This is a genomic window from Dokdonia sp. R86516, from assembly GCF_044596715.1.
GTDB lineage: Bacteria > Bacteroidota > Bacteroidia > Flavobacteriales > Flavobacteriaceae > Dokdonia.
In genome coordinates this window covers 2798492-2856162 of sequence record NZ_CP138998.1, presented here as the reverse complement: position 1 = coordinate 2856162, position 57671 = coordinate 2798492, and the positions used below count along the sequence as shown (strand labels likewise).

The 57671-nt window shown below is 36.8% G+C and carries 52 protein-coding genes and 1 riboswitch (2 of these 53 running past the window's edge); of the genes, 22 read left to right on the top strand and 30 right to left on the bottom strand.

Annotated features, from left to right (window positions below):
- The 10 genes from SJY23_RS12770 to uvrA form a co-directional block, all read right to left on the bottom strand.
- Nucleotides 1–984: the beginning of a M56 family metallopeptidase gene (locus SJY23_RS12770; RefSeq protein WP_396596643.1), read on the bottom strand. 1422 nt of this gene lie to the left of the window's left edge; only the first 984 of its 2406 coding nucleotides appear in the window; its start codon is at nucleotides 982–984; its stop codon lies beyond the left edge, outside the window.
- Between the two features lie 4 nt (nucleotides 985–988).
- Nucleotides 989–1342, bottom strand: a complete 354-nt coding sequence (locus tag SJY23_RS12765) for a BlaI/MecI/CopY family transcriptional regulator (RefSeq protein WP_396596642.1) — start codon at nucleotides 1340–1342, stop codon at nucleotides 989–991.
- 215 nt (nucleotides 1343–1557) lie between these two features.
- Nucleotides 1558–2835, bottom strand: coding sequence for an amidohydrolase (locus SJY23_RS12760; RefSeq protein WP_396596641.1), 1278 nt, complete (start codon nucleotides 2833–2835; stop codon nucleotides 1558–1560).
- 16 nt (nucleotides 2836–2851) lie between these two features.
- Complete coding sequence (locus tag SJY23_RS12755; protein ID WP_396596640.1) at nucleotides 2852–4681, bottom strand: Xaa-Pro dipeptidyl-peptidase; 1830 nt, start codon at nucleotides 4679–4681, stop codon at nucleotides 2852–2854.
- A gap of 13 nt (nucleotides 4682–4694) precedes the next feature.
- On the bottom strand, nucleotides 4695–5972 hold the full coding sequence (locus SJY23_RS12750) for an amidohydrolase (protein WP_035336855.1): 1278 nt from the start codon (nucleotides 5970–5972) through the stop codon (nucleotides 4695–4697).
- A 39-nt stretch (nucleotides 5973–6011) separates the two neighbouring features.
- Nucleotides 6012–7397, bottom strand: a complete 1386-nt coding sequence (locus SJY23_RS12745) for a M28 family peptidase (RefSeq protein ID WP_396596639.1) — start codon at nucleotides 7395–7397, stop codon at nucleotides 6012–6014.
- Nucleotides 7398–7523: 126 nt separating this feature from the next.
- The gene (locus tag SJY23_RS12740) at nucleotides 7524–8318 is read right to left on the bottom strand and encodes a sugar-binding protein (protein WP_396596638.1); all 795 of its coding nucleotides are present in this window, start codon (nucleotides 8316–8318) and stop codon (nucleotides 7524–7526) included.
- 34 nt (nucleotides 8319–8352) lie between these two features.
- Nucleotides 8353–9213, bottom strand: coding sequence for a hypothetical protein (locus tag SJY23_RS12735; protein ID WP_396596637.1), 861 nt, complete (start codon nucleotides 9211–9213; stop codon nucleotides 8353–8355).
- Between the two features lie 50 nt (nucleotides 9214–9263).
- Nucleotides 9264–10103, bottom strand: coding sequence for a hypothetical protein (locus SJY23_RS12730; protein ID WP_396596636.1), 840 nt, complete (start codon nucleotides 10101–10103; stop codon nucleotides 9264–9266).
- A gap of 45 nt (nucleotides 10104–10148) precedes the next feature.
- Nucleotides 10149–12944, bottom strand: a complete 2796-nt coding sequence (uvrA, locus tag SJY23_RS12725; protein WP_396596635.1) for an excinuclease ABC subunit UvrA — start codon at nucleotides 12942–12944, stop codon at nucleotides 10149–10151.
- 249 nt (nucleotides 12945–13193) lie between these two features.
- Between uvrA and SJY23_RS12720 the strand changes: the two genes are divergently transcribed.
- Entirely contained in the window at nucleotides 13194–13778 is a 585-nt protein-coding gene (locus SJY23_RS12720; protein ID WP_035336862.1) for a sigma-70 family RNA polymerase sigma factor, read from the top strand.
- A gap of 238 nt (nucleotides 13779–14016) precedes the next feature.
- Here SJY23_RS12720 and nth read toward each other — a convergent pair whose 3' ends face one another.
- Nucleotides 14017–14688, bottom strand: coding sequence for an endonuclease III domain-containing protein (gene nth / locus SJY23_RS12715; protein ID WP_396598125.1), 672 nt, complete (start codon nucleotides 14686–14688; stop codon nucleotides 14017–14019).
- Nucleotides 14689–14898: 210 nt separating this feature from the next.
- On the opposite strand from nth, the gene bcp reads away from it, so the two are divergent.
- A complete protein-coding gene (gene bcp, locus SJY23_RS12710) occupies nucleotides 14899–15354 on the top strand; it encodes a thioredoxin-dependent thiol peroxidase (protein ID WP_396596634.1) in 456 nt (151 codons plus the stop codon).
- 75 nt (nucleotides 15355–15429) lie between these two features.
- Here bcp and SJY23_RS12705 read toward each other — a convergent pair whose 3' ends face one another.
- Nucleotides 15430–15855 (bottom strand): hypothetical protein, encoded by a 426-nt coding sequence (locus SJY23_RS12705; RefSeq protein ID WP_396596633.1) that lies wholly within the window; start codon nucleotides 15853–15855, stop codon nucleotides 15430–15432.
- Nucleotides 15855–17312 carry a hypothetical protein gene (locus SJY23_RS12700; protein ID WP_035336865.1) on the bottom strand — a complete coding sequence of 486 codons (1458 nt, stop codon included), beginning with the start codon at nucleotides 17310–17312 and terminating at the stop codon, nucleotides 15855–15857. Before SJY23_RS12700 ends, SJY23_RS12705 begins: the two co-directional genes overlap by 1 nt.
- A gap of 126 nt (nucleotides 17313–17438) precedes the next feature.
- Here SJY23_RS12700 and SJY23_RS12695 point away from each other — a divergent pair, with 126 nt between their 5' ends.
- Together SJY23_RS12695 and SJY23_RS12690 are read left to right on the top strand one after the other, a co-directional pair.
- Nucleotides 17439–18230 carry an MBL fold metallo-hydrolase gene (locus SJY23_RS12695; RefSeq protein WP_396596632.1) on the top strand — a complete coding sequence of 264 codons (792 nt, stop codon included), beginning with the start codon at nucleotides 17439–17441 and terminating at the stop codon, nucleotides 18228–18230.
- A gap of 3 nt (nucleotides 18231–18233) precedes the next feature.
- Nucleotides 18234–18725 carry a hydrolase gene (locus SJY23_RS12690; protein ID WP_396596631.1) on the top strand — a complete coding sequence of 164 codons (492 nt, stop codon included), beginning with the start codon at nucleotides 18234–18236 and terminating at the stop codon, nucleotides 18723–18725.
- Nucleotides 18726–18800: 75 nt separating this feature from the next.
- Here SJY23_RS12690 and SJY23_RS12685 read toward each other — a convergent pair whose 3' ends face one another.
- The 8 genes from SJY23_RS12685 to SJY23_RS12650 all read right to left on the bottom strand — a co-directional run bounded on the left by SJY23_RS12685 (nucleotide 18801) and on the right by SJY23_RS12650 (nucleotide 28349).
- Nucleotides 18801–19442 (bottom strand): alpha/beta hydrolase, encoded by a 642-nt coding sequence (locus SJY23_RS12685; protein ID WP_396596630.1) that lies wholly within the window; start codon nucleotides 19440–19442, stop codon nucleotides 18801–18803.
- 71 nt (nucleotides 19443–19513) lie between these two features.
- Nucleotides 19514–19843, bottom strand: a complete 330-nt coding sequence (locus tag SJY23_RS12680; RefSeq protein WP_396596629.1) for a DUF4870 domain-containing protein — start codon at nucleotides 19841–19843, stop codon at nucleotides 19514–19516.
- Entirely contained in the window at nucleotides 19843–21096 is a 1254-nt protein-coding gene (locus SJY23_RS12675; RefSeq protein WP_396596628.1) for a dihydroorotase family protein, read from the bottom strand. Before SJY23_RS12675 ends, SJY23_RS12680 begins: the two co-directional genes overlap by 1 nt.
- Nucleotides 21093–23024, bottom strand: a complete 1932-nt coding sequence (locus SJY23_RS12670) for a BatA domain-containing protein (RefSeq protein ID WP_396596627.1) — start codon at nucleotides 23022–23024, stop codon at nucleotides 21093–21095. Before SJY23_RS12670 ends, SJY23_RS12675 begins: the two co-directional genes overlap by 4 nt.
- 40 nt (nucleotides 23025–23064) lie before the next feature.
- The gene (locus SJY23_RS12665) at nucleotides 23065–24258 is read right to left on the bottom strand and encodes an ATP-binding protein (RefSeq protein WP_396596626.1); all 1194 of its coding nucleotides are present in this window, start codon (nucleotides 24256–24258) and stop codon (nucleotides 23065–23067) included.
- A gap of 85 nt (nucleotides 24259–24343) precedes the next feature.
- On the bottom strand, nucleotides 24344–25108 hold the full coding sequence (locus tag SJY23_RS12660) for a TIGR02757 family protein (protein WP_396596625.1): 765 nt from the start codon (nucleotides 25106–25108) through the stop codon (nucleotides 24344–24346).
- 58 nt (nucleotides 25109–25166) lie between these two features.
- The gene (locus SJY23_RS12655; protein WP_035336876.1) at nucleotides 25167–25832 is read right to left on the bottom strand and encodes an ABC transporter ATP-binding protein; all 666 of its coding nucleotides are present in this window, start codon (nucleotides 25830–25832) and stop codon (nucleotides 25167–25169) included.
- A gap of 51 nt (nucleotides 25833–25883) precedes the next feature.
- Nucleotides 25884–28349, bottom strand: coding sequence for a DUF5916 domain-containing protein (locus SJY23_RS12650; protein WP_396596624.1), 2466 nt, complete (start codon nucleotides 28347–28349; stop codon nucleotides 25884–25886).
- Nucleotides 28350–28477: 128 nt separating this feature from the next.
- On the opposite strand from SJY23_RS12650, the gene folE reads away from it, so the two are divergent.
- Nucleotides 28478–29074 carry a GTP cyclohydrolase I FolE gene (folE, locus tag SJY23_RS12645; protein ID WP_035336878.1) on the top strand — a complete coding sequence of 199 codons (597 nt, stop codon included), beginning with the start codon at nucleotides 28478–28480 and terminating at the stop codon, nucleotides 29072–29074.
- A gap of 51 nt (nucleotides 29075–29125) precedes the next feature.
- The gene (locus tag SJY23_RS12640) at nucleotides 29126–29437 is read left to right on the top strand and encodes a hypothetical protein (RefSeq protein ID WP_396596623.1); all 312 of its coding nucleotides are present in this window, start codon (nucleotides 29126–29128) and stop codon (nucleotides 29435–29437) included.
- A 94-nt stretch (nucleotides 29438–29531) separates the two neighbouring features.
- Here SJY23_RS12640 and SJY23_RS12635 read toward each other — a convergent pair whose 3' ends face one another.
- Nucleotides 29532–29915: a hypothetical protein gene (locus tag SJY23_RS12635; RefSeq protein ID WP_013752154.1), complete on the bottom strand. Its 384-nt coding sequence runs from the start codon at nucleotides 29913–29915 to the stop codon at nucleotides 29532–29534.
- A gap of 110 nt (nucleotides 29916–30025) precedes the next feature.
- Here SJY23_RS12635 and SJY23_RS12630 point away from each other — a divergent pair, with 110 nt between their 5' ends.
- Both SJY23_RS12630 and SJY23_RS12625 read left to right on the top strand, forming a co-directional pair.
- Nucleotides 30026–30535 (top strand): DUF6155 family protein, encoded by a 510-nt coding sequence (locus SJY23_RS12630; protein WP_396596622.1) that lies wholly within the window; start codon nucleotides 30026–30028, stop codon nucleotides 30533–30535.
- 140 nt (nucleotides 30536–30675) lie between these two features.
- Entirely contained in the window at nucleotides 30676–32199 is a 1524-nt protein-coding gene (locus SJY23_RS12625; protein WP_035336883.1) for a DEAD/DEAH box helicase, read from the top strand.
- Between the two features lie 102 nt (nucleotides 32200–32301).
- Here the strand turns inward: SJY23_RS12625 and SJY23_RS12620 are convergent, their stop codons facing one another.
- The 3 genes from SJY23_RS12620 to SJY23_RS12610 all read right to left on the bottom strand — a co-directional run bounded on the left by SJY23_RS12620 (nucleotide 32302) and on the right by SJY23_RS12610 (nucleotide 35565).
- On the bottom strand, nucleotides 32302–33618 hold the full coding sequence (locus SJY23_RS12620; protein WP_396596621.1) for a dipeptidase: 1317 nt from the start codon (nucleotides 33616–33618) through the stop codon (nucleotides 32302–32304).
- Nucleotides 33619–33691: 73 nt separating this feature from the next.
- The gene (locus SJY23_RS12615) at nucleotides 33692–34180 is read right to left on the bottom strand and encodes a CAP domain-containing protein (protein WP_396596620.1); all 489 of its coding nucleotides are present in this window, start codon (nucleotides 34178–34180) and stop codon (nucleotides 33692–33694) included.
- A gap of 104 nt (nucleotides 34181–34284) precedes the next feature.
- Complete coding sequence (locus tag SJY23_RS12610; RefSeq protein ID WP_396596619.1) at nucleotides 34285–35565, bottom strand: hypothetical protein; 1281 nt, start codon at nucleotides 35563–35565, stop codon at nucleotides 34285–34287.
- 275 nt (nucleotides 35566–35840) lie between these two features.
- Here SJY23_RS12610 and SJY23_RS12605 point away from each other — a divergent pair, with 275 nt between their 5' ends.
- The 4 genes from SJY23_RS12605 to SJY23_RS12590 all read left to right on the top strand — a co-directional run bounded on the left by SJY23_RS12605 (nucleotide 35841) and on the right by SJY23_RS12590 (nucleotide 38818).
- The gene (locus SJY23_RS12605; RefSeq protein WP_396596618.1) at nucleotides 35841–36560 is read left to right on the top strand and encodes a DUF1223 domain-containing protein; all 720 of its coding nucleotides are present in this window, start codon (nucleotides 35841–35843) and stop codon (nucleotides 36558–36560) included.
- 73 nt (nucleotides 36561–36633) lie between these two features.
- Nucleotides 36634–36768: a hypothetical protein gene (locus SJY23_RS12600; RefSeq protein ID WP_262485445.1), complete on the top strand. Its 135-nt coding sequence runs from the start codon at nucleotides 36634–36636 to the stop codon at nucleotides 36766–36768.
- Nucleotides 36769–36975: 207 nt separating this feature from the next.
- Nucleotides 36976–38373, top strand: a complete 1398-nt coding sequence (locus tag SJY23_RS12595) for an NAD-dependent succinate-semialdehyde dehydrogenase (protein WP_396596617.1) — start codon at nucleotides 36976–36978, stop codon at nucleotides 38371–38373.
- A gap of 1 nt (nucleotide 38374) precedes the next feature.
- A complete protein-coding gene (locus tag SJY23_RS12590; protein WP_396596616.1) occupies nucleotides 38375–38818 on the top strand; it encodes a nucleoside deaminase in 444 nt (147 codons plus the stop codon).
- A gap of 50 nt (nucleotides 38819–38868) precedes the next feature.
- Here the strand turns inward: SJY23_RS12590 and SJY23_RS12585 are convergent, their stop codons facing one another.
- A complete protein-coding gene (locus SJY23_RS12585) occupies nucleotides 38869–40098 on the bottom strand; it encodes a multidrug effflux MFS transporter (protein ID WP_396596615.1) in 1230 nt (409 codons plus the stop codon).
- Between the two features lie 101 nt (nucleotides 40099–40199).
- On the opposite strand from SJY23_RS12585, the gene SJY23_RS12580 reads away from it, so the two are divergent.
- Entirely contained in the window at nucleotides 40200–40748 is a 549-nt protein-coding gene (locus tag SJY23_RS12580) for a DUF4251 domain-containing protein (RefSeq protein ID WP_396596614.1), read from the top strand.
- Nucleotides 40749–41730: 982 nt separating this feature from the next.
- Here the strand turns inward: SJY23_RS12580 and SJY23_RS12575 are convergent.
- The 4 genes from SJY23_RS12575 to SJY23_RS12560 form a co-directional block, all read right to left on the bottom strand.
- Nucleotides 41731–42837 carry a hypothetical protein gene (locus SJY23_RS12575; RefSeq protein ID WP_396596613.1) on the bottom strand — a complete coding sequence of 369 codons (1107 nt, stop codon included), beginning with the start codon at nucleotides 42835–42837 and terminating at the stop codon, nucleotides 41731–41733.
- 1 nt (nucleotide 42838) lies between these two features.
- The gene (locus tag SJY23_RS12570) at nucleotides 42839–45004 is read right to left on the bottom strand and encodes an ATP-binding protein (RefSeq protein WP_396596612.1); all 2166 of its coding nucleotides are present in this window, start codon (nucleotides 45002–45004) and stop codon (nucleotides 42839–42841) included.
- On the bottom strand, nucleotides 45004–46221 hold the full coding sequence (locus SJY23_RS12565; RefSeq protein ID WP_396596611.1) for a DNA cytosine methyltransferase: 1218 nt from the start codon (nucleotides 46219–46221) through the stop codon (nucleotides 45004–45006). Before SJY23_RS12565 ends, SJY23_RS12570 begins: the two co-directional genes overlap by 1 nt.
- Nucleotides 46222–46737: 516 nt before the next feature.
- On the bottom strand, nucleotides 46738–48840 hold the full coding sequence (locus tag SJY23_RS12560) for a response regulator (protein ID WP_396596610.1): 2103 nt from the start codon (nucleotides 48838–48840) through the stop codon (nucleotides 46738–46740).
- Nucleotides 48841–49344: 504 nt separating this feature from the next.
- On the opposite strand from SJY23_RS12560, the gene SJY23_RS12555 reads away from it, so the two are divergent.
- From SJY23_RS12555 to moeB, 9 genes are all read left to right on the top strand, one after another.
- Nucleotides 49345–50817 carry an ATP-binding protein gene (locus SJY23_RS12555; protein ID WP_396596609.1) on the top strand — a complete coding sequence of 491 codons (1473 nt, stop codon included), beginning with the start codon at nucleotides 49345–49347 and terminating at the stop codon, nucleotides 50815–50817.
- Nucleotides 50818–50967: 150 nt separating this feature from the next.
- Nucleotides 50968–51062: riboswitch (TPP riboswitch) on the top strand.
- Between the two features lie 93 nt (nucleotides 51063–51155).
- The gene (gene thiS / locus SJY23_RS12550; protein WP_144784070.1) at nucleotides 51156–51359 is read left to right on the top strand and encodes a sulfur carrier protein ThiS; all 204 of its coding nucleotides are present in this window, start codon (nucleotides 51156–51158) and stop codon (nucleotides 51357–51359) included.
- Nucleotides 51360–51414: 55 nt separating this feature from the next.
- Nucleotides 51415–53274, top strand: coding sequence for a phosphomethylpyrimidine synthase ThiC (gene thiC / locus SJY23_RS12545; RefSeq protein WP_396596608.1), 1860 nt, complete (start codon nucleotides 51415–51417; stop codon nucleotides 53272–53274).
- Nucleotides 53275–53382: 108 nt separating this feature from the next.
- Nucleotides 53383–53967, top strand: coding sequence for a thiamine phosphate synthase (locus SJY23_RS12540; protein WP_396596607.1), 585 nt, complete (start codon nucleotides 53383–53385; stop codon nucleotides 53965–53967).
- Nucleotides 53968–54131: 164 nt separating this feature from the next.
- Entirely contained in the window at nucleotides 54132–54905 is a 774-nt protein-coding gene (locus SJY23_RS12535; RefSeq protein ID WP_396596606.1) for a hydroxymethylpyrimidine/phosphomethylpyrimidine kinase, read from the top strand.
- A complete protein-coding gene (gene thiE, locus SJY23_RS12530; RefSeq protein ID WP_396596605.1) occupies nucleotides 54905–55546 on the top strand; it encodes a thiamine phosphate synthase in 642 nt (213 codons plus the stop codon). Before SJY23_RS12535 ends, thiE begins: the two co-directional genes overlap by 1 nt.
- Nucleotides 55547–55549: 3 nt before the next feature.
- On the top strand, nucleotides 55550–56320 hold the full coding sequence (locus SJY23_RS12525; protein ID WP_396596604.1) for a thiazole synthase: 771 nt from the start codon (nucleotides 55550–55552) through the stop codon (nucleotides 56318–56320).
- 11 nt (nucleotides 56321–56331) lie between these two features.
- Nucleotides 56332–57450 (top strand): 2-iminoacetate synthase ThiH, encoded by a 1119-nt coding sequence (gene thiH / locus SJY23_RS12520; RefSeq protein ID WP_396596603.1) that lies wholly within the window; start codon nucleotides 56332–56334, stop codon nucleotides 57448–57450.
- Nucleotide 57451: 1 nt separating this feature from the next.
- On the top strand, nucleotides 57452–57671 hold the 5' end (the start) of the coding sequence (gene moeB / locus SJY23_RS12515; RefSeq protein WP_396596602.1) for a molybdopterin-synthase adenylyltransferase MoeB. The gene runs 836 nt beyond the window's last position; the window shows 220 of its 1056 coding nt (coding positions 1–220); it begins with the start codon at nucleotides 57452–57454; the stop codon falls past the right edge of the window.

Genomic DNA, 57671 nt, shown 5'->3' with positions numbered 1-57671 from the left:
GGCTGTGCTATTTCTTGTAATTGTAAATTCATTGTTGCGTACTGGCTTAATAGAAGGTGTTTCCGCTTTCGCGAAAGCGGTACTATCCTCCTCCACATAATTAGTCACTTCTTTTATATTAAAAGAGTACATAAAGAGCGCAAGCACGGGAATGATAAGGGATAACCTCCAAAGATTGTTTTTGTGGGATTGTGGTGTATTGATCATAACGATTCGTTTTTTGATAAATGATTGATAAAATTGATTAGTAAGTGCTGGGGCAAATGAGGGGGATGAGACCTGTACCAGCGTGCGTTGATATTGTTTTGGATTCTCAATTTCTTGTATTGCTTGGTGATCTGCTAGGTATTCTAGATTTTGCTCAAGACTGTTTTTATACATCCAGGCAAAAGGATTACACCATTGTATCACAAGCGTTATTTGAGATAAGAGCATATCTAGAGAGTGCCTTTGCTGTGCGTGCACTTTTTCGTGAGCGATAATCATCTCTAGTTCTTCTGGCGTGTGAAGCGCAGGATTGTAAACAATTTTTGAAAAGAAAGAAAACGGACTTATCGCTCTTGTAACTGCTACAAATGTATAGTGCCCTTTTGTACTGCGACTGCCAGATGCAATAAGCTGTCGTAAGGATATGTATTGAGCACAAAGCCTAAAGAGCATTATACAGATACCTATTATATATATTATGACAAGTACTTGCCACCAGTTTATAGCTTGTTCTACAGGCTGCGGTGCTATAGTAATGGGTGCACTACTTACTGAGCTTAAATCTAGAGTGGGCATAACAAGCGGTTGCGAGGGTATAATCACCTCAATCTCACGTGTAAATTCTATAAAAGGAAGGGTAATAGCAGCAATGATACCGGCTATAAAGTAATGCCTTTTTGCGGTAAACAAGGTGTTTTTATAAAGTACGGTTAGGTAGATTACATAGAAGAGCCCGAGTATGGAGGCGCTTTTTGCAAGGAGTATGAGCGTTTCCATAAGCTTATTTTTTTTCTATGATTGCTAGTATTTCTCTAAGCTCATCTGCAGAGATCTTTTCTTCTTTGGCAAAAAAGGAAACCATATTCTTATACGAGTTACCAAAATACTTTTGAGTAGTCGTCTCCATAAACTCCTTACGATAGGATTCTAAAGATACGGTAGGGAAGTACTGGTGTGTTTTTCCAAAGGCTTGATGCCCTACATATCCTTTATCTGCCAGATTTCTTATAATGGTAGAAACTGTATTGTAATGATTGCCTTCTGGTAATGCGGCTACGACCTCTTTTACAAAGGCGCGCTCAAGCTTCCATAGAGCGTGCATAACCTGTTCTTCTTTATTTGTGAGTTTATCCATAAGAAACAATTTTATAGTATCGCTTTGCAAGCGATTGTATACGAGTGATTTGATTGACGATTCAAACATACAACGAAAAATATAGTTAAACAACTATTTTTGTAGTTATATAACGAATTTTATAGTTTACGAGGGATTTGGGTTTAAAAAAACCGTAAATAACTTATAGCTATTTACGGTCTAATGTATAACGATCTATTATGCTAGAGTAGGGGTTATTGCCCTAGATAGTCTTGTGTCATTTGTACAAACGTTTTTACACCTAGTAGCATCCCGCTTTCATCTATATAAAAATCTGGTGTGTGGTGCGGGAACGCGTCTGTGGTGCCTGGAGTTTTACCTCCTAAGAAGAAATAAAGCCCAGGAACTTCTTTCTGAAAGAATGAAAAGTCTTCTGCACCAGTAATTGCTTTTATCACGTGTACGTTTTCTTTACCAGCGGCCTTCTCTAGTGAAGGTACCATCTGGCTCGTAAGATTTTCATCATTATATGTAATAGGATACCCTTCAGGTATTGTAATGGTCGCTTCTGTGCGGTAAGCCGCAGCAATAGCCGGTACCATTTCCTTCATACGGTTATTAATATAGGTTTGCATATCATAATCTAGTGTACGCAATGTACCTACTATATGTGTTTCTTCTGGTATAATATTACTACGAACGCCCGCATTAATTTTACCTATAGATAATACTGCAGCCTCGTCTGTGAGGGGAATCTCACGAGATATGATGGTTTGTAAACCATCTATAATTTTTACGGCTGCCATAATAGGGTCACGACTAGTCCACGGGGTTGAGCCGTGGCTTTGTTTTCCTTTTATATGTATCTCAAAGCTCTGTGAAGCGGCCATAATTCCGCCAGGTTTATAGGCTATGGTATTTACATCTTGCCCAGAACCTATGTGAAGGCCAAAAATGGCATCTACATCTGGGTTTTTGAGCACATTTTCTTTTACCATAAGCTCTGCACCACCTTCTTCGCCAGGAGGCGCACCTTCCTCGGCTGGTTGAAAGATGAATTTTACGGTTCCGGCAAAGTCATTATTTTTTGCAAGTATCTCTGCCACGCCCATAAGGATTGCGATGTGTGTATCGTGACCACAGGCGTGCATTACAGGCACGGCCTCACCACGATATTCTCCCATTGCTTCAGATTTAAACGGTAAATCTGCACGTTCTTTTACGGGCAATCCATCTATATCTGCTCGTAGGGCGAGTACTTTTCCTTTACGCTTTCCTTCTAGTATGCCTACAACTCCAGTTTTGGCAACACCGGTTTGTACCTTCATACCTAAGGATTTGAGGTGTGTAGCGATTTTTTCGGCAGTTTTAAACTCTCTGTTTCCTAGTTCTGGATTTTGATGAAAGTCTCGACGCCACTCTATGACCTTAGATTCTATATCATTAATTTGTTGCTCTAGATTGTTTTGCGCTTTCGCGAAAGCGGTAAAAAGTAACACACTAGAAAATAATAAGGTTGTTGTATACTTCATTTATGTAATGATATTTTTAATTAATCGTATTGCTGAATGCCGTTTCGCCACCTACAATTGGTAGGGTAAGTTTAGTTTTTGATAGATCTACTGTTAGCTCTGTTCCAGGATTAGGAAGTACTGTAAACTCGCTATCACTAGAGAAAATCATTAAGCCAATTTGCTGTCCTTTTCTTATAATTTGATCATCTGGCATTAGGTCAAATGTCACTTCATAAAACTCACCTTTCTTAAGAGGTTCACTTTTACGTATGGAGGCATAATTTTGAGGATCTGCCCATCCACGAGTGATAAGATTATCTGTTATTTTAATCTCTTTCCCTTCTTCATAAGGTAATGAAACAAGGTAGACGCTCAAGTTTGCTGCTTCCTTACTACTAGAGACACTAATAGTTACATTAGGTGTTCCAGAAATATGTAACTCATCCTTAAGAGTAGGAGTGAGGTACAACAATCTGTTTTGAGATGCAGAAGCCTTCATCATATCTTTAGCACTCACAGTAGCGTCATCTACTAGTGTTTCCTTAGCTAGTTTCTTTGCTTTTTGAGTAGATAACGTTCCTGCTCCATTAGTACTTTTTCCTAAATTTAATGTAATATCCTTTGCTTGTGGATTTGGATAATTTTCATAAGCTGTAGGCTGATCTCTAGCGTCGTTTTCTCTTACAATTTGTGCTTTGGGATCATTTTCAACGCCATTATCAATTCCGTGTAAATACTTTGTAAACCATCGGTTCATCATCTTCATAGGTGGCGGACCTCCATGACCATTCTGATGATAAAAAATCTGACTAGGGATTCCCATTTCTTGGGCTCTCTTGTAGATGCGGTAGCTATGTTCTGGCATTACATTCCAGTCATTAAAACCATGGGACATTAATAATGCTGCTTTCATAGGCTTCATATCATTAAGGTAATCTCTACCTGCCCAGAAATCATTGTAATCTCCTGTTGCGCGATCCATTCCATTTTTAAGCTCAATATCTCTCACAAGACTATCTGCATACGCTCTTTTAGATTCGTCTCCACTATGAATAAAATTGTACAGTACATCGATATCCTCACCAAGATACCCTCCTGGTGAGCGCACTAAACCATTTGATCTATAGTAGTGATAATATGAAGTATTAGGAGCTATAGGAATAATAGCCTCAAGACCATCAACTCCAGTAGTTGCAGCGGCTAACGGTAAGGTACCATTATAAGAAGTACCTGTCATTCCAACTTTCCCCGTAGACCAGAATGCTTTTACCTCTTCATTACTGTCAATTTCTTTATAACCTTTTGCTCTACCGTTGAGCCAGTCTACAACAGCTTTAGGTGCAAGTGATTCATTATCACCACCTACCGTAGGAGAACCTTCTGATAGTCCAGTTCCTGGAGAAGATGAGTGTACCACAATATAACCCCTAGGAATCCAAGTCTTAATGAGCGAATTTGAAATTACGGGACGTTTTCCTCTTCGTACGACTACGCCGTTTGCTATTGGTTTTTCTGGAGCTCCTATTTCATGTTTTACATCATAAAATAAATTAGGATCATTTGCTGCAACGCCTGCATAATAAGGGCTTGTCTCATAAATAACGGGCAGTTTTAGTCCGCTTTCGGTTTGTAGGGGTCTTGTTACATCTACGTGCATACGATCTAGCTCGCCATCACCATCTGTGTCAAATTCTGTCTCAACCCATAAATCCTCTCGAATCCAAGTAGACGGTGTATCAAATGCAGGAACTATTTGCGCTTCTCCATCTTTAAATATTGGTTGGTCATTCTGTTGTGAATGTAAGGTGGTAGCCGCCATTGCAGCAACTGCAAACGGCATTAATGTTTTAAAAAATATCTTCATAGGGATCTAATTTTTATTTACCGTTTAAGTAATCAATACTCATCTGGCTTAGTGCTTTAACGCCTAGTTGAAATCCAGCTTCATCAATCACAAAATCAGGTGTGTGATGAGGAAAAGCTTCGGTACTGCCAGCGGTCATACCGCCTAAAAAGAAATAGAAGCCAGGTACCTTCTCTTGGAAGAAAGAAAAGTCTTCTCCACCAGTTACCGCTTTCTGTAGCGACACATTTTCTATACCACCTACTTTTTGTAAGGTAGGGAGCATTTGTGCAGTAAGATCAAGATCATTGTAAGTTACGACAGTCATGTTTTGCCAGTCTATCGTAGCCTCACCGCCATAAGCCTTTGCAATACCAGCAGCCATTTCATCCATACGGCGTATGATTTTCTCACGCATGTCTGGATCAAGTGTACGTACTGTACCTATCATTTCGGCACTTTCTGGGATGATGTTAAAGCGTGTTCCAGATGTAATTTTACCTACGGTAATTACAGCAGCTTCCTCGGTTAATTCACTCTCACGAGAGATAATACTCTGGAAACCATTGATAATCTGTGCAGATATTAAAATAGGGTCTACTCCAGACCAAGGCTGACTACCATGAGATTGCTTTCCTTTTACATTTACTACAAAACGCTCTGTAGCTGCCATTGTTCCACCTGGTTTATATTTTATAGTATTTACAGGGGTAGCACTATTAATATGTAAACCAAAAATAGCATCCACTTTAGGATTATCAAGTACACCTTCTTTTACCATAAGTTTTGCACCGCCTTCTTCACCTGGAGGTGGTCCTTCTTCTGATGGTTGAAAAATGAATTTTACAGAACCTTTGATTTTGTCTTTGTTTTTTGACAGTACTTCTGCCACACCCATAAGGATAGCAGTGTGTGTATCATGACCACAAGCATGCATCACACCAGTTTCTGTTCCTAAAAATGAAGTAACTACCTCAGATTTGAAAGGAAGGTCATTACGTTCTGTAACGGGAAGCGCGTCTATATCTGCTCTTAAAGCAACCACTTTACCTGGCATATCTCCTTTAAGTAAGCCTACGACTCCAGTTTTGGCAACTCCTGTTTGTACTTCAATTCCTAAAGATTCGAGGTGTTTTGCTATTTTTTCGGCAGTTTTGAATTCGCGATTTCCTAGTTCTGGATTTTGATGAAAATCTCTGCGCCATTCTATGACCTTTTCTTCTACAGCGGCAATGTCTTTGTCAAAAGAGGTTTGCGCTTTCGCGAAAGCGGTACCAGCAATAAGGGCACTTAGTATTAATACTTTTTTCATAAGGTATATGTTGTGATGATTTAAAATCAATTTGTATTGTTATCTAATAATCTGACTAGGGAAAGCAACAGGACTTTCATGACCATCTTTACCTACTGCAGCAACGCCAAAGAAGAAATTGTCTATCACAATTCCTTTTAATGTCGCCGAAGTTCCATCTGTAATAAGACGTGCATTGTCCCAAGTAGGTGAAGTAGTATCTCTCCAGTACACTTTATAAGCAACAGCACCATCTACGGCATCCCATTGTAATCTTGCGTTTGCCTCAACGATACCGCCTATTCCTACATTCTTAGGAGTAGGAGGAGCCCAAGCAATACTAGCAAGGTTAATTGCATTTACTGCAGTAAGCTTTGCGTTATATGGGAAGTTTACATGCTCAAATGTATCTCCGTAATTAATGCCATTTTCTGTACGGATATCTTGATGTTGTTGTGTGTAGTTCTCATGAGCTTCCATGATACGGATACCTGCAAAACCAGCGTCATTAAAAGGTCTGTGGTGACCACCACGACCAAAACGATCTAAACGATACACCATCATAGGGTTCATTTCTGGCATGTAGTCTTGGGTAGTTTTGTATATAAATCTTGCTAGCTGGCGAGAGATTCCATCCACTTCACCACCATAAAAACGGCGTGCTCTACGCTGCTGCTCAGTTTCTGTAGGCGGTACAGGCTCAGAAAATATTCTAAACGTACGGTTATCAATAACACCATCTACACCTTCAATGTTACCTATCATATCATTATTCATAATCCCAATGATTTCCCATCCTTTTTCTTTAGCATGGGCAGCAAGTCCTTTTCCACCATAAAGTCCTTGTTCTTCACCAGAAAGACCTACGTAGATAATGCTATTTTCAAAAGAATATTTAGAAAGTACTCTTGCAGCCTCCATCGTTCCTGCCATTCCGCTCGCATTGTCATTTGCTCCTGGCGCGTCATCTGTATAATTATTAGGATCAGATATACGGCTGTCTATATCACCACTCATAATCACATAGCGATTAGGATATTTAGTTCCTTTTTGAACTGCCAGTACATTTACAACCATCACATCTTTTGTGATACGGTTATTATCTCCTTTTTTTACAAGATTACTTTGATAAAATACATCGAGACAGTTATTACAGTTTTGTGAAGTCTTTTCAAATTCGCTTTTTATCCATCTTCTCGCAGCTCCTATTCCTCTTGTATTTGAAACCGTGTCGCTTAGTGTATGACGTGTGCCAAAATCTGCTAGTTTCTTTACATCTGCTCTCAAGCGATCTTCAGATACTGCATCTATGATTTCGTAGATTCTCTCATCGGTTTGTGCATTTACTGTTGCTACAGAAAAAAGCAGGATAACCACCATAAAACCTAAGGTTGTGGTTAGTCTTTTAATAGCTCTAAATAGGGTAGGAGTATGCGTGTTTAACATTATAAAGTGTTTAATAAATTGTTATGTTTTAAAGATACTAAAACAATGTATGTGCTAGAAGTACGCTTTCGCGAAAGCAAAAAAAAATCCCAAACCTATGTTTGGGATTTTCATTGTCTCATTTTATTACTCAACTAGCTCTATGGTGCCAAAGATTCCAGCGTCTATCCAGCCTCTATTTTTGTCTTCACCAGGCACAGCTACAGAACCTATGAAGTTTTCTCGTTCTGCACTTGTGTCGTTATCACAATAAGCAAGCGCAAAACCTAGTTTCTGATGTACATCCAGAATTTTTGGTTCATTGACACCACCATCTTTGTAGGTGTCATTATAAATGGTCATCTTACATTCCCAAATCATTGTGTTTTCTCCTGTTTTTACAATTTTAGACTTCACGTGATTATTATATAGCGTAGGGACTTGACCAGGAGCAACGTCTACCACATTTCCATCTAGGGCAACGTGGTAAGCAAAAGCATTGTGTGTAAACTGGTGCCCACCACCAGAATTATCTGCATCTATAAAGATCTCAAGACAATCATCATCCCACCATAATGTAAGCGGATCTTTTTCCTTGTCATAAATAACATCATCTGTAATCTCAGCAATGATATATAGCGCTTCTGGTGTCCAAGTGAGTTTATATCTTCCAGAAAAATCTGCTGCAGTATAATCTTCTCCTAACCATTTTTGATTAAGAGGTTGCCATGCTACATCCTGCCACGCAGGATCTGTGGCTAGTCCATCAAGTTCTGGTGTGATAGTCGCCTTTGTCACTTGGCGTAACTGGTGATCTGTTTTTGAGTTAGGTATTTCTGAGGTGTCCTCAACGAGATTTGATGATTTTTGTTGTTGGTGTGAGTTGTTTTTGCAGCTAGTGAAAACGACTAATAATAGGCTTAATGACCAGAAATACTTCATTGATATGTGTTGGTTTAGTTGATTAATGAGATTGTTATTTTTTATCCTTTCTGGCAGCGACTATGGCTATTTGCGTACCACTAGGGGAGATGGCAAATCTTGAAATATCTTGAAGCTCCTCGTCTTCAAAAGTTTGATAGACTTCCCACGCTGTTTTTTTCGTTTTAGTAAGTAGTGTATTTCCTTTTGCAGCCAGTAATGTACCATCTGGCAACCAGTTAATATCTTCTACACCCTCAGGAAGCTCTGTGATACTCTTTATTTTTTTAGTGTCTGGGTTGATAGATTTTACAATCCATTGATCTGTAGATTTGTCAATAAAACTGATGAGATTTGTGTCTGGTATGTTGTGAAATGATCTACCAACAGGGATTTTCAAGTCATCAGATGTTTGATTCTTCAAATTATGAATCACGAGGTGTAAATTACTCTCAACAATATCGGCTCCCACGATAAAGTCTTCATTTGCCCATGTATAGTATGCAACGACAGCATCTTTAATTAACACGGGTGCTTGATCTTGTCTAGGTAAGTAGGAGTAAAGACGTTGCCGTCCATCGGGATCTAGTCTTACGGCCGAGATTCCTCGTTTTCCTTTCATAAACTGTGGTGAATACTCTCCGCCAGAAGTAGCTTTGTTAAACTGTCTTGTAGTGCCGCGTGTGTATTGGATGATTTCTGTTTGACCATCACGTGTGCCTGCGTAAATAATAATGTCATTTGCTAAAAATTGCGGCTGACTGTCATACCCAGGGTTATTACTTATATTTTTCTTGTTTGTGAGTGTGTTTCCACTATCTGCTTTATTTATGTCAAAAAGAAAAATCTCTGTTTCTGTTTGGGCTGTTGCAAACTGTGTGGTAATTATAAGTAGTATTAGCAGTAGTTTTTTCATAAAATTGTGGATGAGTTATTTTTGTTATGCTTTCGCGAAAGCGTACTTAATTACATTTTTCTTGGTTTTGTCGAGTCGTAATCTTCATTAAGATCGTCAACTATTACTTCTTTCCTAGCATAAGTCGCTGAATTACTGTCATAACTTCCTTGTAGCTCGTCGTTACGAACATTGTCTCGTTCAAGGCTGTCATAGGCACCTGTAGTATCAATATTTTTAGAAAAATAAGTAGTAGCAGTCATCTTATTCCAAACAGGAACACCAAGAAAATCACCAAGAGCAACGGCATCTTCTTCTATGCTCTTACGATGGCCATGGTCTACCACGTTGTAACGCGCGCCATCTTCAAAAACGAGATTAATCTCGTAGCTAGTGTACGAACTTTTATCGCCGCGAACTCTTTCAGGCAAGATTTGGAGTGCCTTTATGGTGTCTAGTTTAAAGGTATTTCCATCTTCTGTGATAGTAAGGCTTTTGATTTGTTGCTTTTTGCCTTTGTGAAAATACCCTGTAGACTTATTAAAAGTAATTATCGTGTGTAATTTTTTTAATAAGAAGATGCCTACACCGATAAATACTAAAGGAAACAGCGCAAAAAGTATAGATTCTATGCTAAAACCGTCACTAATAGTAGTTGTGATGCCTACTCCAACAAATATGAGTGGAAATAAAATAAATATCCCGCTAAAAATTTTACCAAAGGATGAGGCCTTATAGCGCAACTCATTATCTGAAACTACTTCTAGTGTTTTGGTTTTAAAATTTGCACCGCCACCTGCCTTTGGAGACCAGCTTGTTTTTGAGGCAAGCTCATGGTTAAACACCGATGGATCAAATGCCGGAGTACTCGTAGATTGTACAAGTTTTTTTAAAAATGAAGAAAGTCCCATTGTACTAAAATAGGACTTTCGAGAGAATTATATGTTTGAGAATGACTAGAGTTTTTCTTTCAAGTATTTTCCTGTAAAGGACTTCTTGTTTTTTGCTACCTCTTCCGGAGTTCCAGAAGCGACTAGAATACCACCGTGTTTACCACCCTGTGGCCCCATGTCGATAACATGGTCTGCACATTTTACAAGATCCATATTGTGTTCTACCACAATAATAGAATGACCCTTTGCAATGAGTGCCTCAAAGGAAGCCAAAAGCTTTTTAATATCATGAAAATGTAAACCTGTCGTAGGCTCATCAAAAATGAATAAGGTCTTATCTTTTGTTGTTCCCTTTACTAAGAAACTTGCAAGTTTAATACGCTGCGCTTCACCTCCAGATAGGGTAGAGGAGCTTTGACCTAGTGTTACATACCCTAGACCTACGTCTTGTAATGGTTTAAGTTTACGAGTGATTTTTGCTTCATTATGTGCTGTAAAAAATGCCACGGCATCATCAATAGTCATCGTAAGAATATCATCAATATTCTTATCGTTGAACTGCACTTCGAGTACCTCTTTCTTAAAACGCTTACCCTTACAAGTTTCACATTCTAAGTGTACGTCTGCCATGAATTGCATCTCAATTGTTACTTCACCTTCACCTTTACAAGTCTCACATCTTCCGCCATCTACGTTAAAAGAAAAGTGTTTTGCTTTATAGTTTCTTATTTTACTAAGCTTCTGACTTTCAAATAATTTACGAATGTCATCGTAAGCTTTAATATAAGTCACAGGATTAGATCTAGAAGATCTCCCAATTGGGTTTTGATCTACAAATTCTATGGTTTTAATGTTCTCATAGTTGCCTTTAAGTTCTGTAAACTGGCCTGCTTTTTCCCCATATCCGCCTATTGCTTTAAGCATGGCAGGATATAATATTTTTCTAACTAATGTAGATTTTCCACTTCCAGAAACACCGGTTACAGCGGTAAATACACCAAGCGGAAAACGGACGTTTACGTTCTGTAAGTTGTTTTCTCGAGCGCCAATAACTTCGGCATAATATTTTGAAGTTCTACGCTTTTTAGGAACTTCAATTTCTAGATTTCCATTAAGGTATCCTGCAGTTAACGAATCACTTTTTAAAATCTCATCATAATCACCTACGGCCACCACATCTCCTCCAAAGGTTCCTGCTTCTGGTCCAATATCAATGATAAAATCTGCTTTTTTCATGATGTCCTCATCATGTTCAACAACGATAACGGTATTTCCAAGGTCACGAAGAGATTGTAGTACCTCGATAAGTTTTTCTGTGTCTTTAGGGTGTAATCCTATACTTGGTTCGTCAAGTATATACATTGATCCCACAAGACTACTACCAAGAGAAGTTGCAAGATTGATACGTTGCGACTCACCACCAGAGAGAGTATTAGACTTTCTGTTGAGCGTTAGGTAGTTGAGTCCTACTTTGTCTAGAAAGCTAAGTCTACTTGTGATCTCTGTAAGTAATCTTTTTGCTACCGTAGTATCATACTCATTAAGCGTTAAACTGTTGAAGAAAGCTGCTACTTCGTCTAGTGGTAACTCTACTAGATCTACAATGTTTTTGCCGCCTATTTTTACATAGGTTGCTTCTGGACGTAGGCGTTTTCCTTTACAAGTGTTACACTTTGTTTTACCACGGTAACGCGATAGCATTACTCTGTTTTGAATTTTATATGCCTTAGATTCTAAGAATTTAAAGAACTTATTGAGGCCATCAAATTCTTTATTACCATCCCAAACAAGCTGCTGTTGCTCTGGAGTTAACTCAAACCAAGGTTTGTGTATAGGAAACTCAAATTTATAAGCACGATTAACTAGCTGATCGCGGTAATGGCTCATACTATCACCACGCCATGGGAACACGGCATTCTCGTAGATTGATAGTCCAGTATTAGGTATTACGAGATCTTCATCAATTCCTATAACATCGCCATAACCTTCACAAGTAGGGCATGCACCGTATGGATTATTAAAAGAGAATAAATGAACATTAGGTTCTAAAAAAGTCATTCCATCAAGCTCAAACTTATTTGAAAACTGACGGCGAGAATTATCTACTAGCTTTTCTATAAAAAGTTCGCCCTTTCCTTCAAAAAATGCCGTTTGCACTGCATCTGAAAGTCGGTTTATAAAATCTTCATCTTCTGGATTGTTTATAATTCTATCTACAACGAGGAGTATGTCTTTGGCTTTGAGTTTGCTTCCTATTTCGGCAACTTCATCAAGACGTTTTACTTCCCCTTTTACTTGTATACGTGCATAGCCTTGTTGTAATAAGGCCTGCAGTTTGGATTCTATTTTTCTGCCTTTTTCTAAATGAATAGGTGCGAGTAGGAGTAGTTTTTCTCTTTTCGCGAAAGCGGAAACATAAGCAACCACATCTGTTACGGTATCCTTTTTAACTTCGTTTCCAGAAATAGGGGAGTAGGTCTTGCCGATACGGGCAAAAAGTAGCTTTAAATAATCGTAAATCTCGGTCGTTGTGCCTACTGTAGATCTTGGGTTTGTGCTATTTACCTTTTGCTCAATGGCAATGGCAGGAGCAATTCCTTTTATGTAATCTACCTTAGGCTTATCAAGTCTGCCTAAGAACTGGCGTGCGTAGGAGGAAAGACTCTCAACGTACCTGCGCTGTCCTTCTGCATAAAGGGTGTCAAATGCAAGAGAAGATTTACCAGATCCAGAAAGTCCCGTAATAACAACGAGCTTGTTACGAGGGATTACTGCATTAATATTTTTAAGATTGTGCAGTTTGGCACCCTTAATGATAATATTCTTCTTAGGATTTACATCCTTAACGTCTATAAGCATCGCAATTCTTTAGTTCTATTACAAAGATACCGAAAGTGCAGTGCTATTGAAACCAAGTGCTGGCAGCATTTTGAACGTTATTTTTGATTTATTGTGCAAAATGAATGTTTTTTTGCAAATGTTAACAGATTTATTATATATTTACCAAAATATCCACAAACAAATACACTGCGTATAGTATAGAACTACTTTATAAAATTTTGGGCTAAGGGAATTCCTCTAGCAATTTTAACCTACAAAGTAGTACTTATGAAAAGTGTATTAATAGACGATGCTACACTCGTTAGCAATTACATCAAAGGAGACGAAAAATCACTTGCTATGCTCATTGCGAGACATAAGCAACGTATATATAGTTTTATATACTCGAAGGTATATGATCGCGATATTTCTGAAGATATTTTTCAAGACACGTTTATTAAGGTCATCAAAACACTCAAGAAGGGCAAGTATAATGAAGAAGGTAAATTTTTACCATGGACGATGCGTATTGCGCATAACCTAGTTATTGACCACTTCCGTCGTAATAATAGGATGCCTAAGTTTGATAATGCAGGTGAGTTTTCTATTTTTTCTGTGTTAAGTGATAATAGCCTTAATGCTGAAAAGCAAATGGTGCGAGATCAAGTAAACAGAGACGTTAAGCGTATCATTGAAGAGCTGCCAGATGACCAGAAAGAGGTGCTCAAAATGCGCATTTATCAAGAGATGAGCTTTAAAGAAATCTCTGAGCGTACTGGTGTAAGTATCAATACAGCGCTGGGTAGAATGCGTTATGCGCTTATCAATTTGAGAAAAGTAATTGACACCAATAATATAATTCTAACAGATTGATATAATATGCTGTGCATTTTTGCGTTCTTGATAAGAATCAAACAAAAACCGCATGGCAAAACTTTACACTACACCCTCGTCAGGTCACAATAAGACGAACCAATTTGAACCTAAACAAGAGACTGTAGATTTTCTCTTGAATTTTTCTAAGGCTTTAAGTGTTATGCATTATAAATCGATGAAATTTGAAGCATTCATCAACTAAACTTTGATAAAACCTCGACCAGTCATCGAGGTTTTATTTTTTCTTCCTTTTTGCCATCATTTTCTCATAGTCGGCTATGACTGTTTTACGTCCTATGGTCTTTGTGATAATATCTTTCTCTAGGTCCCATCCTCTGGCTGGTGAGTAATCTCTTCCATACCATATAATTTGAAGATGTAAATCATTCCAAAGATGTTCTGGAAAAAGGCGCTTTGCATCCTTTTCTGTTTGTACGACATTCTTTCCATTTGTAAAGCCCCAGCGGTACATTAACCTATGTATGTGAGTATCTACAGGAAATGCAGGAATACCAAAAGCTTGTGCTACAACCACACTAGCTGTTTTATGGCCCACTGCTGGGAACTCTGTAAGCTTCTCTATGCTGGCAGGTACCACGCCATCATACTTATCTATAAGCATATGTGACAAGCCATGAATACCTTTTGCTTTCATAGGTGATAGTCCTACAGGCTTTATGATATCTCGTATATCTTCTACTGTGAGCTTGATCATATCATACGGATTATCTGCCACCTCAAATAGGAGTGGAGTGATTTGGTTAACCTTCACATCTGTACTTTGAGCACTCATTAATACTGCAATAAGAAGCGTGTATGGGTCTTTATGATCTAGTGGAATAGGTATCTGAGGATATAGTTCTTGTAGCGTTTTTATCGTAAAGTCTACCTTTTCTTGTTTATTCATAGGGTATGCATAATTATTCTTTATGGTGTAATCCATAAACCTTAAACGTATTTCTTTATAGTAATACGGAGAACTCGTAACTTTATAATATTATGTTTTTGCCAGGTGTAATTGTTTACGCTTTCGCGAAAGCATAACATTGCTATGTAAAGATAATTAACTACAATCAATGATGGATGAGATTTCCGGCATTGCCAAAACTAAAAAAAGATGAACACATTAAAAGTGGGCGATAAAGTCCCAGATTTTACAACAATCGATCAGGATGGAAATGAGGTGAAGCTTGCAGATTTTAAAGGTAAGAAGCTCATCGTATTTTTTTACCCAAAAGCAAGCACGCCAGGTTGTACCGCAGAGGCGTGTAATCTAAGAGATAATTATAAAGAATTACAGGCTCAAGGATATCACTTACTAGGGGTGAGCGCAGATTCTCAAAAACGCCAAAAGAATTTTGCAACCAAATATGAGTTTCCTTTCCAGCTGCTGGCAGATGAGGATAAAACAGTAATCAACGCCTTTGGTGTTTGGGGACTGAAAAAGTTTATGGGTAAGGAATACGATGGTATTCACCGTATGACTTTTAAAGTAGACGAAGAAGGCGTGGTGAGCGATGTGATACAAAAGGTTAAGACTAAAGATCACGCTGCCCAGTTACTAGACGCGTAGTTCTCGAAGCTTATATAAAGTACAAAGGGCGATACATTTTATGTATCGCCCTTTATATTATAAGTACTTATGTGATTATTGCTTTTCATAAACCAGTAGAGGCCCATCACACATCATCCAGCTATTCTGTAGCTTTCCATCCTTGCGTACTAACAACTCTTCACTGTCGTTTCCAGAGCAACTACCCACTATCTGTAAACCCTCTGTGTATTTTAAAGTATAAAAAACACCTTCGCTAGTTTTCTTCGTAGTGTAAGTTCCAGAGGCTTCTATGGTAAACGCATCTTTAGTTTGATTCTTAGTAAATTTCATCTCTGGAGTAAAAACATAGGTCTGACTCATAGGAAGCTCTTCTTCTTCACTAGATGGCGATACCATACCGCTTGTCATCTCAATAAGTTGCCACGTTTCTCCTTGTGGTTTACTTGTAGCATTCTTCTCTGCGCAAGCAAATACCATAAAGAGCATAGTGACGACAGCTATGTAATTAAGAGAATTCATTATTTATCTGCCTCTAAAAGTGCTTGAGACTGGTAACCAAAAAGATTGCGAGACTTTATAAGCTCTGCAACACCTTCTGGTAGCATACCTTCCCAGCCCTTTTCGCCATCATTAATCATTCTCAATACTTCTCTTGAGAAAATATCTGTAATTGCTGGATCATAGTTTTCAATATCAAGTACTTTACCATTAAGTTTAAAGAACTTATAAAGCTCTTTCATACGTGGGTGTACTTTTAAGTTATCACTATTTGTGTATTCTCCAGTTTTTGGATCCTTCATAGGGTATAAGAATACCTTGAGATCTTTAAAGAATAATTTTCCAAATGCTTCTAGAATACCTCCACTTAAGTGACGGTAGTAGCTAGTATCAAAGATGTCAATAAGGTTATTTACACCCATAACAAGTCCCATACGCTCCTTGGTATAGTTTGAGAAATACTCAACAACGCGGTAATACTCTTTAAAGTTTGAGATCATTACAGTTTGTCCAAGAGAACCTAGTAATCGAGCTCTTGCCATGAAATCTTCTTCATCAATATCACCTTCGGCGCGAAGGTTAGATAGTGTGATTTCAAATATAGCTTCTGTCTTTTTCTCGTTTACACGATTTGCCTCTACAAACATTTTATATGCTTTTTCAAACATATCCATGTTCACTTTAGTTACAGGGCGAAAACTACCACGAAGCGCTAAAACGTTTTTCTTGTATAGTAATGCTGCTGGTAGGATGTTATTTCCTTTTGCGTCAAACATTACAGCCTCTGTCATTCCGTTTTTAACAAGTTGTAAACTCATTAAACGGTTATCTACGTGCTCAAATTGAGGTCCAGAGAAGTTTATAGTATCAATCTCTATCTGATCTTGATCGATGTGATCGTATAGATAGCGAAGTAAGTTTTTAGGATTGTCATGCTTATAGAAAGCACCATAAATAAGGTTCACACCAAGTGTTCCTAGGGTTAATTGTTGTAAACGAGCGTCGTTTTCATGAAAACGAACGTGTAGTATAATCTCGTTAAATTCTCCTTCTGGAGTAATCTGGAATCTAATTCCAACCCATCCGTGACCTTTATATTTTTTTGCAAAATCAATGGTAGCTACCGTATTTGCATAGGTGAAGAAGATTTTATCTGGCTGCTTGTAACGTGAGATACGATCTTCAATAAGTTTCATCTCATGAGAAAGCATTTTCTTGAGACGTTTTTCTGTCACATAGCGTCCATCATCTTCAACGCCATAAATAGCGTCAGAAAAATCTTTATCATATGCACTCATTGCCTTTGCTATGGTACCACTTGCGCCGCCAGCTCTAAAAAAATGACGAACCGTTTCTTGTCCAGCACCTATTTCGGCAAAAGTTCCATATATGTTTGCGTTTAGATTTACGCGAAGTACCTTGTTCTTGAGAGGAGGTACTTTTTCAAAGTCTTTATCTCCTAAAATTGTAACAGCCATAGTATGTTTTTTTCCATCAATTAATGGTTAACCAAAGATACTAAAAGGTTGTAGTAGCCAAAAAAATAACTGTATTTTTGTTAGACAATTAATGGCGTAATTAACGCACTTTCATCTTACTCATTAATGAAAATCACCTTTCTCGGTACTGGCACATCTCAAGGAATTCCTGTAATAGGAAGTACACATCCCGTGTGCTTAAGTACAGATGCTAGAGATAAAAGATTAAGAGTTTCTGTTCTAATTGAGTGGGAAGGCTATAATTATGTGATAGATTGCGGTCCAGATTTTAGACAACAAATGCTTAATACGCTTTCGCGAAAGTGTACCACCGCAGGAGATCCTGCACCTTTGCATGGTATATTATTAACGCATGAACATGCAGATCACGTTGCTGGACTAGATGATATAAGACCTTTTGTTTTTAGACAAGGTGATATGCCTATTTATGCTCATAAGCGAGTATTGAAAACTCTCGCCGAACGTTTTGATTATATTTTTACGACAGAAAATAGATACCCGGGAGCTCCAAGCGTTGCTTCAAAAGAGGTAGTAAATGGTGTTCCTATCAAATTAGGAAACATCGAAGTGCAGCCTATCGAGGCCTACCATGGATCATTGCAAGTCTTTGGATATCGTTTTCAAAATATAGCGTATCTAACAGATGTAAAAACTATTGCAGATCAGGAGATTGAAAAGTTGCAAGGATTAGATATTCTTGTGTTGAATTGCTTAAGGGAAGAAGCACATTATACACATTTAAACGTAGAGGAAGCGCTTGCTCTGGTCGCCAAGATTAAACCTAAACGCACATACCTAACACACATAAGCCATCACCTTGGTTTTCATGCAGAAGCCGAACAAAAATTACCAAAAAATGTCTTTCTCGCTTACGACGGACTTACTTTAACTACATAATTTATGAGACGTAATATTTTTTTATACTTATTCCTTTTTGCTGCATTATATATCATTTTTCAGTACATCAATAGCAGTAAGGGTCTAGAATACCAAGGGAAGCAGATTGAAAAGCTAGAAAGGAAACTAGCAGACAAAGATTCTATTGCAGGAATGTATCAAGAACGTCTTGCAAATGTGGAGTATTTCACGCTGTTAGGTAATGACAATGCAAAGGAGTATTTTGACAATGATGATCTAGACTTAGCTATAATTAAACCAGCTATAGAAGATGGATTATATGCAAAAAATACAGCTCAAGGTAACGAGCTTATCACTTTTGTAGGGGATGGAAGACCTTTCCAGGTTAATAAAGTACAGATCTTAAATCATCGCTGGATTATCGCCGACTTTTCTGATGGTAAGAAATGGGGAGAAATGCTAGTTGAATATTTTGTAAATGAGGATGGAACGGTAGATTATAAAACCGTGGAGAGTTTAGTGTATCCTAATTAAGAAATAATATTTAGGTGATTTTATATAACGATTAGACATAAAAAAAACAGGCGTAAAGCCTGTTTTTTTATGTTTCTATTTACTTTGTAACCACTCCTTGAACTCATAGAAGTTAGTAGGGTGAACTCCATGGCCTACAGGAAACTCACTTAGCGTGGATTCAATCCCTATATTTTTGAGATAGCCAGGTGTTTGGCGAGCAGCATCTATAGGTATCACTTGGTCTACAGTTCCGTGCGAGTTATAAATATTAAGGTGTGCATATGATGGATTACTTTTTAAATCAATAATCTCTTCATTGATATAACCACTCAATCCTATGACATTCTTAACCTTTTCTGGGTAGGTGAGTGCTACTGCATAGCTTAAAATGGTTCCTTGACTAAAACCTAGTAAGGTTACATTGTGCTTGTCCACATCATACTCCGCTACAATCTCGTCGATAAATTTTGCAATGATATCTCTAGATTTACGAGCACCTTCATTATCTGAGGTTTTTACACCATCTGCATCTATAGTAATATGATACCAAGCATTACCATAAGGCTGCATAGCGATAGGAGCCTTTGCAGACACTATAAAGTATTCTTCAGGAATTTCTTCTGCAAAGCTAAAAAGGTCTTCCTCATTACTTCCATAACCATGAAGGAGAATTATTAATGGAGCTTTACCCGTAGAAGGTTGTGATGGTTTACGTGTGATATATTCTAATAACATATAATTGAAATAGCAGACATTACATGGCAAGTAAAGTCTTGATGTATAATTGTTGCTTGCTCGTAGGGAGACTAGTTGTTTCCGCCGAAAACATTTTGGTAAAAAGCACCTGCTAAAGGTACAAGTTGGCGTTTACCTTGAAAAGCCGAAATAATTCCAAAAAGCCAAAGCGCAAAGAATAGTACTAAAAATCCCATTGATGCCATTGGTATGTCAAGATAGCTAAGCGGCATCATTACTAAGAAGTAGCTCAAGGTTAACCCTAATGACTGTCTAAGGTGAAAAGCGGCAAACTCATTTTTTGATTCGCTATTCATGAAATAGGCTATAATTAATCCTACGAAGGTAATGTAGCTCAAAACTGCAGCTGTTTTTCCTTCAAAAACGGTATTTTCATCCATTAGTTAAGTACTATTTGGTTATTTGCAATAATTCCATAAACTTCCCCTTTCATTTTTTGATTAAGGAATATGGCGTTATTTGATGTTGATTTGATGTGTTCTTGAGTAAATGTAGCCATGCCTTTTGTTGTAAATAAGGTAATATCTGCTGGGCTATTTTCTTGTATTGTGTTACTGGTGCCTATAAATCTACGTCTCCCAGCAGTAAGTAGTGTTACGGCACGCTTCTCACTCACAATGGTAAGTAACGCTTTAAAAGTAGCTTCTTGGGATATCGCGCCATACATGGCATTATCAAACTCGACGTGCTTGCGCTCAACATCTAGGGGATTATGATCACTGGTCACCATATCGATAGTACCATCTTTTACACCTTCTATCAAGGCATCTACGTGCTCTTGGTTTCTTAGTGGTGGTAAAACTTTATAACGCGTGTCAAAATCATCTATAATAGTATCTAGTAGGTACAAGTTATGTATTGCTACACTGCAAGTAACGTCTAATCCTTTCGTTTTAGCTTGTTTTATAAGTTCCACACTTGCCTTTGTGGAAATTGTAGGTATATGAAGGCTTCCTCCAGCATATTCTAAAATGTGTAAGTCTCTTGCTACTTGAAGACTTTCGGCTATAGCGGGAATTCCTTTGAGTCCTACTCGGGTGCTTATTTCTCCTTCATTTACCATTCCTTTTCCAGCAATTTTCTGCTCTTGAGGAAATGATAAAACAAGTCCGTTGAATCCTTGCGTGTATTGCAGTGCAATTTTAAGCAAATTAGGATTTGCGATAGGCTGTTGATAATCACCAAAAGCCACAGCTCCAGATTGCTGCATATCATATAATTCTGCTAGGTCTACGCTTTCACTATTTCGCGTAAGCGCACCTATAGGAAAAAGAGAAGTTGCATGTCCTTCGGCCATTTTTTTTACAAAAGTGATATCAGAGCTTGTGTCAATAATAGGGTAGGTGTTTGGATTGAGTGCTACTGCTGTAAAGCCACTTGAGGCTGCCACTCGTAATCCGTGATCTATGGTTTCTCGCTCCTCAAATCCTGGTTGCCCCATACTCACGCTACTATCAAACCAACCTTGTGATATATGGAGATTATCTCGCTCTATAAGCGTCTCGCCTTTCGTGTTTTCTAGATGTTCTCCTATTTCTATAATGAGACCATCCTTAATTCTAACATCTTTTGTACTACCGTGATATGGGCTATCACTGTCTACAATTATGGCGTTCTTTATGAGTGCTTTCATTTATAGAATTTTAAAATCAAGATTTCTAGTACTAGGAATAACAGGGCAAAAATAACAAACCATTTCCAAAGCGATTGGACACTATCTGCTGTTTTGAATTCGTCAAAAAGATCTTCTACAGAGGTGTTATAATGATCTGTATCACCATTGTTTAGTGTTGCATACCGCAAAGTGCTTTCACTACGATTGTAATTATAACTGACTTGCTGTATTATGTTATCTGATAGCTTAATATTATAAATACTTGCTTTAGATGGCGAGTCACTTGTAGTAATTTGCACTTTATTTCCTTTAGATTGTTGCAAAGGAATAAGTGTATTTGAGGGATCTGACATGTCTTCTAGACTCAAAATATCATCTTCTTGAAGGGCGACAGGTATGTCGTATGTTGTGTTCTTCCCAATAGGCATATATAATCGTGGCAACTGCAAGCTCTGTCGCGACATATTGTAAAATGTAGGGACTATGAGTGGCGAACTTTGGAGATTGGAATTTGCTACGTCTATACCTCCAGAGATTACAAAGAAATTTGAAGCATAAGAGAGAAAAGGACTTCCATCTTCAAAACGAAGTAATGCATCTCCACCTTGTAATGCAAAGGATTTTGAAACTGACGGGTATTGAAAATTCTTTATCCTTGCATCAAACACATCTTTGTAAACGGGATGGTCATAGTTTATGGTGGTTACTAATCGTTTGGTAGTTTCACTCTTTGAAATCTCAAAGTTCCCTAAATTTCTTAAAGCACCGTTATAACTAGCAGCATCTGCATTTGGATCTAAAATAATGGTGGTGATTCCTCCCGCTTTCGCGAAAGCGTTTAAAGCACCACTAAGAGCTACGCCTATTTCTGAAACTTGATTTACGACAATGTAATTATACTCTGGTATACTGCTATAATCAAGGCTCTTAATGTTTGTACTTTCATACTCAAACTCTGGAGTCGTAAAAATGCGTGACAAATAATCTGAGTTTGCACCATTTATTGCAAGCACTTTGATGGGCTGACTTTTATTAATGTTAAAAAACATGGTGTTATCAAAAGCGAGTAGGGGATCTTCAATCACGATACGCCCTGCGATTTCTTGTTTTGTATCTATATCAAAAATTACGGTAGTCGTTAGTTCGCTATCAAAAGACGCCGTACCCTTAGCCAGTAGTTGATCACCGTTATATAGAGAAACGGCAGTATTTATATCTTTCTTTTCACCTGCTGAAAGTGCTACAGTAAGTACAATACTTCCTGCTTTTCTTTTTGATATGAAAACAGAATCTATACTTACATTGTTTTTTATCACTGGCTGGAGCTGCACGTAGTGTTTTTCTATACCATCGGTTTGTAGCTGATAAGCCTCGCCATTTTCCTGAAAATCAGAAATCATAATGAGCCTCTTATCTTTTGATTGGTCTCTAGAAAATTCTTTCTGTGCTCTGAGTGTTACGGCAGTTTCAGATAACTGTGTTGCTGCATACGGTAGTTGTAGCAGCTCGTTACGCATGTTTTTAACAGTGGTGTTTCTATACGTATCAGTATTTGTAATTAAAGTGAAGGTTTGATCCTCGGGAATATGAGTAATGATATCTTGAGTTGCCGTGCGTAGCAATTGTCCAGAAGGACCTTTTGCTTGCATACTGAACGAGTTATCCAAGTAAATAATAGTTTCCTTTTCTCGAGTGGCACTATCTGATTGTGTAGTAAATGGTTGAGCAAATGCTAGCACAATTGCAGCAATTGCTGCCATACGAGATAGTAATACGAGCCATTTTTTTATAGAATTACTCTTACGCGTTTGGATATTAAGCTTTTGAAGAAAGGCAACGTTTGTAAACGCTTCTGTTTTAAACTTACGCAGTTGGAATAAGTGAACGAGAATAGGGATAAGCAGTAAGAACAGTGCGTAAAGTAGTTCTGGATGTCTAAACTGCATGTGTGTTTTTGAGTTTGTTCAAAAATACTTAAAACGGACTTTATCGCCTAATGGTAAAAGTGAAAATACTCCCTTCACCTACCACAGAAGAAACACTAATAGTACCACCTAATCCTTCCACAAGTTTGCGCACGGTTGCAAGACCCATTCCAGACCCTTGTCTACCATTGCGATCCTTTGTACCTGTAGTTTTAAAGAGGTCAAAAATGATTTCTTGTTTATCTTCAGGAATCCCAGTACCGTTATCTTTTACGGAGATAGTGTAGTATTCTATTGATTCCTTGCCGCTTATTCGGATTGTTGGTTTTTCTTTATCGTTGTACTTGGTGGCATTGTCTACTAGATTTGATAATATCTGGTCTATAGCAATTGCAGAAACAGCTACTAGTTTTAAATCTTCTTCAATCTTAATAGCTACGTTACTAGATTTATGTAAATCTGCGACATCCTTAACAAGTGTAAAAAGAGTAGTGTCTTCCTTTGTTGCAAGTAGTGTATCTGCTTTATAGTATTCCAAGAGCCCATCTATGTAATCTCTCATAGACTTAGCCGAAGTATCTAAATGCTTGATATATGTACCAAATTCTTCATCATTATCTTCTAGATAGTCTTCCTTTAAAAGGTTAAGTAACCCTTCAATACTTGCCAATGGTGACTTAAGATCATGTGCAACTAATCGAGCAAAATCTTCTAAACGGTCATTGCGCTGTGTTGTTTCATTTTGTGCTTCTTTAAGCTCAATATTACGCTTGCGAGCTTCAAATAGCAATACTGTTTGCTTTGCAAGACCACGTAGTGCATCTTGTTCTTCTAATGATAACGTTCTTGGTTTATGATCATATACACATAAGGTACCTAAGGCATAACCATCACTTGTACGTAATGGAACACCGGCGTAAAAAATTGCTTTAAAATCTTTTACAAGCGGGTTGTCTTGAAAACGTTCATCCAGGCGTGCATCTTCTACGATAAATACAGGTTCTTCTGTAAGGATAGCGTGACCACAAAAAGAAATATCTCTAGGTGACTCAGCGATATCTATCCCACGTCTTGATTTTAAAAAATTACGATCTGCATCTAGTAAAGTCACCAGTGATATAGGTGTGTTGCAGATGTGAGAAGCGAGCTCTGTGATAGTATCATAAGCATCTTCTGGGAGTGTGTCCAGAAGGTTGTACGACTTTAAAACTTCGAGGCGTTTATTTTCGTTAGTAGGCTTTTGAGGTGCTATCACAATTTAATTTTAATCAAAAATAGTCTTTCTAAAATACAGCTTATCATATTCTATATAAATAATGCTTATAGTGCATAGAGAATAATTAAAACTTCTCAAAGGCACCTAATCCAAATAAAGCAAAATCATATTTAACAGGATCATTGGGATCCATCTTTCGTAGTGCTTTGTCAAGCTCTAATAATGTTTTTGCATCGTTTTGCTTTCTCTTAAGCAGCTTAAGTTTTCTAGCAACATTGCTTGTATGTACATCGAGAGGACAAGAAAGTAAACTAGGGGAAATTGTTTTCCAGATCCCAAAATCTACTCCCGCATTTGCATCACGTACCATCCATCTCAAAAACATGTTGATACGTTTTGCAGCAGAGTTCTTGAGTGGGTCACTCACGTGTTTTTGTGTTCTTGGTAAATGTTCAACCTCAAAAAATAATTTTTTAAAATTAGAAATAGCAGGCTGTAGGCCTTCACTTGTGATGCCTTTCTTAAAAGCATTTTCTAGTCCACCATGGTTGAGATAAATGTGCTGTAATGCCCTTATGAAAGTCTCTAAATCTCCGCTATTAAAGGTGCGGTGTACAAATCCATCAAAAAGGTGCGCTTGTTCCGGATCGTAGTTGATGATAAAATCATAAGGTGCATTCCCCATGATATCCATCATTTTTGTTGCATTAGATATAATACTCTTACGATTTCCCCAAGCAATGGTTGCTGTTAAAAAAGCGGCAATCTCTATATCTTCTTTTAGTTCAAATCGATGAGGGATTTGAATAGGATCATGTGGAATAAAATCGCCATTCTCATATTGAATCGCTTTTTCGTCCAAGAAGATTTTAAGATCCTTTTTATTCATGCAATACTTTGTTTTATGTAGTAAGGGTGTGGTGCGCTTTCGCGAAAGCGTACCTAAATTAACTGTTTACAAACTCGCCGTCTTTCATAACAAGTTTGCGGTCTGCCATGTCTGCTAGCTCTTCATTGTGAGTCACAATAATAAGCGTTTGATTAAATTCATCTCGAAGCCTGAAAAACAGTTTATGAAGATGATCTGCACTTTCTGTATCTAGATTACCAGAAGGCTCATCTGCTAGTATGAGTGCAGGATTATTAATAAGTGCTCTCGCTACTGCGACACGCTGCTGCTCACCTCCTGAAAGTTCGTTAGGTTTATGGTTATAGCGATGGGATAGGCCTAAAAAGTCAAGAAGCTCTTTTGCTCGAGCCTCTGTAGGTGCTTTATCTTTTTTGGCGATAAATGCAGGAATGCATACATTTTCCATAGCTGTAAACTCTGGAAGAAGTTGGTGAAACTGAAATATAAAGCCAATATGCTCATTACGAAAGGCACTTAGCAGTTTAGATTTGAGTCCGGTTAGTGATTTTCCGTTTATGGTAAGTTGCGTCTGGGCATTATGATCAGGCATATCTAGTGTGCCTAGAATTTGTAATAGTGTAGTTTTACCAGCACCACTTTGCCCTACAATAGAAACTACTTCTCCTTTTTTTACTTCTAAAGCAACGTCTTTAAGGACTTGTAAGTTTCCAAAAGTTTTTGATATATGTTCTGCCTTTACCATAATACATTATTAACTGTGAAAGTACTATAATGCCTGCTTTTTACCAACGTACTAAGCGGTCTTTTTAAAGATGCCTTTTACATTATTGTAGTCTATAAAATAGGTAACTCTAAGGGATAGTGTGTGATTGAGAGGCTCATTAAATAAGTTGCCTAGGCTCTCGCCATAACCTAAGGTGGATTGCTCGTCAAAGTTAGAAATCTGATGGCGGTAGAGTAGGGATGCTTCGCTTCCTGGAGCAAAACGCCAGCGATAACTCACATCTAGGTTCCAGATATTAAAGTTTGCATTAGGGTCACGCTGTACTGTTGTGTCATAATTATCTATTTGAGTTCTTGAGCCGTCATTGTTAAGAATGTAATAGATATTACTGCTGTGATCTGATACTGCCCAAAAGTTTCGCAGGCTTAGATTGAGTGCCTTGTACGGGTCAAAATTGAAATTTACGTTAACTCTGTTTTCTAGAGAGACTACATCTCTTAGGCCTAAAAACACCTCTGTATCTGTGTTATCAACCCAACCAAAGTTGTCTTTTCGGCTAGAGTAATTTGATGATAAAATAACTAGCAATTTATCTGAAAATCTATAGCGAGGAGAGAAATTAATACTGTGATTAAATTGTTCTTGATTTCCAAACCAAGAGCGCACAGAACCTCTTAAATCAAAAGCAAATTTCTTTCTAAAATCTGTTGAGATGAAGGCGCTACTACCTAAGTTAGACTCAAATGTTACAAACCTTCCTTCTACTCTGGGCTCAAAATAATCCTGATCCTTACCGTTAAGACTCATGTCAAGCCCAAATGCGAGGCGTTCTGTTGTTGAGAAAAAAGAATCAAAACGTATACTGTTTCTTGTTTTTATACTAGGTTCATATAGACGTCTATGTCGTACAGTTACATTAAAACGGTACCTGTTGAATTTGCCTTTGGGTTGTATTAACTCATATGAACCACCTACAGCAAAGTTGTTGAAATTATTTCTAAAGTTTAAACCGAGATCATTAATATTGAGCTTAGTGTCTGCAAAGTCATGCCCGAAGCGGTAACGCCAGTTTCCTTTAATTTTTCTAAAGTCAAATTCTGATAGAAAACCGCTAGTGGTTTCTCCAGCTTCTCTGACATTACTAAAAATAGCACGTCCAGAGGCTCTAAAGTTATTTCCTTTATCTGCTATATCAAATACACCACCAGTAACATTTGCATTTCTAAATTTACTGCCGCTTCTTGTTACATTCGTATTGATAAGCGATACAGAAGAGTTTTGATTAAACTGTTGGTCTAGTACAAATACATTGTAGTTTGTAAGAGGTTCTATCACTTCTTCTCGTCTGCTTTTTTCAATGACTTCAACACCATTAACTTCTGTAGTTGTCGTATTTTCAATAGTAGCAAAGGTTTTTTGTCCTACAGAATTTAAAAATCCTATACCTAAGCCTCCTTTTGTACGTCCAGATATTTTTACAGAATTTGCAAGTTTTACGGTAGAAGGTGAAGTTATTACTTCTTCAGTATCTAATAGTTCCGGACTTCCTGATGGTGTACCACCTATTCGTCTTGAGAAGAAAATTCTACCTTTATTAAATAAATCTATTCCTTCTGTAAAGAATGCTCTATTCTCACCAAAGGTTTGTTCAAAAGGCCCCAAGTTAAGCTCTACGTTATCAAAAGCTACCTGACCAAAGTCAGGAATTAGCTGGGCATCAAGTGTAAAACTATCTGTAAGACCGTATTTTATGTCTAGACCTCCCGCAAAGTTGGTTTCACTATTTCCATCAAAGAAATTAGTGGAGGTTTGTGCAAAAGGAAAAAAAGTAAGCCTTACCGGAGGATCTATGTCGCGCACACCTGTTACGGTGCCATTGTATTGGGTATCTCTACCAACACCACGTTCAATAAAATTCCACGTATGTGTTTCATTCTTTTTTACCAGTCTTCTATAAAAGTTTACGCTCCAGTCTTGAACAGCTACTTCTGGAAAACGCAATGCGTTATAAGGAATGCGGTACTCGGCGTACCAGCCTTTATCATCTCTTGAAACTTTACATTCAAACACTACGTTAAATCCAAAATCTCGGTTATTCTGTGTAATACGTTGATCACCTATTGTTCCAGCGCTAGTTACATAAAAACGTGTTTCATTGATACCATCGTTATAAGTGTTTAGTGCGACTACAAAGTGATCTGCTTGTGAAAAAACCTGATCGCGCTGACTGAACTGACTAGGGATATTTTCTGGGTCTGGATCAAACAAGTAGGCTGCTATGTATACAGCCTTATCATCATATGCCATTTTAATTTCTGTGCGCTGGTTTTCTTCAATTGTTCCAACGTTACCAGGTTCAAACATGTGAAAATCATCATAGGTAGCGAGGGATTTCCATACAGCATCATCAAGTACACCGTCTATTTTAGGTGGCGTAGTGATACGTTCTGCATTAAGCGTTTTAGTTTGCTGAGCTTGAAGTAAATGGGGTAATAGTAAAAACAGGGAGAATATCCCAAATAGAAAAATGCGCATAGCATGTGTTTGATTGGCTTGACAAATCTAACCGTGACATTCTAAGAAAACTCTAAATAAAAAGTTAAATAGAGAAATAATAATGTTTAATAAATAGTATCTTTGATTAAACAAAAAAAATATCTCCTATGCCTTATAGAAGTTTTGAAGAATACAATATTGAAGTTACTGACGAAATAAAAGATAATTTTACGTCAATCATTAAAAACTTAGGAGAAGATACCGATAGAGAAGGAATCGTTAAGACACCGGAAAGAGCAGCAAAAGCTATGCAGTTCCTTACTTCTGGATATGAAATGGATCCTAGTGCCATCTTGAAAGGCGCTATGTTTAAAGAGGATTATGATGACATGGTTATCGTAAAGAATATAGAGTTGTATTCATTATGTGAGCATCATATGTTGCCTTTCTTTGGAAAAGCTCATATCGCTTACATCCCTAATGGACACATTGTAGGTCTCAGTAAATTACCACGTATAGTAGATGTTTTTTCAAGAAGACTACAGGTACAAGAAAGACTTACACATGATATTCTAGAGTGTATTAACTCGACGTTAAATCCCAAAGGTGTCGCTGTGGTAATTGAGGCATCTCATATGTGTATGATGATGAGAGGTGTGCAAAAGCAAAACTCAACAACAACAACGTCTGGTTTTAGAGGGCAATTTGAAAAGCAAGAAACGCGTAATGAATTTCTTAAATTAATTTCGTCTAGTTTAGATTAATAATTTTGGAATGTTATTTGATTAACTAAAAGTATTACATTTAATACGCTTATGGATAATCAAACTAACAAATACAAATTATTAATCTTCGGTCTAATTATAGACGTTTTAGGCATTGTAACCTCAAGTTGGGTATTACCAGTTTTAGGAGACATTTCTGATGTGGTCTGGGCACCACTATCTGCTTATCTTATGACACGTATGTACAAGGGCACGGCAGGAAAAGTAGGGGGTGTTATTACCTTTATAGAAGAGGTGGTTCCTGGGCTAGACATTATACCTTCATTTACGTTAATGTGGCTGTATACTTTCATATTTAAAGATTCGGCAATTGGAAAAAGTATCGAAAAGAAATTAGACTAGTCCAGTTTTAATTTTACACATAAAATTAGATTACATAAAAAAGCCACTCGATTGAGTGGCTTTTTTATATGAAATTTACTAGAAGTCGCAGTATCTAGTACTCTCTTAATGCTTTTACGTATTCACGTAATTCATCTTCATTAGTTTTTTTATCTACATCTCTAATTAGGCAAAAGAAGTAGTGTAAGCTTTCTTCAGGAGTGCTTTCGGCAGGATCTGCAGCTGCAATAATCTCCTCGTTTTCATCTTCAATGTCATCATCTGCAGGAATAGGTATTGCAAAAGTTCCTGTTTCCTCTATATGTTCAGCAGCAAGGCGTGTAGCTTTGGCTAATAATGGTAGCTGCTCAGTAATAGTATGAGGGCGAAGTGCTTTAAGGTCTTCAACCACTGTATTTGTTATAATTCCGTTTTGAGCAACATCTCCTATGAGTTTTTTGATCAAGTTTACGGCTTTACTATCTTGAAGTGTATTCATTGTAAAATGATGATTTATATATGAAGTTGGTATTGTTGCAAAAATAGGTTTTTGATTCGCTTTTTACGACTATTTTTTATTATAAATTCGCAATAACTTATCAATTAGCAATGAGTAAACGGGCGTTAAAAAAGCAAATTTCCACACTGAGTAATGTAGAGCTTCAAGAGCAAATTATGGAGCTTTACGAGCGCATACCTGAGGTGAAGACCTATTATGACTTTGTTTTTAACCCCAAAGAAGATAAACTCGTAGACGAGGCAAAAATTAAAATAAGTAACGAGTATTTCCCTACCCGACGTAAACGCCCTAGAAAAAGACGTTCTATTGCTCAGAAGTATATTAAACACTTTAAAACACTGGGCATGAACCCGCTATTACTTTCTGATGTGATGATTTTTAATATTGAAATCGCTCAGACGTTTGAACAGTCTAGTCCGGGACAACCAGAAGCATTTTATAAAAGTATGCTCAACTCATTTAAGGAACTCGTGCAGTATGCTACTTATCATCATTTATTAGAAGAACTAGGAGAGAGAATAGAGCGCATCGTTTCTCTAGCAGAAGAAAGTAAATGGCCTAATGCCGATATGTTTGACGAGGCAGCAGACCCATCTTAAAGCATACTCTTTTACCTATTTTAATTAAATATGACATAATTTTTAAAATTGTGTTAAGAATTCTTGCAGTACGCTTTCGCGAAAGCATAAAAATCCCTTAGTTTTGCAAGATTCACTTTTAACCGAAGAAACCTACACTTTTGAGCGACGCTATTCAAGAAAAAGAAACTCCAGAAAAAGAATTATACGACTACCAACTCAAGGATCTTGAGGCTGTTTTTAGCGTAATGGATCGTACATCAGAAGATTATAACTTGTTATATCAACTACCTACCGGTGGTGGAAAAACGGTTATTTTCTCTGAAATAGTGCGTAATTATATAAAAAGAGCAAATAAAAAAGTAGTAATCCTCACGCACCGTATTGAGCTTTCTAATCAAACATCAAGAATGCTTAACGAGTTTATGGTCCCTAACATGATCATAAGCAGTGATGTAAAGACGCTAGATGATAGCGAGGACTACATGTGTTATGTGGCGATGGTAGAAACGCTTACAAACAGATTGCAAGAGGAACAGATGAACATGGAAGATGTGGGTCTTGTCATAATTGATGAGGCGCACTATAACTCTTTTAGAAAACTCTTTAGCTACTTTGAAAAGGCTTTTATTTTAGGGGTAACCGCAACTCCACTAAGTTCTAATATTAAGTTGCCTATGAAAGACAACTATAGCGAACTTTTAATAGGGGAGAGTATACCTGCTTTGATAAAGAGAGGGTTTTTATCTAAAGCAAAAACTATAAGCTATAACGTAGGTTTGAGTTCGCTTAAACTTGGTATTAATGGTGATTATACAGTAAAGTCGTCAGACATACTGTACACAGATACCGCCATGCAGCAAAAGCTGTTAAGTGCCTATGAAGAGGAATCTAAAGGAAAGAAAACACTAATATTTAATAACGGTATTAATACCTCGCGCTATGTCTATGAGACTTTTAAAATGGCAGGGTATGATATACGTCACTTAGATAACACAAATAGCGCAAAGGAAAGAACAGAAATACTTGACTGGTTTAAAAATACTCCAGATGCGATACTTACTTCTGTAAGTATTCTTACTACTGGTTTTGATGAACCTACGGTAGATACTATTATCTTAAATAGAGCAACAAAATCACTTACGCTATATTTCCAGATGATAGGTCGTGGATCGCGTATTGCACCAGGTAAAACTACATTCAAGGTTCTTGATTTAGGAAATAATGCTGCACGTTTTGGACTTTGGGAAGCACCAATAGACTGGAAGGAGATTTTTGCATACCCAGATTTCTATCTTGAAAACCTAATTGCAGATGAGGAGATAGAGCGCAACTTCACCTATGTGATGCCTCCAGATTTACGTAAGGAATTTGCAAATACTGAGAATGTTTATTTTGATATCAAGAAAGAATATAAGCGTGTAATCAAAGAAGGGCTCAAGGCAAAAACAGCATTAGAAAATGCTATCGAGCAACATGCAGAAATGGTGATTGAAAATAGTGAGGATGTTTTTGATGCGAGAATCCTTGCACGTAAGTTAAAGGATGATATCGCTTACCGTGTACGTTTATATTCATACAGTATTATGAATAATACTAAAAATTATAGAGACTGGTTACAAGAGGATTACGAGCGTAAGTTAAAGCTTAGAGTTAATCAGATTTGTAGAGAGCGAGATATGTAATCTCTTGAAGAAATTATAACTATTTACCTATAAAAAGAGCCCAGAAGTTTAAACTTCTGGGCTCTTTTATTTTTGAGAATGATTAATTTCTATAATTAGAACTTAGCTTTTCTGCTCTGCGGCATATGCTTGTACTTCGTCAAGAACACGTAGTAAATTAACACTCCACAGTTGTTCGATTTCTTGTTGTGTATAACCACGGCGCACAAGCTCTATAGTTACATTCATAGTTTCTGATGCGTCACTCCATCCTTCAACGCCGCCGCCGCCATCAAAGTCTGATGAGATACCTACGTGATCAATACCTATCTTTTCTACGAGGTAATCGATGTGATCTATAAAGTCTGTGACATCTACGGCAGGAGGAAGATCTGTGCGTTGTGCTAGTTTCTTCTTCTGTGCTGGAAGTAACACGTTTGTGTAGGTCTCATAGTAAGCCTTTCTTCCAGCTTCTGGTAGTGCTCTCGCTTCCTTGCGATCGAGCCATGTTACACCTAGAGAATCTGCGATATTTTTTATTATTTGATTTGCTTCGGCTTGGTAGGCGTCATTTTTTTCTGTGTTTAAGTAGCTTTTAAATGCAACTGTTTGCACAACACCACCGTTATCCTGCATCCATTGCAATTGCTCATCATCAAGATTACGGCTATGGTTACATAATGCCCTGGCAGAAGAGTGAGAAGCTATAATAGGAGTCTCACTTAGCTCAATCATCTGGCGCATGGCTTCCTTGCTAGGGTGTGATACATCTATCATCATGCCTACACGGTTCATCTCTGCAATAACCTCTTTTCCTAAGTCACTTAGTCCATTGTGCAGCCATACATCGTCGGCTTCACCGGTGTTACTATCACTTAGCTGACTGTGTCCATTATGGGCTAGAGACATATAACGACCTCCTAGATTATAAAACTTCTCTACATTAGAAACATCTGTTCCTACTGGATATCCATTTTCTATACCTATCATGGCTACTTTTTTACCAGATTTCCAGATATCTCTTGCTTCTTGAGAAGTCGTAGCTAGCTGTATTTGCTCTGGAGCAATCTCTTCACATAGTTTATGAATGGCATCAAACTTTGACATTGCATTCTCATAAGCGGCTTTGTAACCTTCTTCGTTAAGCTCTCCTTGACCTGTATAGACCACAAACCACGGCACGTCTAGACCTCCTTCTTGCATTTTAGGTAAGTTTACCTGTGATGCCAGGTTTTGTGTATAGTTTACGGCGTCTGTAAAGTTATCTACGTTTATATCACAATGCGTGTCTAGCGTCATCACGTTGCTGTGTATTTCTTTGGCTTTTGCTAGTACTTCGGCCTCCGTCATTTCTTTGGGTGGTTCTACTACTTTTTTCTTTGATTCTTGACAAGAAAACATCGCTAGTATACAAGCGGTAATGGTAAGGGATCTAATCATTGGTTATTATGGTTTTTGAAGTTCCTAAGATACTGAAATTGAGTGTTCACATTTTCGCGAAAGCGCAATTATATCAAAAGTTTATAAAAAGCTGTGTGTCATACCATATACCGTTTTCATCTTGTATGGATGCGATGCTTGTATGTGTAGCATTACTTTCTATGGCTTTCTTGTGCTTAGGGCTATTGAGCCATCCTCTTACAACTCCTTGTGCTGTTCGGTAACCTTTACCTACGTTTTCACTCACATATTTGGCGCCTTTATACTTTAAGTAATCACTTCGCTTAAAGAAGTTATCATGACTCATAAGCCGCTTGTCTACCATATAATTAGTGTGATCAAGGGCTTGTTTTTGAGATAGGGTAGTGGTTCTCAAGACGCTCATTCCGAGGGAGTCTCGGTAGTCATTTACGAGCTGTAAGATAGCAGCTTCCCTAGAGCTATCACTAGGTCTGTTACTCGTAGAAGTAATAGGCGGACTAGTAGTGGTGTTAGATTTCTTTTTCTTTTTACAACTGGCAGTAAGCACTACCAGAACGAGTAATACGTTTAAAATTCTCATATTTAGATACTTATGGTTAATAGTAGCTAAGTTATAAAAAAAAGAAGACCCTAGCGCTTATAGCAACTAGGGTCTACCAAACTAACCAACCAAAAATCTAATTCTTATCCTCTTCTAGATCTCGTAGATGTGCTTCTACTTGACTTGCTATTTGAGCTTCTGCTTGTGCGCTGCGGTGCAACTTTACGAGATGAAGATCGCTGAGAGTTTACTTTACTTGAGCTTCTACTCTTAGTAGATACCGCTCTTTTTTGTGAGGTACGAGGTGCAGCTTTAGACTGTGTACGTGATCCTCTATTTGCCGCTACAGACTTAGTACTTCTGTTTGTAGTACGCGTTGTAGGTCTTGTAGTTCTAGGAGTACTCTTACGTACGCTATTTCCAGATCTAGAAGATGCCGTAGGGCGTTGTCTAGGTGTAGTAGCTACTGTAGGTCTTCCTCGTTGTGTTTCATTACGATTAGAGATTACAGCACGCTTGTTTGTACTTCTTCTTGATGTTGTAGTAGCAGTACCTCTCTGTGCACCATTACGGCTAGTAGATTGTGCTACACGGCCATTTCTACTTGATGTATTTGCGCTAGATGTTCTACGTGCAGAAGTATTATTTCTTCTTGTAGTAGTAGTGTTAGCACCACTTGCAACGCGTCCTGTGTTTGCTCTTGTAAAGCGAGCGTTATTACGATCTACATTATCACGTCTACCATTATTGTGAGCTACACGACCTCTATCTGGACGTCTAAAGTCACGGCGAGCATTTGCATACCCATGGTTGTAACCTCTGCTATAATTGTTTCTATGGAATGCATAGTTATAACGTACTGGTGTGTAATATCTTCTATATGGTGTATTAAATACTAGACATCTGTTAAAAACTGGTCTGTAATAATAGTTGTGATACGGGTGGAATACATAATTTCTATTATACACGTTGATGAAGCCTGTATAGTGAGAAAATAATCCGCGGTTGTTGTAATAAATCTGTAGTCCTCCTACGCGAGATATTCTGTTGTTTCTATAGTTGATACGTACGTCACCTGCTTGTGCTAGGCGTCCATAGTGATCATAATATAGGGGAGTGTTTTCTATTTGTATCACAGCTCCATACTCATCATATTGTACGTATGGATCGTAGTCAAAACCTGTGTTAAAGCTTATTCCTACTGGGCCAGCATTTACAGAAAGACTTACGCCTTCTACATACTCTGGTATGTAAAAATCAAATTCTCCATCTGGAAATACTGAAAACTCGATACCGTTTTCTACAAAAATATACTTGCTACCGTCATATACGGTACCGCGTCGTATCGATGTATCTTCTACTGCTGCATAGGTACTTGCCGAGAAGGTAAGTAGTCCTATAAATAATAATGCAAGATGTTTCATAATGTTCGTTTTTAATTAATTGTGTGGATTGATGTTCACGATTAGGTAATTACAAGTAGCGTGCCAAAGTCTAAAAAGTACATTATGCTAGGTAGGAGGGAAGTACCGCTTTCGCGAAAATTCTAAATACACAAAACACTTAATCTGTTGAATAACAGTTTTGTAAATTGGCGAAAACTGATTACATCAACGTTGTTGCTATTGTTTCGTTTTAATTCTAATAATGGCTATGTAATGGAACCTATCTACTCTCGACCCATTATAAAATAGCTCCTATGAAATCAATACTGCTCACTTCTTTCTTATTATTAAGTACAATATTTACAGCAATCGGTCAATCTCCTACGGTGATTGAATTATTTACATCACAAGGATGTAGTAGTTGTCCACCTGCAGATAGATTGATAGCTCATCTATCTAAAGAACTTAATGAGGAGGTTATTATTCTTTCTTATCATGTAGACTATTGGGATTATATAGGCTGGAAAGATCTTTATGCATCTGCTAGTAATACAAATCACCAATATGAATATGGTCGTACTTTTAATATAAGGAGTGTGTACACGCCACAAGCAGTTATTAATGGTCGTAATCATGTGGTAGGGTCTAATGAAAGAGAGCTCAGGGGCGCAGTAGCTAGTGAAACTAGTCGTATTAACAAGTCAAGAGTTACTATTGCTTCAGTTGCGCGTGTTGCGGAAGGTGTTACTATTCAAGCAAATTTTAAAGAGCTTCCAGATAATGCTATAATTATGTATGCTCTCACTGTAAAGGAAAAAACGACGATTATAAAAAGAGGAGAAAACAGAAACAAAACCTTAAAAAATACGCACATCGTTGCAAATTTTAAAAAAGAACAAGCTTCTTATAATCAGCAAGAAGTGATTCTAAGTATTCCTTCGTGGGTAGCAAAGGATGACGACATTACAGTAGTTATTTATGTTTCAGAACCAGAGAACGGCATTGTAGCATCGGCAGCTCAAAACGTTAAATAACTCTGAATTAGCATTTTGATTAACAACTAGCTATGGTGCTTTAAAATACCTTTATCAAAAAAAACATAAAGCTATGAATACTACACAGAACAAAAAGCACGCAGACTTTCAAGACGCACACAGAAGATCTTCAAACTTTAATCGTACCATCCCAAAAGAAGAATTTGAGATTAAAGGAAACGGAGATGTTTTATTAGAAAACGAGTAAAATCCATACAATTACTTGTTTATTTAACTAAGCCAAACCAATTACAAAGAGCCACTACCATATATATGTTAGTGGCTCTTTCTTTTTACAGCGAGAAGATACCTTACTCGTTAAACTTCTCTAAAGACAACTCTTAAATACTATTAAAGTGCATCTTAAGCATATGATCTCCCTCTAATTTTACAACAACAAAAAAAATTATTACCAATGGAAAGAGAAATAAAAGGAGGATTTAGAACCATAAATCCTCATACCGAACAATCAATTAAAGAATATACATATTTTACAGATGATCAGGTTACAGAAGCGATAGACAACTGTCACGAGGCTTTTAATGACTGGAAAATGCAATCGCTTGACGATAGAGCCACTGTAATAAAGAATATAGGAGAGCAACTAAAAAATTATAAAGATCAACTTGTACAACTCATGACCGATGAGATGGGTAAAACCATTGAACAAGGTAAAAGTGAGATTGATCTTTGTATTGCTATCACAGAATACACTGCAAAAAATGGTGTAAAAGAATTACAACCCATAGAACGAGCACTAATGGATGGCGGAAAAGGTATTATATCATATGCTCCAGAAGGAGTTATATATAGTATCCAGCCGTGGAATTTCCCAACGTACCAGCCACTTAGAGTTGCCATTGCAAACTTACTAGCGGGTAACGGGATATTACTAAAACACGCTCAGAATGTAACGGGAAGCGCATTATTAATAGAAGAGCTTTTACTTAAGGCTGGTGTGCCAGAAGGACTCTTTAAAGTGCTTGTGATAGATCACGTACAGTCTGATAAGGTGATAAGCAATGATAAAGTTCGCGGAGTTACATTTACAGGAAGTTCTGCTGGAGGAAAAATCATAGCAAAAACTGCGGGAGCATCTATTAAGAAGACAGTGTTAGAGCTGGGAAGTAATGATGCATACATCGTACTTGATGATGCAGATGTAGAAGAAGCCGTAAAAGCTTGTGTACAAGGTAGAATCATAAACAATGGTGAGACTTGTATTGCTGCAAAACGTTTTATCGTAGTAGATAAAGTGTATGATGCATTTAAGGAAGGCTTTGTACAAGGAATGAAAGATGTGGTCATGGGAGATCCTAATAAAGAGGGAACACAACTAGGACCAATTGCTCGTAAGGATTTACAAGAGTTGCTAAGCGACCAAGTAAAAGAAAGTGTAGAAAAAGGAGCAAAAATTGAAACAGGAGGAGAAATACCAGATGGTAGCGGTTATTACTACCCATCTACGGTACTAAGTAACGTAGAGCCTGGACAACCAGCTTATGATGACGAACTCTTTGGCCCAGTGGCTTCTTTAATTAGAGCGAAGGATAATGAAGATGCAATGCGCATAGCAAATGATAGCCGTTTTGGACTAGGAGGAGGAATTTTCTCTAAAGATGAAAAAGCAGCAGTCAAACTAGCACAAGAGCACTTTGATACAGGAATGATATTCATTAATTCGTACGGACTTGCACAGCCTATGATGCCTTTTGGAGGAGTAAAAGACTCTGGATATGGTAGAGAGCACGGAGGATTCGGGATTAAGGAATTTGTAAATGCTAAGTCAGTACTTTTAGTAGAATCTGAATAATATGAGTTATCAGTCATCTTTTATGAAGCAGGCCATTGCGCTAGCTAGAGAAGGTAAAGATACAGACGGTGGCGGCGCTTTTGGCGCCGTCATTGTTCGTTCTGGGCAGGTCATTGCGGCTTGTCATAATCTCGTGGGAGGTTCGCAAGATCCTACGCAGCATGCAGAGTTACGCTGTATACAGCTAGCATGTAAAGCGCTTGGTACAAAAGATCTTTCAGATTGCGATTTGTATACGAGTTGCGTGCCTTGCATGATGTGTTTAGGCGCAGCGAGATGGGCTCGATTTCAGCATATTTATTACGGAGCTTCTGCTGCGATGGCAAAAAATGCTGGCTTTATCTATAGCGATATGTTTTATGCTAGAGATATTGAGGCACGTGATCAAGAGTTTAACATGCAACAGTTTCTTGGAGAAGAGGCAGCTGCGGTGTGGAACGAGTGATTATGGAGTTACGCTTTCGCGAAAGCGTACTAAAAACCATTACAATGATATTAAGGCTTCAAGACAACCGTTCTTGGAGCCTTTTTCTTTATCCAAAACAGAATACAGAGTGAGATAGCGGCACACGAAGAAAAACCAATGAAGAGTGGGAGCGTGGTCTCCTCAACAAACCGACCTATAAATGTACTGATGGGAACAGCCATAAGTGTAGAAATAAGTCCTGTAATTGCCGCTCCTATACCAGCAATGTGACCTACAGGCTCCATCGCTAATGCTCTAAGGTTACCAAACATAAAACCTATACAGAAAAACTGCATCGCAAAGAACCCTATGAGTACATACACCGAAGGATGCAGCACATCATTAAATAGAATTACATATAATATGGACACGATAAAGAAGCCTATGAGCGCACCGGTGACTATTTTTTCCATCCCAAAACGCACGACAAAGTTGGCATTGAGTAAGATGGCAGCGCCTATAGCCGAGGCAAGCCCAGCGAAAATGTAAGGAAACTCATCTACGAGGCCGTATTGATTTTGAAAAATTTGCTGACTAGCACTTATGTACACAATAAACGAACCAACAATAAAACCTTGTATAATCGTGAATCCCATGGTGCGCTTGTATTTTATAGTCTCGCGGAAACCCCTCGTTATGCGCTCCATAGAGAATGGAATTCTGTTTGCTGGTTTGAGTGTCTCTTCCTGGCGCCTCCAGAACCATAGCATTACAAAGAGGCTTATTATTACCTGTACTAAGAAAATCGCTTGCCAGTTCCAGATGTCCAGAATCACTTTACCCATAGCGGGAGCGATTATAGGAACAAGTAAAAAAACTACTGTGACAAAAGACATGATACGCGCCATATAATCACCTTCATAAAGGTCTCTTATAATAGCAACACAGATAGTACGCGGCGCCGAAAGTCCGATGCCCTGTAATATCCTGCCTAATATCATTACTTCAAAACTACGTGTGTACATACATATAAATGAAGCGATTATAAAGACGGTAAAGCCAAAGTAAACAGAAGATTTTCTACCTTTAGCATCGGCTAGTGGTCCAAATACGAGTGGTCCCAGGCCTAGACCTAAGAAAATCATGCTTATAAGTAGCTGATTATCGGCGGGAGTTTTGGTTTGTATCGCAACACCTATAATATCAAGTGCTGGAAGTAGGGCATCAATAGATAGTGCGGTGACAGACATTAAAGCCGCCATAAGTGCGATAAATTCTATTTGCGATCCTTTCGTTTTTTGCATTCGGCAAAAGTACAAGAATGCCTTACGAGCGATGGTCGTTTTATGTAAAATCTAACACCGTGTTAACACCCCACAAAGGAATAGTTTTTGCTACCTATTTAATAAAACTGCATCTTATGAAGAAATACATCATCATCATCCCGTTTCTTATACTCGCAATCGCGTGTAAAACTAAGCAACCCATGACGCAGCAAGAGCTGGCAACAGCAAGCCGTGTGCAAGAATTAATAGACAATCGTAAGATTAATATTACAGCAACCTGGGCGTACCCGCTGGCAAGTAATGTGCTCAACCAACTAGCAGTAAATAATGGGCTAGGGGCTGGTAATAGCGGTAGCCGTATCAATTTACTAGGTAACGGCAACTTTCTTAAAATATATAATGATAGCGTGAGCGCTTATTTACCGTATTATGGCGAGCGCAGGATGGGCGGTGGTTACAACTCATCAAATGGCGTGGAATTTTCTGGAATTCCTAAATCCTTTGAAATTACCAAAGACAACAAAACAGATCGCACAGAAATGAAATTTTCTATATCTCGAGACGCTGAAACCTATGAGGTGTTCATAGAATTTTTTAATACCAAGAAAGTTCAGATTTCTGTAAACAGCGTTCAACGTTCAAGCATTCGCTATGATGGATTTATGGATTTAGTTACAGAATAATGTTTTTATAACGCTTTCGCGAAAATATGAACAGATAATACTGAGTCTGTTTGATTTCAAATAAACAGACAGCGTTTATTTACGTAGCATTGCCATTACTCCAAAAACTTAAGAACCTTTGCGTGTATGCTTTTATAATTTCTCTTTGTGAACTAGAAGTAGGAAGAAGAGAGACTGTACAGATGGTTATTTGTTTTAGGATTTGTACAGAGTGCAAACGGTTAATCAAATATTCTATTTGACATAATATAAATTATAGTACAAATTGATATATGAGTAAAATGGCGAATAGAACCTTTTCGGTTCTATTTTACATAAATGCAGATATAGCGCCTTTAGGTCTATATCGTCAGCATTTATGTAACAGCCCTTTTACGGACTTATTGCTATAGTGGATAGCGCGCTTTTCAGCGCTATTTGACATAGTTACAGATATAGCAACACCACAGGTGTTTTATATCGATAGTAATTATGTCAAAACTCTTTTTCGGACTTACTGCTATAGTTGACTTTAGAGGATTCATGAAATCCTATAACTAAAACCTTGTGAGTAATTATGTCTGACCTCTTTTGTGCATTAATCAATGCAAGCACCTGCAAAATACTTCGTTTTTTCTTTTGGTTATAATTCGCTTATATGGGAAAATGTGCGGGATGGTTTTGTTTGAGCGATTTTTTGGGGATCTTTCCGCTGTTTATTATTTTTTGTTGATAGCTTGAATATTATGTAATATAGAAATAACATAGTATTGATTTAGCTCCTTTCATTTTTTTCTTTGATGAAAAATGAAACAGAAAAAACAAGGCTGCACAAAACTTTGGAAACTTGGTGCTCAATCGCTATATTCTAGAAAACATTGTAACTGATTAAGATTGTTTTGAACTAGTCTTAAACATTATAAATATGTATTGCTAGCCCTCTAAAATATGACGCTCCTCTCTCCTGTTTTTATAGCTAAAATTTTATGAGGTCAACAACTTACTAATTAAATATTGAACTATATACTTCATCAGAATTAAAGTCAGGAGAACCTTGCCTGCTATAATAATTAGAATATCTTGATATAATATCTTTCAAAAAAGGCATAGAAACAGTCGCAATCCTTTTACATTCACCTTTTTCTAATTTACGTTCAACTGCTCTAACTCCAACTGTAGTTTTATCTTGAAAATCAATTAAACCAGCTTCAATATCATTGTGCCTAGGAATAAAATGAAAATTAGATTTAGAGTTGTTCTGTATAAATCTATTTAAACGCGCGCGATTTCTATTATTAGCACTGGTTTCTCTCGTTAATAACTGATAATTTTCAACTTCGTTTTTTAATTCTTTTATTTTGCAAAATAAAATTCTTCGAGTATTTCTGGTTCCATCATGACGAATGACAATATCACAAGAAGGAGTCAAAACAATGTAGCGTGTACCTAAATATTCAACTATATCACCTGTAAATATGTTTTCTTTAATTGGTTTTGTTATATAAAACTCACTTGGGTGATACTTTGCTTCATCAAGATATTCGAGCATATGAAGGATTGTATATCGCAGTAAGGATTTTTCTTTTTGCTCGGAATTTCTTGAATTATCTTTAGACCACAAGTCAATTGACGTTGATAAATTATCCCAAAATATTTTATCTAAATATTTTTCAATTTGACCTTGTTTTCCAATAATTTTAAGAATTCCAGTTTCTTGAATTTTAATTATGTCGCTAAAAACTTCATTGTAATCAATGCCGTCTTTAGTTTTAATCCTTAAAAAGTCTGATTGAATAAAATCCGGACTTACATCTCCGGGAGTATTAGTGATAATATAAACAGGAAACCGTCTTTTAGTGTAAATTTGATTTACTAAATTATTTCCTTCTTCAGCACTTAAGATGTCTTCTGTAGATAACTTTAAATCTATAAATGCAGCAGACCATTCCTTTTCTTCTAATTCCTTTAGACCTTCTTCTTCGGTAGTTTTGACAACTGGATTTATAACATGATCTCCATCATATTCCATATTCAAGGTCCTTATGGTATCCTGATAAGCTTGAATATCATTTGGATCGTTTTCTACTATTAGAATATCAATTATTGCCATACTACTTTTTAATTTCTAATGTGAAATATGCTCCTACATCTATATCATGGACCAAAATTTTCCCATTAAGCCTTTCTGCAGATTCTCCAGCTATTGGTAAACCTAATCCTGTTCCATTTACTTTTTTAGAAAAACCTGGATTAAATATTGCTGCACTTTCGATATCATCTTTATTTATACCTGATCCATTATCCTTATAATGGACTATAATATCCTTTTTAGTTTCTTCAATAAAAATTGAAATTTTCTTGTTATTTTTATTTTGTAATTCATTTAACCAATAAATACTATTCTCTATCAAATTAGTAAATATGATAATCATATCTTCTTCCCATCCCTTAAGTAAAAGAGTTTCTTCTCCATTTAAATTAAATTCAATAAAACTTTCTTCAAAGGTTGATTTAAATATTGCTGCTGCTTTACTTATAGCTTTTAAAATTGAAAAATCTTTTTTATCACCTTTGTTTTGTTTTGCCAGTGGATCTAATCTTTTAAACAAATCTGAAAGAAAAGCACTTTGTTCTTTATAGTTTTCTAATCTATCTAAAATATCATCGTATATATCATCATTCCAATCGCCTTTGGATTTATAATGTTTCAGCCATCTAGATAAATTTGGAGATTGTTGTTTAAAATAACTTACAGGTTTCCTTCCTTCATGCAATAATACTGTAACAACTTTTCCTAATGTTGCTTGCCCTTGATATATTGCAATAGTCTTTTGAATATTGTTTAGAAGTAATGATTTTTTTTCAGCTTCTTTTTTTATTAAAGACTTTATTTCATTAATTGTATTGTCATCAGCCTTTAAAGAGTCTAACTTTTTACTAACATCTTTAGAAAGACTTTCAAAATCAAATAGTTCTTCAAGTTCTTTTTTTGTAGTATCAACTTTCCTTCCTTTTCCTGTTTTCTTTCTATAATTAAACCTTCTCGATTCAAGTTCACTGATTACTGTTTGTAGAATTTCGACTAATCCAAAATAATTTGAATCTTCTTTCAAACCATCTCTAGCACTTTTTTCTCTTAAGCCCGAAATTTCTTCAGGCGTAATTTCTATAAATCCAATAACTTGGTTATTACTAATTCTAAATGACGGATTTTGAATTCTTCTTTTATCTAAATCAAGCCAATCAATCCCTCCGTTACCATATGGCCTGATTCTAAAACTTTCTCTATATAAATTGACACCATAAGCCTCATCTAGCATTAGTCTTGCTTCCCTTTTGCCTATTGCTAATTTTGTGATTGGGTCAATCAATCCTTTATCAATTAGGTTTGAAATAGCTTCAGGATCTCTATCAAATACACGAAAATCAAACTTTATCGGACCACAATAATTTAATTCATCTTGTAATTTTAAATTAAAGGAAATGTTATCATGTACCGAATTTTCATCATAATTATTTTCATATGTAGCCTCTAAATTTCCAACATCATCAACTACTCCACTAATTCGATAATCAAAAAAATTGCTTATTGGTAGTGCCTCAATCTCAAAAATTTGATTATTATATTCTTCAAAAGGACAATTGATAAAAGCAAGATTAATATTAAAAATTTCATCCTCAATATTATCTTTTAATATTGGTGATTTTAATTTTCTTAACTCTCTTGTTAGTTTTAATAATTCTTGTCTTCCCCATTCATTAAGTTTTTCACCTTTAGCTTCAATTACTAATTTAGTGCCTGATCTTTTTTTAGTAATCTCTGTATCGACTTCAATTAAAACTTCCTCCAAGAACTCCTTTTCTTCAAAAACATCCCAATTTATCTCAACACTCGTTTCTTCACCTAATTCATCAATTGAATTTAAATTAAGTTTTTGTCCTAAAATAGCAGCTGCATATCTACCTATTCCTTTTCTCCCTTGAAAATTTCTTCCTTTCGGACTAGATTTTTCTTTTAATTTATTGTCAGTTGCAGGCACAAGCCATTTTGTCAAAATAGTCTCCCTGGACATGCCATGACCATCATCTAATATTTCAATTAGTAATTTTTCATCCTCATATTCAAAAGTTATGTTAACATCATTTGCATCCGCATCAAATGAATTTTTAACAAGCTCTATAATTGCTGCATAAGAATCACCAATTAAGTCTTCTCCAATTGTAGTAATTAGTCTTGCTGCTGGTCGTATATTATATAAGTTATCGTTTTTACACATTATAATAATTTAATAATTTTATCAGCAATTTCTTTTGCCATTAATGGAGGTACTGCATTCCCAATTTGTCTAAAAGCTGCACTTCTTCCTCCTTCAAAAAAGAAATTATCAGAAAAGGATTGAATTCTAGCAGCTTCTCTTACAGATAAAGAACGAACTTGTTTTGCATCAGGATAAATATAATGATGACCATCTTTAGCTATATGAGCAACCATTGTATGTGATAAACCATTTGCATCAACTACTTTAAATCTATCTAAAAAAGATTTCTCGTTTTTATGTGTTTTTAATTCAGCAGGCAAATCTGGATATTTCAATCTCTCATTATTTTTCCATTTTTTGATAGCAATTTTATAAATCTCTAAATCTCTATCATTATGCGGTCTAGCAATATGTTGAGAAACAAATTCAACTCCATTTCGTAATCCAAATTGATTCAAATAATCAGTAGTGTCTGTTTTATATTTAGTAATATTTTTTTGTTCTCCTGGCTTTAGTTTTTTTAAATCGGTTAGAATATCTCTAACCTTAAAGCTATGCTCAATTTTATCAAAAATTGGATACTCAAAATCTATATCTTTCCTCCAACCAATTAATATTACTCTTCTTCTTTTTTGGAGTACTCCAAAATCTTCTGAATGTTGAATTTTATAGTCTAAATTATAACCGATTGAACGGAAATATTTTTGCATATTTTTAAAATACAAACCTTTTTCAGCAGAAACAAGCCCTAAAACATTTTCAAAAACAAATGCTTTTGGTCTATAATTTTTTAAAAATTTAGCATATTCTTTATATAGGAAATTTCTAGGATCATCTTTCATTCCTCTTTTATCTCTTGCTCTACCAACTAAAGAATAAGCTTGACAAGGTGGACCACCAATAACTAAATCAATTTCATTATTTCCAGCCAATTCATCAATCTTATTAAAGATAATATCATTATTCTTTCCTCCAATTCCAATGTTTAAAACTGAATCTGATAAAAAATTATCTCCAAATTTTGATATAAAATTTTCACGTGAGATTTTTTTATTTAAATAATCATAGTAATGCCCTAGGTTATTTTCTTGGTTTAGCTTGTGATAAACTAGTCTAGTTTCTAATGTATTACAGGCATGAGAATCAATCTCAACATGTGCAATAGGATTAAACCCAGCTTTAATAAAGCCTTCAGAAAGTCCACCTGCACCAGAAAATAAATCGATAAAATTCATATCGTGAATATAGTAATAATAAAAAATGTTACAATAACTTCATTTAGAATTATTAACACACTTATCCACTCCACTACTCTCCTATCTTCGTTTCGTAAAAAGAGTTTTCCATGAATATTGTAGAGAAACATTTGTCGAGAAAAAAATAAAGGGAATAAAGTATTAAACTTTGGCTTTTTACCAAAATTCAAGTGACCTAACGCAGAACATTTTAGTCCAAATTGATATATCTAGAAAAAGGGAGGATAGCACCCTTTTCAGCACTATTTGAAATAGTTACAGATAAAACGACATCGCTAATCCTTTGTTCATCTACGTAAAGAATCTTTCATGCCGACAATCACCGTCCAATTTATTTCCGTAATGTCCCCACCACAAAAGCGCTTAACTACCCACATAAAAGTCCAAGGCATATCACTGCTCACGTACAGTTTTTATTTACCTTAGAATAGATGTTGATTGCTTAACAAAGAGGAAGTATGAACTCTATGCGGGAGGTTGTGCATTTTTTTAAGTCTAGATAGTATCTGTACAGTGTACATTCTCCTCTATGATAGCCTCAAGCGCTTCTTTGTTTATAGGCTTATTGATAATATCACGTATGCCCACATTGTGGCATCGTTCTTTTACCTCGCTTATTTCTAGAGCTGTTAAGGCTATGATGGGTATATCCTTATTTTCTGAAGAGATAACTTCTGAGGCTTCAAATCCGTTCATCACGGGCATATTGAGATCCATTAAGATGAGATCAAAATGGGTGTTGCGATATTCTTTTATAGCTTCTTCTCCATTTACAGCAACGGTACAGTTGTGACCTAGTGTGCTTATTAGTTTTTGAGTTACTAGTTGATTGATTTTATTGTCCTCAACCACTAGTATTTCTAGACTCTTAGATTCAGAAATCACCGGTTGCTCATCAATCTCATTTGCAACTTCGCATGCTAGGATAAACGAGAATTGCGATCCTACTCCTACTTCACTTGTGACAGATAATTTACTCCTCATAACTTTCATCAAGGACTTAACGATAGGCAGTCCAAGACCAATGCCGTATGAGGTGTTTTCTTCTGTATTAGCTTGTTTAAAACTATCAAAAATGACTGCTAGATTTTCTTTAGAAATGCCTGTTCCTGTGTCTGAGACTTTAAAAGCGATGTGATCCTTACCTTTTTCTCTTTCAGCTAAATTTACACTGAGCGTTACAGTACCATTCTTTGTGTTTTTAAGCGCATTATCAATGAGTTTTAAAAGAACCTCTGTGAGATTAGTTTCATCTAAGATGTAGTAGCTAGAAATCTCATCTGCAATTGCTAGTTTTAGTTCCGTTTTTTGCTCGTTTGCTAGATAATGTATGGAGGTGGTAATATTCTCTAAGAGGTTACGTAAATGAACCTTTGTACACTTAATCGTAAGGTTGTTAGACTCTACCTCATTAATCTTCAATATATTATTTACCACCGATTTTAAATGATCTCCAGAGAATTTTAAAGCATTTAAAAGACCTTTATTTGTCTTAATAATGGAAGGGTTTTCTATAAGCATCTCCGTAATACCTACCACTCCGTATAAGGGTGTTCTCAAGTCGTGACTAATATTAACTAGTAGCTCAGATTTTAATTTGTGGGCGTGTTCTGCTTCATTTTTTGCTTGTAATAGTGCTTTATTATTTTTTTCAAGTGCTAAGAATGACAACCGCCTTTTGTGATTATAAAAGATTAAAAAGGCGGTACTTAAAAATAGCAGCGCACTAATACCTCCTATAAAGATAGCGTTAGATTTTAATTGAGACGATTCAGCCTTTTGTTGGAATTCCTTTACTTTAAAATCTGCTTCAACTTGCTCTATTTGGAGATTTTTTACCTCATTAAAATCTAAGTCTTTATAATAGAAATGTTTTCTAAGGCTTTCCAGAGCCGCATCATATTCTCCTAGCTCTTGATGTATCTCACTTTTAAAATCATAAATATCTATGAGTTCTCTGGTGAGGCTATGCTCCTCTCCTATTTCTAGTGCGTTATTGATAAAGCTGAGCGCCAGTCTATGATCTTCTTTTTGGTTGTGATAAATAGCAAAGTTCAACTGCTGTAAAAGCCCGTAGATTGGGTCTTCTTTCTCAATGAGAGGCAACAACGTATCGGCTTCTAGAATGTAAGGATATGCTTTATCTGGATCTTTAAAATTTAGGTACATACCCGATATATTGTAATAGGTATAAAAGGAATGCTCATTTTTGCCTGCCTCTAGTGTGTATACGATAGACTTTTCAAAGTAAGCAGCAGCCTCGTCTGCCGTGGTTATATCCATTGAGTATATATTACCGAGACCGTTGAGTGAAGCTACGTTTACAAAGTAATCATCTGTTTTTTTACCGAGTGCGAGGTTATAGTACTTTTTCGCGGAAGCGAAATCTTTTATAGCTTGATAGGTATTTGCCAGACTCACATAAGCCTTTGCCTGTAAGGTTTTATCCTTACCTTGATTTGCATATTGCACGGCTGATGTTGCAAATTTTAATCCATCCTTATAATTCCCGTTTATGTTTTCCTCCTTAGAAGAGGAAATTAAAATATCCACGCTATCTATATCGCCACTAGCGCTATTTTGTGATAAAATAGGCACGCAATAGCAGTATACAAATAGGACTAAAAGTAGCTTGTTTTTCAACTTAAATAACTTTTGGGGCAGTAGTAAGATAGCAAAGAATAATTTAAAAGTCACTGGAAAAGACATTATTACGATAAAATGCACACAAAATAAATAATTGTTACTTCTTTATTTATAGATGCTTAAATCTAATATTCAGTAATTATATGTGAGCTGTTTTTGTATTGTTAAGAGAAATATACGTTATAAAGAATCGGCTTATTTTTTAGAATTCACCAACTAAATTTTCTGTAATTCAAAATTGTTTACTGTAAATTTTAAGTAGACAATTTTCAAAGGATTGATTTTTTTACTATATTACAGAGACAACTACTTCATATTTAAGTTATTATAACCCCTAATTGTAATTACATTTTATATAAGTTTTGAGCCTTAGAAACGTAATTAAGAATCTAGATGAAAATCAAGTATTCTTAATTATTGTACTTGTATTATATTCTTAACTAACCACCGCCCCATATGAATAGTTTTGATATTAATTTTTTAATAGTATCCTCATTTACCGCCATCTTTGGTGTTTTCGGAGTATATCACTTTGTTTCTTATTTAATTTTAAGGCACAAAATTCTGTGTCACTATTGTATCATTCTTTTTGGACTTACACTACATTGGAGTTGGTCACTTTTTCCAGACGGATTTCTTCCTGAGGTTATTCAAAAAAATGGATCACTTATTTCTGCAATGACTACCACCTTTGGATTTTTATTGTTTACAACCAATTATTTAAATATTCATCGCGGCAATCATCCTAAAATATCACGTAGTTATACTTTTTTAAAATATAGTACAGTTATAATTCCAATTCTTTTTGTTCTCAATATTCTAACTATCCATATTCCTTGGTTACATAGTTCGCTCGTAATGTCTGCAGCCATTACTGCTTTGCTATCTGTACTTTTGAATATTTTCTCTGGGATTCGCTTATTTAATGAAGAGCGTTTTAATAAATACTATTTGTATGCGTATTCCCCGATGCTGCTCTCTTCAGTCATCTATATAAGTGCATGGTTTTTAAAGGAAAACTATAATGTTGATAGGGAGTTTATCGTATTCATTACGTCATTACTTATTACACTCCAACTTATTTTATTTTCTATTCTCGTTAGTTATAAGTTTAAGTTTATAGAAAAGTCTAACATGAGGACGCAGGTAGAAACTAATAAAATGCTTGCTCTAGAAGTAGATAAGCAGACGAAAGATCTACAAATTGCAAAGCAAGATGTAGAGAGTAAAAATCGCGAACTTGAATCTGTCAATTCTCTTAAAAACAAGCTGTTTTCTTTGCTTACACATGACGTTAGAGGACCGCTGCATAATATTTCTTTACTGGTCAATCTACTTGAAAACCAAATAGAGGACAATGAACTAAAAGAAATCTCACAAAGTCTCAAAAATGAGTTGGATGAGAGAATTGCCATGGTAAGCGCCTTATTAGACTGGTCATATAATCAGCTAGAAGGAATTAAACTCAATAAAAAGCAGTGCGATATTGAAGAAATATTTAATACTATGGCTAAGCAATTTCAACGCCCAGCAAAAGAAAAGGATGTAAAGCTATTATTCGAAATTGAAACCCCTACCCTATTTATTGATGAAAATATGTTTAAAGTGATATTACGTAATTTGATTTCAAACGCCATAAAATTTAGTACAAAGAATCAAAATGTCATATTATCAAGCAAAAAAGGGCCTGAGGGTATTGAAATAGGCGTACAAGATTTTGGTGTGGGAATGACAACTAGCTGGCATAAAAATCTAGTTAAAGATTGCATACCAAAAACAACATTAGGCACTAAGGGAGAACAAGGGACTGGATTTGGACTACTCATTACAAAAGACTTCGTAGAAATGAATGGAGGCGAACTCTTCTGTACAAGTACACCCAATGAAGGCACCCATTTTGTAATGCGGTTTCCGGTGAGTAATAGCTGATTTATGCTATATCTATAAGGGTTTATTAGGTATTTTATAAGTAAAAAGATTACGTTTCCAATCCCCATAAAAACCTACCAACCAAAACATAACATTTTAATTTTTTTACATTTTCTCTCGTCTAATTGAGAATAATTATTACTTTTAAAGTCTAAACTTTAGGAGTAGCTATTAAATTAGTTTGAGAAAAATCCTTAGAACCTGATTTGGTTAATACCAACGTAGGGAAAAGTTAGAGGTAGTGCATTCCTGCATATTTCCTCTATTTTTAATTCTATCCTTCTCATTCCTTTATCGTTTATATAACCGAGGCACTATGCTTCATAATTGTATTAAACATGATAAACATAAAGGTCAATCAAACCTCGTATCAATTTCCAGCACAGGTCACACTAGACCAGATTCTCACGCAACTCGACATTTCGGTTAGTGGGATTGCTGTGGCTATTAATGAGCGCATTATTACCAGATCACAATGGGTTTCCACCGTTCCTGATGATGGTGATGCGGTTCTTATTATCAAAGCCACACAAGGTGGATAATAGCGACTTCTAGGTACTTCAAGAGTAAGAAAACATCATTAATTAATCCAGAAAGATGAAAAATAGAGACACTGCGCCTAAGCAAGGCGGCATTACCAGAAATCCATTTCCTAATTCAAAAAAAATCTACGTAAACGGTAAGATTTACCCACAGATTAAAGTGGCTATGCGTGAGATTACGCTTAGTGATACTGTGGACTCAATGACCAAAAGGAAAACGTCAAACGAGCCAGTAACGGTGTATGACACTTCTGGTCCATACACAGATCCAAGCAAAGAAATCGATATACACAGCGGTTTAGAACGCATCCGTGAGTCGTGGATTCTAGAGCGCAATAATGTAGAACAATTAGACAGCTACTCCTCTACCTATTGCAATGAGCGTCTTAATGATAAGAGTCTAGACCATATGCGTTTCAAGCTTTTAAAGAAACCTATGCGTGCAAAAAAAGGTGAAAATGTCACGCAGCTGCATTATGCAAAACAAGGAATCATCACTCCAGAAATGGAGTATATCGCTATTCGCGAAAATCAGCGTATCGATGAGATGACGGAGATTAGAAAGCAACATAAAGGAGAACATTTTGGCGCGTCTATTCCTGATAAAATCACGCCAGAATTTGTACGCTCAGAAGTTGCAAGAGGTCGTGCCGTAATCCCTTCAAACATCAACCACCCAGAAGCAGAGCCTATGATTTTAGGACGTAATTTCTTGGTGAAGATTAATGCAAATATTGGAAACTCGGCAGTTACCTCGTCCATTGAGGAAGAAGTAGAAAAAGCCGTGTGGGCATGCCGCTGGGGCGCAGATAATATCATGGATTTATCTACGGGTGAAAACATACATGAAACCCGCGAGTGGATCATACGCAACTCCCCTGTTCCCGTGGGAACGGTTCCTATTTACCAAGCATTAGAAAAAGTAAATGGCGTTGCCGAAGATCTTACGTGGGAGATTTTTAAAGACACGTTGATTGAGCAAGCAGAGCAAGGCGTAGATTATTTTACCATACACGCTGGTGTGTTATTACGTTATGTGCCTATGACCGCAAATCGTGTGACGGGTATCGTCTCTCGCGGCGGATCTATCATGGCAAAGTGGTGTCTTGCCCATCATAAAGAGAGCTTTTTGTACACACATTTTGAAGATATCTGTGAGATTTTAAAGCAATATGACGTTGCCTTTTCTTTGGGTGACGGTTTACGCCCTGGTTCTGTAGCAGATGCAAATGATGAGGCACAATTTGCTGAGCTAGAAACGCTGGGCGAACTCACAAAAATCGCTCGTAAGCATGATGTACAGTGCTTTATAGAAGGTCCTGGTCACGTCCCGATGCACATGATTAAGGAAAATATGGAGAAGCAGATTGAAGTATGCGATGAGGCTCCATTTTACACTTTAGGGCCGCTTACCACAGATATTGCGCCTGGATATGACCATATTACCTCTGGAATTGGTGCTGCCATGATAGGCTGGTACGGTTGTGCGATGTTGTGCTACGTTACTCCTAAAGAACACCTTGGATTACCCAATAAAGAAGACGTGCGCGTTGGTGTGGTTACTTACAAACTAGCTGCTCACGCTGCAGATCTGGCCAAAGGTCACCCAGGTTCGCAACATCGAGATAATGCGCTGAGTATGGCGCGTTTTGAATTTCGCTGGGAAGACCAGTTCAATCTTGGGCTCGATCCAGAGCGCGCTCGTGAGTATCACGATGAAACCTTACCAGCTGCTGGAGCAAAAGTGGCTCACTTCTGCTCCATGTGCGGACCAAAATTTTGCTCCATGAAAATTTCTCAGGAAGTAAGAGATTTTGCTGCTGTAAATGACATAGTTGATAACGAGGTCATCCAAAAAGGTATGGAAGAAAAGTCTAAAGAATTTAAAGCCAAAGGTTCCGAAGTATATCTGTAAAAAAGATGTGGGAGTTCCCACGCTGCAAAAGCGTGGGCAGGCTTTCCACTACAATCTTTTGCCAGAAAAAGGCAAAAGGATTTTCATTACAATCCTTAACTCAAAAAGATGATCATCGTACTATCACCAGAATATGATATCCCTAATGAAGTAGAAATACTCAACCAGTTATTTAAACAAGGATTAGCATGCTATCATGTAAGAAAACCACATAAAAGTTATGAGGAATATTGTGCCTACATACAGCAGATAGATACTGCATTTCATGACAGGATTGTAGTGCACGATTACCATAAAGTCATCAACGAATTTAATTTAAAAGGAATCCATTTTAAGGAACAACATCGCATAGATCACATAGATAATCCTGGTAAGTATTTTAAAGGTTTAAATATGTTTGGAAAAACGATAAGCTCCTCTTTTCATGATTTGAAAGCTCTAGAAGACTGCTATTTTGAATTTGATTATCACTTTTTAAGTCCTGTATTTAATTCCATTTCAAAAGAAGGCTATAGTGGGCGCGGCTTTAATGTAACTGATAGCAATAAAACAATCATTGCCTTGGGCGGAATCTGCCCAGAAAATGTAGCACAAGTCAAACAACTAGGCTATAACGGAATTGCAGTTTTAGGAAGTATATGGAAAGCAGTGAATCCGTTGCAGAGTTTTAAAAATATAGAAGCAGTTTTTTGAGAATATTAACACATCAGGAAAGCACATATAATCATGCATAAAACAGTTCGCGTTAAGGATTGAGTGGCATGTCTGAGCTCTTTTATGAATTTTTCATTCATAAAAAGCGAGTAGCGAAAGCCTGACCTGAAAGGGAACGCCCAAATAGAAAGTAGAATATAGTATTGAAAACAAACAATTACATATTAACCATTGCAGGCTTAGACCCATCAAGTGGCGCAGGAATCACTTCAGATATTAAAACATTTGAAGTGCACCGGCTATACGGTTTATCAGTGTGTACCGCAGTCACGGTTCAAAATGATGTCGATTTTAAAGAATGTGTGTGGATAGACAAAGCTGTGATTATTTCGCAAATAGAAACACTTTTTGAACGATTTGAAATCTCCGTAGTGAAGATTGGTATTATTCAATCTTGGGAAGTGCTCTCTCTTGTTTTGGAGAGGTTACATATGCTTAATCCTGAGATGAAAATCATTGTAGATCCCATCATAAAGGCGAGCGCTGGCTTTGATTTTCATAGCCTCGAGCATCAAGATATTTTGGATAAAATATGGTCACAATGTTATGTGATTACTCCTAATTATGATGAGATCCAACTACTGTATCCAGACCTCAGTATTGAAGAAACGATAGAACACATAAGCAGCTTCACAAATATTCACTTAAAAGGTGGACATAGAAAGGATAAAACAGGTTGGGACGTGCTTTACCACAGTAAAACCGTTGTAAAAAATATTACTCCTAAGGCAGAAAAGATGTTACAAAAACATGGAAGCGGTTGTGTGCTTTCGGCTGCGCTAGCAAGTAATATACTGTTAAGGCAAAACATAGAAGAGGCTTCAATAAACGCAAAATATTATACCGAGGCCTTTTTAAATTCAACCGATAGCTTACTGGGACAACACAGTTATCCAACAATAAAAATTAAATCGTAATGATACCAAAACTACATTATATCTCTCAGGGCAAAACGCCAGAAGTGCATCTTGATAACATAGAGAATGCTTGCACGCATGGAGCAACACTGGTGCAACTTCGCTTAAAAAATGTCTCTTTAGATCAGGTACTAATTACAGCAAAAGAAGCGCGAGCAATAACCGCACAATACCGTACAAAACTCATCATTAATGATCATTATGAAGTAGCAAAAGAGGTAAAAGCAGATGGTGTGCACTTAGGAAAAACCGACTCCTGCCCTACTGTCGCTAAAGCGTATTTATACTCTTGGCAAATTATAGGTGGTACTGCAAATACACTAGAAGACTGTCAATCATTAATAGACAAAGATGTGGATTATATAGGTCTTGGTCCCTTACGATTTACAACTACCAAGAAGAATTTAAGCCCAATTTTAGGTTTTAACGGTTATCGTCTCATTACAGATGAATTAAAAACTAAAACTCCCATTATCGCAATCGGAGGAATCACTTTAAGCGAAGTAACAAATCTACTAGAAACAGGTATTCATGGAATCGCTGTATCTAGAGAAATTACCAATGACTTTACAAAAATAGAAGCCTTCCAGCAATCCCTAGGAGCATCATTAATAGAAGAACAACGCCATACATTTAAATAATATATGAACGATATTTTAAGAATAGCTGATAAGGAATTCAGCTCACGATTATTTACTGGAACGGGAAAATTTAGTTCAAATCAATTGATGACAGAGGCTTTGATAGCCTCTGAAAGCGAACTAATAACCGTTGCTCTAAAGCGTGTAGATGTTGCAAATGAAGAGGATACTATGCTGCAAAGCATTATGCGTCCTCATGTGAATATACTACCTAACACCTCTGGAGTAAGAACTGCAACAGAAGCCGTTTTTGCAGCGCAGCTAGCACGTGAAGCACTAGAGACTAATTGGATTAAACTAGAAATTCACCCAGATCCCAAATACCTTTTACCAGATCCTATAGAAACCCTCAACGCCGCTGAAGAACTAGTAAAATTAGGTTTTGTAGTGATGCCATACATACACGCAGATCCCGTGTTATGTAAAAGGCTGGAAGATGTGGGCGTACAATGTGTAATGCCCCTAGGAGCTCCAATAGGTACTAATAAAGGAATAAAAACGGTAGACTTTCTAGAAATTATCATTGAGCAAAGTAAGGTGCCAGTAATAGTAGATGCTGGAATTGGTAGTCCGTCGCATGCGGCTTATGCCATGGAGTTAGGAGCTGATGCTGTTTTAGTAAATACAGCCATCGCAGTGTCTAAAAATCCTGTAGCTATGGCAAAAGCATTTAAAATGGCAGTACAGGCTGGTCGCATGGCTTACAATGCAAAATTAGCTCCCGTAAAAACATATGCAGAAGCTAGCAGCCCGCTCACTTCTTTTCTTAATTAAAACAACTGCCTATGTCCTTTAAAAACACTTTTGACACCTATGACTGGGATACCGTAGAGAATGAAATCTATAGCTACACAGCACAAGATGTGCGGCATGCTCTTGATAAGGAAAAAATAGAATTGGAAGATTTTAAAGCACTCATTTCTCCTGCTGCCAAAGACTTTCTTGAGGAAATGGCACAGCGTAGCCATGCGCTTACTAAAAAGCGATTTGGTAATACTATCCAAATGTATATTCCGATGTATCTGTCTAATGAGTGTCAAAACATATGTACGTACTGCGGTTTTAGTATGACTAACAAAATTCCTCGTAGAACACTCAATGATGAAGAGATCCTAAAAGAGGTTGCATTTCTAAAATCTAAAGGATATGATCACATATTACTGGTTACCGGAGAAGCAAATAAGACTGTTGGTGTTTCTTATCTTAAGCACGCAATTGAACTCATCAGAGCACATTTTTCAAATATAAGTATCGAAGTGCAGCCACTGGATCAAGAGGAATATGAACAACTCGTTAGTGCTGGTTTATATGCTGTATTGGTATATCAAGAGACCTATCATAAGGCAACGTACAAAACACACCACCCTAAAGGAAGAAAATCAAACTTTGACTATCGCTTAGATACTCCTGATAGATTGGGTAAAGCTGGCATTCACAAGATAGGTATTGGTGCTTTATTTGGTCTAGAAGATTGGCGCGTAGATAGTTTTTATACAGCATTACACCTAAAATATTTACAAAAAGCCTATTGGCAAACAAAGTACTCTATCTCCTTCCCCAGATTAAGACCGCATCAAGGAGAAGTACAACCTAAGGTTGTAATGACAGACTCAGATCTGGTGCAGCTTATTTGTGCTTATCGTTTGCTAGATGAAGATGTGGAGTTATCTATGTCTACAAGAGAAAGTGAATGCTTTAGAAATAACATAATAAGTCTAGGGATTACGTCAATAAGTGCACAATCTAAGACAAACCCTGGAGGCTACGTCGTGGATCCACAATCATTAGAACAATTTGAAATTTCAGACGAAAGAGATACTGATGAAATCAAACAAATGATTGAATCTAAAGGATACCAAGCGGTTTGGAAGGATTGGGATAAAAGTTATTTTAAAACTGTGTAAAATGGATCTAACCACTTCAGAAAAACAACAATATAGCAGACACCTTATTCTAGACGAAATAGGACTAGAGGGCCAATTAAAAATAAAAAATGCAAGTGTTTTAGTAATAGGTGCTGGTGGTTTGGGATGTCCCGTGTTGCAATATCTCACAGCAGCAGGTGTAGGCAGAATAGGAGTTATAGATAATGATGTTGTTGAGCAATCTAATTTACAACGTCAAA

Excerpts from the sequence above, each read along its gene's own strand:
- uvrA (WP_396596635.1), bottom strand. The coding sequence starts at position 12,944 with ATGCTTATAGACGTTAAGGATGTAAATCCTAAGAAGAATATTATCATT.
- thiE (WP_396596605.1), top strand. The coding sequence starts at position 54,905 with ATGATACCAAAACTACATTATATCTCTCAGGGCAAAACGCCAGAAGTG.
- SJY23_RS12750 (WP_035336855.1), bottom strand. The coding sequence starts at position 5,972 with ATGAAAAAAGTATTAATACTAAGTGCCCTTATTGCTGGTACCGCTTTC.
- SJY23_RS12640 (WP_396596623.1), top strand. The coding sequence starts at position 29,126 with ATGGATAATCAAACTAACAAATACAAATTATTAATCTTCGGTCTAATT.
- SJY23_RS12675 (WP_396596628.1), bottom strand. The coding sequence starts at position 21,096 with ATGAAAGCACTCATAAAGAACGCCATAATTGTAGACAGTGATAGCCCA.
- SJY23_RS12660 (WP_396596625.1), bottom strand. The coding sequence starts at position 25,108 with ATGAATAAAAAGGATCTTAAAATCTTCTTGGACGAAAAAGCGATTCAA.
- nth (WP_396598125.1), bottom strand. The coding sequence starts at position 14,688 with ATGAATAAACAAGAAAAGGTAGACTTTACGATAAAAACGCTACAAGAA.
- SJY23_RS12705 (WP_396596633.1), bottom strand. The coding sequence starts at position 15,855 with ATGAATTCTCTTAATTACATAGCTGTCGTCACTATGCTCTTTATGGTA.
- SJY23_RS12580 (WP_396596614.1), top strand. The coding sequence starts at position 40,200 with ATGAAGAAATACATCATCATCATCCCGTTTCTTATACTCGCAATCGCG.
- SJY23_RS12605 (WP_396596618.1), top strand. The coding sequence starts at position 35,841 with ATGAAATCAATACTGCTCACTTCTTTCTTATTATTAAGTACAATATTT.
- SJY23_RS12755 (WP_396596640.1), bottom strand. The coding sequence starts at position 4,681 with ATGAAGATATTTTTTAAAACATTAATGCCGTTTGCAGTTGCTGCAATG.
- SJY23_RS12720 (WP_035336862.1), top strand. The coding sequence starts at position 13,194 with ATGAAAAGTGTATTAATAGACGATGCTACACTCGTTAGCAATTACATC.
- SJY23_RS12575 (WP_396596613.1), bottom strand. The coding sequence starts at position 42,837 with ATGGCAATAATTGATATTCTAATAGTAGAAAACGATCCAAATGATATT.
- SJY23_RS12650 (WP_396596624.1), bottom strand. The coding sequence starts at position 28,349 with ATGCGCATTTTTCTATTTGGGATATTCTCCCTGTTTTTACTATTACCC.
- folE (WP_035336878.1), top strand. The coding sequence starts at position 28,478 with ATGCCTTATAGAAGTTTTGAAGAATACAATATTGAAGTTACTGACGAA.
- SJY23_RS12700 (WP_035336865.1), bottom strand. The coding sequence starts at position 17,312 with ATGGCTGTTACAATTTTAGGAGATAAAGACTTTGAAAAAGTACCTCCT.
- SJY23_RS12685 (WP_396596630.1), bottom strand. The coding sequence starts at position 19,442 with ATGTTATTAGAATATATCACACGTAAACCATCACAACCTTCTACGGGT.
- SJY23_RS12690 (WP_396596631.1), top strand. The coding sequence starts at position 18,234 with ATGAGACGTAATATTTTTTTATACTTATTCCTTTTTGCTGCATTATAT.
- SJY23_RS12630 (WP_396596622.1), top strand. The coding sequence starts at position 30,026 with ATGAGTAAACGGGCGTTAAAAAAGCAAATTTCCACACTGAGTAATGTA.
- SJY23_RS12525 (WP_396596604.1), top strand. The coding sequence starts at position 55,550 with ATGAACGATATTTTAAGAATAGCTGATAAGGAATTCAGCTCACGATTA.
- bcp (WP_396596634.1), top strand. The coding sequence starts at position 14,899 with ATGAACACATTAAAAGTGGGCGATAAAGTCCCAGATTTTACAACAATC.
- thiC (WP_396596608.1), top strand. The coding sequence starts at position 51,415 with ATGAAAAATAGAGACACTGCGCCTAAGCAAGGCGGCATTACCAGAAAT.
- SJY23_RS12570 (WP_396596612.1), bottom strand. The coding sequence starts at position 45,004 with ATGTGTAAAAACGATAACTTATATAATATACGACCAGCAGCAAGACTA.
- SJY23_RS12745 (WP_396596639.1), bottom strand. The coding sequence starts at position 7,397 with ATGTTAAACACGCATACTCCTACCCTATTTAGAGCTATTAAAAGACTA.
- thiS (WP_144784070.1), top strand. The coding sequence starts at position 51,156 with ATGATAAACATAAAGGTCAATCAAACCTCGTATCAATTTCCAGCACAG.
- SJY23_RS12740 (WP_396596638.1), bottom strand. The coding sequence starts at position 8,318 with ATGAAGTATTTCTGGTCATTAAGCCTATTATTAGTCGTTTTCACTAGC.
- SJY23_RS12595 (WP_396596617.1), top strand. The coding sequence starts at position 36,976 with ATGGAAAGAGAAATAAAAGGAGGATTTAGAACCATAAATCCTCATACC.
- SJY23_RS12695 (WP_396596632.1), top strand. The coding sequence starts at position 17,439 with ATGAAAATCACCTTTCTCGGTACTGGCACATCTCAAGGAATTCCTGTA.
- SJY23_RS12615 (WP_396596620.1), bottom strand. The coding sequence starts at position 34,180 with ATGAGAATTTTAAACGTATTACTCGTTCTGGTAGTGCTTACTGCCAGT.
- SJY23_RS12590 (WP_396596616.1), top strand. The coding sequence starts at position 38,375 with ATGAGTTATCAGTCATCTTTTATGAAGCAGGCCATTGCGCTAGCTAGA.
- SJY23_RS12655 (WP_035336876.1), bottom strand. The coding sequence starts at position 25,832 with ATGGTAAAGGCAGAACATATATCAAAAACTTTTGGAAACTTACAAGTC.
- SJY23_RS12730 (WP_396596636.1), bottom strand. The coding sequence starts at position 10,103 with ATGGGACTTTCTTCATTTTTAAAAAAACTTGTACAATCTACGAGTACT.
- thiH (WP_396596603.1), top strand. The coding sequence starts at position 56,332 with ATGTCCTTTAAAAACACTTTTGACACCTATGACTGGGATACCGTAGAG.
- SJY23_RS12760 (WP_396596641.1), bottom strand. The coding sequence starts at position 2,835 with ATGAAGTATACAACAACCTTATTATTTTCTAGTGTGTTACTTTTTACC.
- SJY23_RS12680 (WP_396596629.1), bottom strand. The coding sequence starts at position 19,843 with ATGGATGAAAATACCGTTTTTGAAGGAAAAACAGCTGCAGTTTTGAGC.
- SJY23_RS12635 (WP_013752154.1), bottom strand. The coding sequence starts at position 29,915 with ATGAATACACTTCAAGATAGTAAAGCCGTAAACTTGATCAAAAAACTC.
- SJY23_RS12765 (WP_396596642.1), bottom strand. The coding sequence starts at position 1,342 with ATGGATAAACTCACAAATAAAGAAGAACAGGTTATGCACGCTCTATGG.
- SJY23_RS12620 (WP_396596621.1), bottom strand. The coding sequence starts at position 33,618 with ATGATTAGATCCCTTACCATTACCGCTTGTATACTAGCGATGTTTTCT.
- SJY23_RS12735 (WP_396596637.1), bottom strand. The coding sequence starts at position 9,213 with ATGAAAAAACTACTGCTAATACTACTTATAATTACCACACAGTTTGCA.
- SJY23_RS12565 (WP_396596611.1), bottom strand. The coding sequence starts at position 46,221 with ATGAATTTTATCGATTTATTTTCTGGTGCAGGTGGACTTTCTGAAGGC.
- SJY23_RS12555 (WP_396596609.1), top strand. The coding sequence starts at position 49,345 with ATGAATAGTTTTGATATTAATTTTTTAATAGTATCCTCATTTACCGCC.
- SJY23_RS12540 (WP_396596607.1), top strand. The coding sequence starts at position 53,383 with ATGATCATCGTACTATCACCAGAATATGATATCCCTAATGAAGTAGAA.
- SJY23_RS12600 (WP_262485445.1), top strand. The coding sequence starts at position 36,634 with ATGAATACTACACAGAACAAAAAGCACGCAGACTTTCAAGACGCACAC.
- SJY23_RS12670 (WP_396596627.1), bottom strand. The coding sequence starts at position 23,024 with ATGCAGTTTAGACATCCAGAACTACTTTACGCACTGTTCTTACTGCTT.
- SJY23_RS12610 (WP_396596619.1), bottom strand. The coding sequence starts at position 35,565 with ATGAAACATCTTGCATTATTATTTATAGGACTACTTACCTTCTCGGCA.